The sequence below is a fragment of the Daeguia caeni genome (genome assembly GCF_042653845.1).
Classification (GTDB): domain Bacteria; phylum Pseudomonadota; class Alphaproteobacteria; order Rhizobiales; family Rhizobiaceae; genus Brucella; species Brucella caeni.
In genome coordinates this window covers 1-56,098 of the sequence record NZ_JBHSEL010000031.1, presented here as the reverse complement: position 1 = coordinate 56,098, position 56,098 = coordinate 1, and the positions used below count along the sequence as shown (strand labels likewise).

Genomic DNA, 56,098 nt, shown 5'->3' with positions numbered 1-56,098 from the left:
TGCCGTTGGCGGCATGATCGTGGCCGGCCCGGAAGGTTTTGTCAAAAACCAGTACCGCAAATTCAATATCCGCTCGACCGACATTACCCCAGGTGACGATTTTGGCATGATGCGGGAGGTGATTGAGCGACGCTTCACCCGTCTCGTCAAGGAGCATGGTACGCCGGACGCTCACCAGAGCGATGGTGACAATGATGCCTTCCCGGCATGGCCGGATCTGATCCTGATTGATGGCGGCCAGGGACAGGTTGGCGCCGTTCGACAAATTCTGGCTCAACTTGGCCTCGAAAAAGTGATCACAGCCATTGGCATTGCCAAGGGCGTTGACCGCGAGGCCGGCCGCGAACGCTTCTTTGTCGAGGGCAAGGCGCCCTTCACCCTGCCGCCGCGCGATCCTGTGCTTTATTTCATCCAACGTCTGCGTGATGAGGCACACCGTTTTGCCATTGGCACGCACAGGGCGCGGCGCAAGAAGGAAATGGTCAAAAATCCGCTAGATGAAATTCCCGGCATTGGCCCGGCGCGCAAACGTGCGCTTCTGCATCATTTCGGCACGGCCAAGGCCGTTTCGCGCGCGGCAGTAGAAGACCTGATGCAGATCGAAGGCATTTCAGAAGCGATGGCACGCACCATTCATGATTATTTTAGAGAGAGATGACGCAAATTTGTCGCTTCCTGGGGACAAGAATGTCCCAATCATGGTGCAGTATCATGTTACTTATTGATTTTGTATCATATCCCTGTTGATCTGCAGAAAAGCAAATGGCGGCACAATGCGAAAGAATCACTCCCTCTCCCTGCCCAATCTGCTCACCTATGGACGGATCGTTGCAGTTCCGCTGGTAGCGCTTTGCTTTTTCATTGAAGGCCGCCTGCATTCGAGTGATTTTGCGCGCTGGAGCGCGCTTATCATTTTCATTGTCGCCAGCATTACCGATTTTTTCGACGGTTATCTTGCGCGCGCATGGCAGCAGACATCAACCATCGGCCGCATGCTCGACCCGATCGCCGACAAGCTTCTGGTCTCCACCTGCCTGCTGCTGCTGGCCGCTGATCCGGCCAAGACCATTGCCGGCTGGAGCCTGTGGGCGGCCATCATCATTCTGTGCCGCGAAATTCTGGTCTCGGGCCTGCGTGAATATCTGGCCGAACTGAAGGTGAGCGTGCCGGTTTCGCGTCTGGCCAAATGGAAAACCACGGCGCAGATGTTCGCACTGTCTTTTCTGCTTGCCGGCCCTGCTGGTGACAAGATCATGCCTTATGTAACTGAAATCGGCATTATCCTGTTGTGGATTTCTGCCATCCTGACACTCTACACCGGCTGGGATTATTTCCGCGCCGGTCTCAAGCATGTGATGGATTGATCATTGCGCATAACCCTTGTTTATTTCGCTTGGATCAGGGAAAGAATTGGCCGGGATCAGGAAATTCTTGATCTGCCGGTCGCGCAGCTGACGGTGCGTGAGTTGATCGCGCATCTCAGGGGCCGTGACGAGAACTATGCCCATGCATTCCAGCATGAAAATGCTGTCCATGCCGCAATCAATCAGGAACATGCCGAATTGTCCGAATGCATCAGGGACGGCGATGAAGTGGCGCTTTTTCCTCCCATGACCGGAGGCTGATATGCACACATCCCCCCTGCTGACCGTCAACATCCAGCGGGATGATTTTGACATGAGCGCCGAGCTTCATGCCCTGACTGATGGCCGGACGGATATTGGTGCAGTTGTCAGCTTTACCGGCCTATGCCGGGATGAGAATGGCAGGCTTTCAGCCTTGGAGCTTGAACATTATCCGGCCATGGCTGAAACCGCGCTTCGGCGGATCGCCGAACGTGCTATCGCGCGTTGGCCAGTGCTCGGCATGACCATTATACATCGTTTCGGCCTGATCAGACCCGGTGAAAACATCGTCATGGTTGCGGTATGCGCCGCGCATCGGCAGGCGGCATTCGATGCGGCCAGCTTCATCATGGACTTTCTCAAGACCGATGCACCGTTCTGGAAGCGCGAACATCCTGCCGATGGGAGTCAAGGCACCTGGGTCGAGGCAAAAAAAACGGATAATGAGCGCAGAAACAGATGGGAATGACCTTGAGATGGTCACCAATTCGTGCATAGTTTTGTCAATCCGTTGTTAACCATTCAAGGCCTTAGAATTCAGTTAAATTTACCTCAATAAATAGGGGCTGCCATAATTTTTACATGAAGCGTTCGTTACATTCGACCGGAGGGAAACATCCAGCATTTGCGATGTGATGAAGAATGGAAGTCCAGATTGCGTAATGCCTAAAAGATTGAAAAAAACCATGTCGGTTGTTGCTGCACTGGCAATTGGCGCGGGCGCATTGGGAGGTGTGTCGCTGTTTTTTGCAACTTCCATGCCTTCCAGCAGCATTGCCGCTGATCAATATCTGCATGGCACGGTGATGTTCCGCGAGCGCATTGCCCTGCCCCCGGAAGCGAGACTGACTGTTGAACTGACGGATATATCCGCAGCCGATGCTACCACGCGCACAATCGGCCAGACGCAGGTTGCCTCCATTGTCGGTTCGCCCATTCCCTTTTCCATAAGCTTCGATCCCAAGCTGCTTGACCCGACCCATCGCTATGCCTTGCAGGCCAGGATTTCGGCTGGCGACACGTTATGGTTCGTCAATGACGAGCAAATAGAGATCGAGCCACGCAATACGGCAAAGCCTGTCGAAATCAGGGTCGTGATGGTGCGCAAGAGTGGCGACGACAGCGATCTTTCCAGCATTGAGGGCAAGAATTGGCTGGTTGAAACCATTCAGGGCATGGGCCATGTCGCACATGGCGCACAGACTTTCACCATCAGCCCTGATGGCAGTGTCAGCGGCTCTGGCGGCTGCAACCGTTTCTTCACCAAAGCGACACTGGACGGCGACCAGATCAGCTTTGCCGAAATCGGCTCGACCTATATTCAATGCCCGACAGAGCTGATGAACCAGGAACTGAAATTCCTTGATGTGCTGAGCAAGACGCGTTCATACCGTGTCGATCTCGACAAGCTCATGCTGCTCGACGCCAATGGCGAGGCCGTGGCCACGCTTTCGCATCAGCTGTGATCTTTCAAAAACCGGTTCAACAAAAAACCGGGCCAGAAGCCCGGTTTTTTACATCGCTCTTGCGCTGATCAGCCGACGATTTCGGTGCCGGCAAACCAGTAAGCGATTTCCTGGGCTGCAGTTTCAGGCGCATCCGAACCATGAACCGAGTTTTCGCCAATCGAAAGACCGAATTCCTTGCGGATGGTACCTTCGGCAGCTTCTGCCGGATTGGTTGCGCCCATGACTTCACGGTTCTTGGCGATTGCGTTTTCGCCTTCGAGAACCTGAACAACGGTTGGACCGGAAGACATGAATTCGACCAGCTCACCGAAGAAAGGACGGTCCTTGTGAACGGCGTAGAAACCTTCTGCTTCACGGCGGCTCATCCAGACGCGCTTGGATGCAACAACGCGCAGGCCGGCAGCTTCAAGCTTGGCCGTGATTGCGCCGGTCAGGTTGCGGCGGGTTGCATCAGGCTTGATCATGGAGAAAGTACGTTCGATTGCCATTATGACACCTTGCTTGAGGGGAATTGGAAGAGTGACGCTCTATACAATCAGCAACGCAAATTGCCAAGTAGCAGCTTGAGACACGATGAAATTCTATGCATAGAAGACGCACGCCACGTGGGGATGGATGATTTTCATGAAACAGCATTTTCAGATGCTCGCTTATTATAATCAGTGGGCAAATGAGCGCCTCTATGCAGCAGCTGCGGATTTGAGCGATGCGGATTACCGGCTTAATCTGGGGCTGTTCTTTGGTTCCATTCATGCCACGCTCAACCATCTGCTGGTGGCCGATCGGATATGGATGAAGCGCCTTACCGGCGAAGGCAATCACCCGGACAGACTCGATGCCATCATTGCCGACAATTTCATCATGCTACGGGATCTGCGCATTGCCGAGGATGAACGTATCTGCCGCTATATCGATACCATGACCAGTGAACAGCTGGCCGGCCGGTTTACCTACATCACCCTGTCCGACATGCGCACGGTCAGCCAGCGTGTGGCGCCTGCCCTTGCACATTTCTTCAACCATCAGACCCATCACCGCGGACAGATCCATGCCGCCCTTACCCGGCTCGGGACGGATGCCCCCTCTCTGGATCTGATCCAGTTTCACCGCTCTGAAACCGGCCGCCCTTTCGCCTGATACTTGCGCAACGGCTGCCCGTCATGCAAAAGCCTGACCATGCTTATTCTCGATGACATTTCCGTTCGCATTGCCGGACGCCTTCTGATCGACCATGCCAGCGTGACGCTGCCGACCGGCTCAAAAACCGGCTTCGTCGGCCGCAATGGCACGGGCAAATCCACATTGTTCAAGGTGATCACCGGCGAATTGTCACCGGAAACAGGCAGTATTTCCCTGCCGAAAAACACGCGCATTGGCCAGGTTGCGCAAGAAGCACCGGGAACGAATGAGCCGCTGATCGAAATCGTCATGAAGGCGGACAAGGAGCGCACGGCATTGCTTGCCGAAGCCGAAACGGCAACCGATCCGCAGCGCATTGCCGAAATTCACACCCGTCTTGCCGATATTGACGCCCATTCTGCCGAAGCGCGCGCCGGGGCGATCCTGTCCGGCCTTGGCTTTGATGCCGAAGCACAGCGCCGTCCGGCTTCCGATTTTTCCGGGGGCTGGCGCATGCGCGTGGCGCTTGCCGCCGTGCTTTTCGCCCAGCCTGACCTGCTTCTGCTCGACGAGCCAACCAACTATCTCGACCTTGAAGGCGTGCTCTGGCTGATCGACTATGTGAAGCGCTATCCGCACACGGTCATCATCATCAGCCACGACCGTGATCTTCTCAATTCGGCCACGACCTCGATCATGCATCTCGACCAGAAGAAGATTTCCTTCTGGCGCGGCAATTATGATCAGTTCGAACGCCAGCGGCATGAAATGCTGGAACTGCAGCAAAAGGCCCATGCCAAACAGGAAGCACATCGCAAGCATATGGAAGCCTTTGTCGAACGCTTCCGCGCCAAGGCAACCAAGGCCAGACAGGCACAATCGCGCCTGAAGGCCCTGCAGAAGCTGAAGCCGATCGAGCTTTACGTCGAAAGCAATGTGCAGCCTTTCACCTTTCCCAATGCGGAGAAGAAAGTGGCCTCGCCGATCATCGCGCTTGACCGGGCGGATGTCGGTTATGAACCGGGCAAGCCGATCCTGCGCAATGTGACCTTGCGCATTGACCATGATGACCGCATTGCGCTGCTTGGCTCCAACGGCAATGGCAAATCGACGCTTGCCAAACTCATTGCCGGGCGGCTCAAGCCCGAAAAGGGCACGCTGACGCTAGCGCCCAATCTGAAAGTGGCCTTCTTTGCGCAGCATCAGCTTGATGATCTGATGCCCGACGAAAATGCCATCGAACATGTGCGTCGGCTGATGCCAAACGAGCCGGAAGCCAAGGTGCGCTCACGCGTGGCACAGATGGGACTTTCAAGCGAAAAAATGCTGACTCCTGCCCGCGATCTCTCCGGCGGCGAAAAAGCGCGCCTGTTGATGGGGCTTGCCACCTTCCACGGGCCGAACCTGCTCATCCTCGACGAGCCGACCAACCATCTCGACATCGACAGCCGTGAGGAACTGGTACACGCGCTCAACACATTCAATGGCGCCGTCATCCTGATTGCACATGACCGTCATCTGATTGAAGCGACCATGGAGCGGCTCTGGCTCGTGCGCGGGGGCTCGGTCAATCCGTTTGATGGTGATCTGGATGATTATCGCCAGATCGTGCTGGCCGATGCCAAGGGTGAAACGGTCGCACAGGAGCGTGAAGACGGCGCAAGACTCAACAAGGCCGAACAGCGCAAACTTGCCGCGCAAAAGCGCGAAGCCGCAGCCCCCTTGCTGAAAAAGGTCAAGGAAAGCGAAAGCCTGATCCAGAAACTGCAAAAGCAGATTGCAGACATCACCAGCAAACTGGAAGACCCCGCACTCTATGAGAAGGATGCGCAGAAAGCCATCAAGCTCAACAAGGAACTGAGTGATCTGCGCACCAAACTCGCAGAAGAAGAAGACAGATGGCTGGAGCTTTCGACGGAATATGAAGAAGCAATGGCGGATTAATCCGCCATTTCATCCTGCGGACTAAACCTGCCGGCGCAGCCGCGTGCGCATCAGGCCATAGATGCCAAGCACACCCAGAACGAGGCCGATCGTGGTGATGGTTTCATCCGGCGTTTGCGCGCCCCGGCGCAAGACCAGATCGACTTTCGACAATTGCAGCCCGTCCGTATTGCCTATGACAAAGCGGAAGGAATAAAGCCCCGGCACGACCGGATCGATGTCGCCGGCGCTCTGGCGCAGAATACCGCCGTCCTGCGGCAATGCAGCATCAGGTGATGCGCTGTTTGCGACAAAATCAAGACCTTCGGACAGAACCGGAAAGCCATCGCGGCTGACAGCAAGGGTCAGGGCCGAACGGCGTTGCGAGGGTATATAGCCCGGCAAGGGGACGGCATCGACAAAGACCCGCACCGGCGCATCACTTTCAGACAGGCGCACTTCCTGCACCCTGAAGCCGCCTTGCCGGTTTTCAAGCACCGTCCAGCGACCAATCTCGCTGCCGGTGAAATGGCGCATATACCATGGATAGCCAAGGCCAAGCGCAATACCGGCAATGATCATCAGCACCAGAACCGGACGCATCAGGCCTTGCGCTCCCAGCGCCGGTCGGATGTCTGCTGCCAATAGGTGAGATCATGACCTTCGGCCTTGAAGGCTTTCCACTGCGCACGTGCAGTCTCAAGCTGTGCCTGATCATGCCCATCAAACATGACGACGAGGCGTTCATAATCGCCAGCCCTGTCAATGGCAGCCCCCTCCACGAGAAAGCGCACCGTCGCACCATTGGCATTGTTCTCCGTCACGGTGAGCAGAACCGGCTGATGTTCGGGATAGGGCTCCAGATCCGTGCCGTGGGCGACAAAGGATGTATCCGAAAATGTCCAGAGCAGATTGTCCAGCGCATCACGCCTTTCCTCGCTCACGGTCTGAATGGCGACACGCCAACCTCGCCCAAGTGAGCGCTCGACGAGGCCGGGCAAGGCCTCATCGAGCGTTGATTCGGTCAGGTGATAGAACAGGATTTCTGTCATTCTCTATCCGTCTGTCGCTTCACATGCGCAGTGAAGCAGTCTCAGCTTTCATACTGGTCGCGCACAAGCCGATCAAGCAGACGCACGCCAAAGCCCGAACCCCATGACTGGTTATATTCGTTTTCGCGCGAATCCATCGCCGTGCCGGCAACATCAAGATGTGCCCAGGGTGTGTCGCCGACAAAACGTTTGAGGAACTGGGCCGCCGTAATGGCACCGCCATAACGGCCGGACGAATTCTTCATGTCGGCGAATTTGGAATCGATCATCTTGTCATATTCTTCCCCAAGCGGCAGGCGCCACAGTTTCTCGCCACTGCTCTGACCGGCATCATAAAGCTGATCAGCCAGTTCATCATCATTGGAGAACAGGCCGGCATGATAATGGCCAAGCGCAACCATGCAGGCACCGGTAAGCGTTGCCAGATTGATCATGATACGCGGTTCAAAACGCGTATTGGTGTAATGCAGCGCATCGGCCAGAACGAGACGGCCTTCCGCATCAGTATTGATGACCTCGATCGTCTGGCCGGACATGGAGGTGACAATATCACCCGGACGCTGGGCATTGCCGTCAGGCATGTTTTCAACCAGCCCGACCACGCCAATGGCATTGACCTTGGCCTTACGTCCGGCAAGGGCGCAAATGAGGCCAATGACGGCCGCAGCACCACCCATGTCGCCTTTCATTTCCTCCATGCCAAGTGCCGGCTTGATCGAGATGCCGCCCGTATCAAACACAACACCCTTGCCGACAAAGGCGATCGGCTTTTCCTTGGACTTTGCGCCCTGCCATTCCATAACGACAAGACGCGGCGGACGCACTGAACCTTGCGCAACGCCAAGCAGCGCGCCCATGCCAAGTTTTTTCATTTCCTTTTCGCCCAGAACCTCGACCTTCACGCCAAGCCTGGTGAGTTTTTCGGCTTCTTCGGCAAATTCGACCGGCCCCAGCACATTGGCCGGTTCATTGACCAGATTGCGCGCCAGAATGACGCCCTCGGCCACGGCTTCCGCCGCTTCAAAGGCTTTCTTGGCAGCATGGATGTCAGCGGTTGCAATGGTGATTTTTGGCGCATGCTTGGGCTCGCCACTGTCGTCCTTCTTGCGCGTCTTGTAGCGGTCAAACTTGTAAGCGCGCAAAATCATGCCAAGCGCGACATCGGCTGCCTCATCACCGGCAATGGTGGTTTCCGGCAATGCCAAGGTGACATGGGCCTGTTCCGCCTTGCCGATGCGCGCATAGGCTGCCCCGCCAATTTTGATCCAGGCGTCGTTGCCAAGCGAACCGGCTTCGCCAACGCCAACTAGCACGATCTTGTCGATTGCATTGCCATTTGTTTCAATCGCCTCAGCCGTCTTGCCAAGCGCGCCGGTGAAACCGGAAATCTCGATGATGCGTTTGATCTTGTCTGCGCCGCCAACCGCATTGGCCGCCTCTTCGGCGAAGCTTCCGCCTTTGGCAACCAGAATGATGGCAACACCCTTTTCCGGGGCTTTGAAATCGCTGAATGAAATCGAAGGACGTTTTGACATTTTGGCTCCAGACTCGATCTGATTTATGGGAAGGCTTCGCCAGCCCTTTCATGTGGAACGAATGTGGCGAAACGGCAACACAATTTTTCAAATCACTGTTTTTGCACGAAATCGTCAGACCAACCAGACGCAGGCTGCAAATCAGCCGCGTAAAACATGGCATACAGGCCAGGTGAATCAAAACGGTTGCCAAGGTTGTGTTCAGATATTCTGTTGGTTGTGTGGACTGGAACTGATGCTTTGTTATTAGTATTCTGTTAACCGTGTTTATTCGGTCATTGTTAGCCGAACGTCGCTAGTTTGAACCAAGACAGGGTTTTCTTGCAGATTTGTAAGCAGGCCTATTGAACAAACGGGATGTAAGCTCCGCCTATGCCATTGATAGAGTTGTACATCCTGCGCCGCGTGGCCATCATGTTTCTCGCAGTGCTGTGTGCTGCGGTAGGGATTGCCTGGACGGTTCAGGTGTTGCAGAGAATCGACTTCCTGACCACGAGTGGTCAGACGTTTCAGACGATTCTGCAATTCAGCTCGCTCATGATCCCTTCCGCCATCCCACTGGTGATGCCTTTCGCGTTGATCATTGCCGTCACGCAGACCCTCTCGACCATGAATCAGGATTCGGAACTGGTCGTCATCAATGCGTCCGGCGCATCACGCAGCGCCGTGGCCCGGCCGATCCTGCTTCTGGCCGCAGTCATTTCCGTGGCTTCCTTCTTCATCGCCAACTATGTCGACCCCTATGCGCGCATGAACATGCGCGCCATGATGGCGGATGCCAGCGCTGACCTGCTCAATGTCGTCATTCAGGAAGGCAATTTCCGCAAGATTGCCGATAATCTCTACATCCAGATCGCCGAACGCCGCAGCGATGGATCGATCGGCGGCCTGTTCATTGCCGATTCACGCGATCCCACGCTCGATCTCATTTATTACGCCACCGATGGCGCAATTGCTTCCACCCCCAATGGCGACATGCTGCTGTTGAAAAATGGCGAGCTGCAGCGGCGCAATGTAGAGGATGGCACTGTTTCGATCATCAATTTCGATTCCTATGCCTTTGATCTTACGCAATTTACCTCGGCGGGTGAGGATTTTGTTCTCTATGCCAAGGATCGCCCGCTGTCCTATCTGATGAATCCGGATCCCAATGATCCGATTCTGCAAACACGTCCCTTGCGTTACAAGGCCGAGCTGCACCGGCGTCTGACACAATGGCTTTATCCCATTGTCTTTGCGCTGATTGCGCTCAATTTTGCCGGTGATTCCCGTTCGCACCGTGAGGCGCGGATTTCGGCCTCATTCTCGGCCATCACCACGGCCTTGCTGGTTTACTGGGCCGGCTATTTCGTTTCCGACAAGGCTGACAAGGATCCTGTCTATTTCGTTCTGATGTATGCCATTCCGCTTGGCGTGATTGTTGTGACGGGCTTTGCGCTCGCAACCGGTCGGCGCATCGGCATTCCGGATAAATGGAGCGACAGAATTGTCGATATGCTGCTTGCTGCAAGACAATATGTGATCGAGCTTTACATGCGCATGTCCGCTCGATATCGCCGTAATGCGGGAGGGCAGGCATGATCGGCTGGACGCTCTTCCGTTATTTTTTCATGCGCTATGTGAAGATCACGCTCTATTTCCTGCTTGGCATCTTCGTCCTGGCGATCTTGCTGGACTTCACCGAAAATGCCAGCAAACTGTCCAATCTGCCCGGCTATTCGGCATGGACCGCACTTGGCATTTCGGCCATGCGCGTGCCCTTTATCGTGCAGCAGATGATCCCCTTCGTGGCCCTGTTTTCGGCCATGGCGACGCTGATCTCGCTCAATCGCAGATATGAGCTGGTGGTTGCACGTTCGGTCGGCGTGTCGGCCTGGCAATTCTTGCTGCCAGCCTGCCTTGGCGCCTTCCTGTTTGGTCTTGCAACCATTTTCATTCTCAATCCGCTTTCGGCCTATGGTCTTGCCAAGGCAGAAGAAATCACCTCCGTGTGGAAAAGCGGCAAGGTCACCGATGTGTCGGCGCTTCGCGATCCCTGGCTCAGACAAAAGACGGATGAAGGCGAAACCATCATTGGCGCCAAGACAATACTGGATCATGGCGCAACGCTGAAAGATGCGACCTTTATCCAGTTCGACAGCGACAAGGAAATCGCAGCACGCTATGATGCGGTGACCGCCCGACTGAAGGATGGGTATTGGGAACTGAACGATGTCACACGTTTCGTGGAGGGCAAAGAGCCGCAGAAACTGGCGCGTTACGAGATCCCGACCCAGCTTCGTCCGGAATATGTTGAGGAAAAACTTGCCTCGCCCGCAACGATTCCCTTCACAGAGCTGCGCCACAAGATAGAAGTAGCACGTTCATTCGGTTATTCGGCCAATGCTTTTGATATGCAATACCAATCACTTCTGGCATTGCCGGCTCTTCTGATGGCCATGACTCTCATTGCTGCAACAGTGTCCCTGAAATTTGTGCGTTTTGGACAGTCCGGAACGATGATTCTGGGTGGCGTTGCGGCTGGCTTCATGCTTTATGTCGTATCAATACTTGTCCAGGCATTCGGCAATGCGGGATTCGTCCCGCCATTTGTGGCTGCCTGGGTACCTGTGTTGATTGCGACATTCTTTGGTGTCTCCTTTTTGTTGCATAAGGAGGATGGTTAGTGGGTTTGCGTAATGCCCGCATGGTTATGCCGCTCTGGCGCTCGCGCATCTTGCGCGGGACTGCGCTCGCGTGCGTCCTTGCATCACCATTCATCTCGGTCGGACTGATTTCTTCTGTGGCACAGGCACAGGACGTGCTGTCGGAAAATTACCAGACCAATCCTCAGGCCCGTATGCTGTTGCAGGCGGATGAACTGATCTATGACCGCGATGCGGGCATCGTTACAGCCCAGGGCAAGGTCAAGATTGCCTATGACGGCAACCGTCTGGTCGCCGACAAGGTGACCTATAACCAGAATACGCGTCGCATGACCGCGTCTGGCGATGTTGAAATCGTCGAACGCGATGGCAACAAGATCTATTCCGATCATGTCGATGTCACGGACAGTTTCCGCGACGGCTTTGTCAATGGCCTTCGCGTCGAGACAACCGACAATACGCGTTTTGCGGCTGAAAGCGCAGAACGCAGCAATGGAGAAATCACCGTCTTCAACAATGGTGTCTATACGGCTTGCGAACCCTGCATGGAAAATCCGGACAAACCGGTTCTGTGGCAGATCAAGGCACGCAAGATCATCTGGAACAGCGCCACGAAGACGGTGCGTTTTGAACGCGGCAAATTTGAACTGCTCGGCATGCCGCTGGCCTATTTCCCGGCCTTTGAGATGGCCGACCCGACAGTGAAGCGCAAGAGCGGCTTCCTCCTCCCCGGCTTTTCCTACAAGGATGAGCTCGGCTTCGGCATCAAGAATTCCTATTTCTGGGCTCTGGCGCCGAATTATGACCTGACACTTTCCACGACCGCCTATACCAAGCAGGGGTTCCTGACGCAGGCTGAATGGCGGCATCGTCTGGAAAACGGCACCTATGATTTCCGCATTGCCGGCATCCACCAGATGAAGCCGGAAGAGTTCGGCCTCTATACAACCGACAGGCATGAAACCAATCGCGGCATGGTTGCCTCGAAGGGTAATTTTGCGCTCAATTCGCGCTGGCGCTTTGGCTGGGATGTCATGGCGCAAAGCGACCGCAATTTCAGCCGCACCTATGACATTGCCGGCTATAGCGGCCAGACGCAGGTCTCAAAGATCTATCTGACCGGCATTGCCAACCGCAATTATTTCGACATGAATTTCTATCGCTTCAACGTGCAGGAATCCTATCTTCCTGGCGCTGATGGCGAAATGCATACCAAACAGCCCTGGGTTTTCCCAAGCGTTGACTATTCCTACACCATGCCGGAGCCGGTTTATGGTGGCGAGCTGAGCTTTACCAGCAATCTGCAGCTTCTTTATCGTGAAAATGCCAATTACACGCCGTTGGGGACTACTGCATTTCCGCGCATTCCGGGCTTCAGCGGCACCAATGCCCGCCTGACCAGCGAAGCCGAATGGAAGCGCACATTCATTACCGATTCCGGTCTGGTGATCACGCCATTGCTGGCGCTGCGCGCCGATGCCATTGGCATCGATACCAATTTCAACCCGGCTTTGGCCGGTCTGAACGACGCGGTTGTGCGTGAGCAGGCTCTGCGCGCCATGGCAACAGCCGGTCTTGAACTGCGCTGGCCGATCCTGTTTTCTTCCACCAGTGCCACGAATATCATCGAGCCGGTTGCGCAGATCTTCGTACGTAACAATGAGCGCTATGCGGGCGAACTGCCGAACGAAGATGCACAAAGCTTCGTGTTTGACGCAACCAACCTGTTCGAGCGGGACAAGTTCTCCGGCTATGACCGTGTTGAAGGTGGAACGCGCGCCAATCTGGGGCTGCGCTATTCCGGCAGCTTTACCAACAGCGACTGGGCGCTTTATGCCCTTGCAGGTCAGTCGTTCCAGCTTGCTGGCCTGAATTCCTATTCGACTTTCGACTATGTCAATGTCGGCGCGAATTCCGGCCTTGAGGATGCCCGTTCGGACTATGTCGCCATGCTTGGCACTTCCAACTCGACGGGACTTGCACTTGCTGCGCGTGGCCGTTTCAGCAAGGATGATTTCTCGATCCAGCGTGGTGAACTTGAAGCGCGTCAGGACTGGAGCCGGATCTCGGTTTCGGGCCAATATGCCTATATCGCGCCACAGCCGGCCTATGGTTATTCACACCTGCGCGAGGAAATCACAGGCAGTGCCTCGGTGAAGCTCAACACCAATTGGCGCGTCTTCGGTTCGACCACCTATGATCTGGTTTCCGAAACGCTGGTCAAGGCATCATCGGGCTTTGCCTATGATGACGAATGCTTCACCTATGCCATGGCCTATTCGCAGACCCGCAATCCGGGCGAAAGCGAGGCCTCGCATAGTATTGGCTTCCGGATTTCCCTGCGCACGCTGGGTGATTTTGGCAGCGAGCAGACCAGATTCTGATAATTGATCCATGCTTTCAGCCGGGAGGGGCGCAGGCGTGAGAATTTCTGTCGTGTCAGAGGGCAAATAATGACGGTTTTTGAACAAAAACCGTATCCCACCCTCTGCTCGCGGCAGCAAATATGACAAAGTCATTGTTTCGCCGCACTACCCACCCTATAGAAGAGTAAAATCTGTTTGCGCTCAACCCTATTGCCATCCGGGAAGCTCCTTTGAAGATTTGATGTGAAGGCACCCTGACTGGATTGCGCGCCGAAAGGATACGGGAAGTACGATGAAGTATGTGAGACCACTTTTTGCCTCTCTACTCGGCGCAGCCGTATGTATGACGGCGCTTGGCACAAGCCTGTTGCCCGTTCCGGCAGTTGCCGCTGAAGATGCAGCCGTCAAGATCGTCGTTTCCGGAAACGCCATCACCAATGGCGACATTGCCCGTCGCGTCAATTTCCTGAAGCTGCAGCATCAGAAGGGCAATCTCAACCAGCTCGCCCGCGACCAGCTGGTTGAGGAAATGCTCAAGCGCATTGAAATGAAAACGCGCGGTGTCAATATCAGCGATCAGGAAATCAACAACGCCTATAAGAGCTTTGCCGAGCGCAACAAGATGACGGTTGCCCAGCTTGATCAGATCCTGAATCAGGCAGGTGTCACGCCGGATCACTTCAAGAAGTACATTATGGTACAGATGGGCTGGGGCCGTCTGGTGAGCGCGCGTTTCCGTGCCACCGGCATGGTCAGCGAGCAGGATGCCGTTCAACGCATGCTGAAGGACGGCGGCAAGAAGCCGGTCGCCACCGAATACAAGCTGCAGCAGGTCATTTTCGTCATCCCGGCGGCAAAGCGCACGCCAGCCCTCATTGCCAAGCGCAAGCAGGAGGCCAATGCGCTGCGCTCGCGTTTCCAGAATTGTGAAACCACCCGCCAACAGGCCAAAGGCATGCTTGATGTGACAGTGCGTGATCTTGGCCGCATACTTGAGCCGGAACTGCCGCCGGAATGGGCGAAAGATGTCAAGGCTGCTGGCACTGGCCGCACCACACCTCCGCATGAAACGGATAAGGGCGTTGAATTCCTTGCCGTATGCTCGACGCGCCAGCTCAATGATGACCGCGTCGCCCAGATGATCTTCTCGCTGGAAGGTACGGAATCGGAAGCAGCACAGCAGAAAAAGGCTGAAGAGCTGAGCAACAAATATGTGAAGGAACTGCGTGACAAGGCGAAAATCGTCTATCGCTGATCCAGGGCGCCGGTTCTCCGGCGCCTTGTTTTCCTGCCTGCAAACGAAAAGTATTCCGCGATGCGTTCAGCGTCACCCCTTGCCGTCAGTATTGGCGATCCTTCAGGTATCGGGCCAGACATTGCCCTTTCGGCCTGGCTTCATCGGCGCGAACGCAATCTGCCGCCCTTTGTCCTGCTTGCTGATCCCGCGCAACTGGCCGCGCGTGCAAGATGCCTTGGATTTGAAATCCCGCTCGCAACCGTTGAAAGGCCTGCAGAGGCAGCACCGCTTTTTGACGAAAAGCTTGCCGTCATTGCGCTCAACAATGCTCATATTGAAAGCCCCGGCACGCCCCTGCCAGATAATGCAGCTGGAGTAATCGAGGCGATCGAACGGGCCGTAGCCTATACGCTTGCCGGCGAGGCGGCTGGTGTCGTCACCTGCCCGATCGCCAAGAAACCGCTTTATGAGGCAGGCTTCAGACATCCCGGACACACCGAATTTCTGGCCGAACTGGCGAGCCAATATCTGGGACGTGAGGTCACCCCCGTCATGATGCTGGCGGGCCCGCAATTGCGCGCCGTGCCCGTAACCATTCACATTCCGCTGTCACAAGTGCCAAAGCGCCTGACCTGCAAGGAAATCGTCACCGTCTCGCGCATCACCGCACATGAATTGCGTGCCCGTTTTGGCATTGCCGCGCCACGTCTTGCCATTTCCGGCTTGAACCCGCATGCGGGCGAAGGAGGCGCGCTTGGGCAAGAGGATGACGCCATCATCCGCCCGGCGGTTGAAAGCCTCAGGCGCGAAGGTATTGACGCGCGCGGCCCCTACCCGGCCGACACCATGTTCCATGCGCAGGCACGGGCAGGTTATGATGCGGCCATCTGCATGTATCACGATCAGGCATTGATACCTGCCAAGGCGCTCGCCTTTGATGAAACGGTCAATGTCACGCTTGGTCTGCCTTTCGTGCGCACCTCACCTGACCATGGCACGGCTTTTGATATTGCAGCCAAGGGCATTGCCCGTGACGACAGCCTCGTTGCGGCGATCCGGCTGGCACAGACATTGGCGGACAACGCAGCGGCTGGCAAAGCATGAGCATTGATAATCTTCCCCCCTTGCGTGAGGTCATCGAACGGCATGATCTCATGCCCAAAAAGTCACTTGGGCAGAATTTCCTGTTCGACCTCAATCTCACGTCAAAAATCGCGCGGCAGGCCGGCAATCTGCAGGATCAGCCCGTCATCGAGGTTGGGCCCGGCCCAGGCGGCCTGACACGTGCACTGCTTGCGCAAGGCGCGCTGGTAACAGCTATTGAGCGTGATGAACGCTGCCTTGCAGCCCTTTCCGAGATCGAGGCGCATTATCCGGGACGTCTGCGTGTCATTGCCGGCGATGCACTGGAGCAGGATTTCACTGCGCTTTTCCCGGGCGAGACAAAACCACGCATTGTTGCCAATCTGCCCTATAATGTCGGAACACAGCTGCTTCTCAACTGGCTGCTGGTCGAACCATGGCCGCCCTTTTATGCCTCAATGACGCTGATGTTCCAACGTGAGGTGGCAGAACGCATCGTGGCCACGCCCAACAGCAATCATTATGGCCGGCTGGGCGTGCTTGCAGGCTGGCGCACACATTCGAGAATTGTCTTTGACGTACCGCCACAGGCCTTCACGCCGCCGCCAAAGGTCATGTCGTCCGTCGTGCATATTGTCCCGCGTGAGGATCCCCTACCCTGCGATGCCGCGGCCCTTGGTCTGGTCACGCAGGCCGCCTTCGGTCAGAGACGCAAGATGCTGCGCCAGAGCCTGAAATCCATTGGCGGCGCAGAACTGCTTGAAAAGACCAAGATTGACGGCACGCGCCGCGCCGAAACCCTGAGCGTTGCGGAATTTGTCGCCCTTGCCAATGCCTATAGGACGTAGGCCCTAAGCGCTTACGCAGCTGCCAGACCAGCCCGGCGCTGTTCTGCCAGCGCCGACCAGGTGTAGATGACCAGCCCCGTCCAGATCAGGGTAAAAGCGACAAGCTGCACCGACGAAAACGGTTCATGGAACACGAAGACAGCGCAGAGAAACAGCACGGTCGGGGTCAAATATTGCATCAACCCAAGCGTTGTATAGCGCATCAGCTTGGCCGCCCCGGCATAGAGAATAAGCGGAATGGCCGTAATCGGCCCGGCCAGAAGCAGCATAGTCACATCAAACGATGTTCCCGCGACGAAATGATCCTGCTTGCTGGAGATCAGCCAGAAAATATAGAGCATGGCCGGGAGGGCAAGAACAAGCACTTCCAGCGTAAAACCCTGCAGCGCGCCCATGGGCAGCTTCTTGCGGAAAAAGCCATAGAAGCCGAAACTGAAGGCGACAATCAGCGATACCCATGGCAGGCCACCGGCATTGATGGTCAGCACCGTCACCGCAATGCAGGCCAGCAGAATGGCAAAATATTGCACCTTGGTGAGGCGCTCGCCGAGAAACAGGCCGCCCAGCAGTGCATTGACCAGCGGATTGATGTAATAGCCAAGGGCTGCTTCCATCACCATGTCATGGGTAACCGCCCAGACATAGGTTGACCAATTGAGAATGACGAGAAAAGCCGTCAGCGTTGCCATGGCGAGAAGCCGCGGCTGGCGAAACGCTCCCACGACAGATTGCACCTGCCCGGCCGCAACCAGCAATATGAAGGCAAAGGGAACCGACCAGACAACACGGTGCGCCACGATCTCGACAGGCGAGACATGTTTCATCGCCTTCATGTAAAACAGCATGAGCGACCAGAACGCATAGGCACCCAAGGCCATAAACAGCCCACGTGAGCCATCCGCCTGGCTCTTGCCGGTCATAACGCCGTCGGTCATTCCCCACCTCTTCACTGTGCTGATCATTGCGCGCCAGCACATTCTGTTTGTGCGCAGTTCCGGACGGAAAACCGGTTCCCGTTTTCCCAGAACTGCCCTACCCCCATAAGAATGGGGCAATTTTTTGCATCTGGCCGTCAGCTATGCGCTCAACAGGGAATAAAATCCATTCAATTAAAATGATCGATCCATGAATGGCGGTGAAGTGACACCGCACAAATGCAAATGCGCCCTTGCGGGCGCATCACGGATCGCATCAGAAACCTGTCCGTTCAGGCTGCCGTTCCGAGGGCACGGTTTTTCATCAGCTTGTAATTGACCGAATCCATCAGGGCCTGGAACGACGCATCAATAATATTGTCGGACACGCCAACCGTGCGCCAGCGTGCGCCTGTCGCATCACCGGATTCGATCAGAACGCGGGTGATTGCCGCCGTGCCACCATTGAGAATGCGCACCTTGAAATCGAGCAGTTCGAGATCCTCAATCTCTGCCTGATAGCGGCCGAGATCCTTGCGCAGCGCAATATCCAGCGCATTGACCGGCCCATGGCCTTCGGCAACCGACATATAGGTCTCGCCATCCACCACCACTTTCACCACTGCTTCCGAAACGGTCTTCAACTTGCCATTGGCATCAAAGCGGCGCTCGACCAGACAGCGGAAGGATTCAACCTTGAAGAAGGCTTCCTGAGGTTCGAGAATGCTGCGCGCCAGCAGTTCAAAACTCGCATCCGCTCCCTCATAGGCATAGCCCGCCGCTTCCCTTTCCTTGACGAGCGCGATTAGCGTATCAAGGCGTCGATCATTCTTGGCGACATGGATGCCGCGCCGTTCCAGTTCAGAAATGAAATTCGACTTGCCACCCTGATCGGAAACCATAACCCGGCGGCGATTGCCCACCGTTTCAGGTGGCACATGTTCATAGGTCTGCGGCTCTTTCAGCAGCGCCGAAGCATGAATGCCAGCCTTGGTGGCAAAGGCCGAGGTGCCGGTATAGGGGGCCTGTTCGGATGGAGCGCGGTTCAGAATATCATCGAATGCACGCGAAATGCGGGTGAGCGATTTCAAAGCCTCGCGCGTGACACCGATTTCAAACCGCTCCGACCAGTAAGGCTTCAGCGACAGGGTTGCGATCAGCGACACCAAATTGGCATTACCGCAGCGCTCGCCAATGCCGTTCAGCGTGCCTTGCACCTGACGCACGCCGGCATCAATGGCTGCCAGCGACACGGCCACAGCCTGTTCGGTATCATTATGGGCGTGGATGCCCAGATTTTCGCCCGGCACAACCTTGCTGACGCTCTTCACGATCTCGGCAATTTCCGAAGGCTGCGTGCCGCCATTGGTGTCGCACAGAATGACCCAGCGCGCGCCCGCATCAAAGGCGGCCTTGGCACAGGCCAGCGCATAATCCGGATTGGCCTTGTAGCCATCGAAGAAATGTTCGCAGTCGACCAGCGCCTCACGGCCAGCATTGCGCGCTGCCGCAACAGATGTAGTGATCGATTCCAGGTTTTCTTCATTGGTGCAGCCAAGCGCCAGACGCACATGATAGTCCCAGCTTTTGGCCACGAAGCAGATGGCGTCGGACGTTGCCTGCAACAGGCTGGCAAGACCCGGATCATTGGAAGCGGAAACGCCGGCGCGCTTGGTCATGCCGAAGGCAGCAAATTTTGCCTTGTTCGTGCGGCGCTGCTGGAAAAAGGACGTATCGGTCGGATTGGCACCCGGATAGCCCCCCTCGACATAATCAACGCCGAGTTCCTCAAGCAGTTCGACAATGGCCTTCTTGTCTTCGACGGAAAAATCAATGCCGGGGGTCTGCTGCCCATCCCGAAGGGTTGTGTCGTAGAGATATATGCGTTCACGTGCCATAATGATCTGCCTGTCACTGGCTCAAGCCTTGCGGCTGGGCCAGTTTTCCGTGTCATAATCAGGGTGCTGGTAAGACACCATTGTTTTTACAAATGCGATGCTTTGCGCATCACGCTCAGTTGGATAGCCCGGAAGCGTGGAAAGCGTATCGACATAGCCAAGCTTCTTTTCAATGCCCCACTGGATCGTCGGCTGGATGTGTTCCGGCGTATCAAAGGCGCCAATCGCCAGCGCCACGCCATCAGGGGCCTCATAGGTGAGCGGTGTGCCGCAGTCGCTGCAAAACCCACGCCTTACATGATTGGACGACTGGAAACGTTTCGGCTCACCCCGCATCCAGTGCAATGTGCCCTCGGCTACCGAAACCAGCGGCGCATAGAAACTGCCAAAGGCCTTCTGGCACATGCGGCAATGACAGATCGATGCCCTGCCCAGAGCGCCTTCCACGCGAAACCGCACCGCGCCGCATTGGCAGCCTCCGGTGTAGACCGGTTTATTGTCCAGTGTCATGGCGCCCTCCTCGCCCATAACTGTCAGCCGACCACGTCCCAGGTGGTGATACGCTGACCGGTGATCGGATCCTTGCCGTCCTTCAGCTGCACACCCTCGGCCAGAAGCGCATCGCGAATACGATCCGCCTCGGCCCAGTTCTTGTCGGCAATGAAACGCAGCCGTTCGGCGATGCGTGCTTCGATTGCAGCCGCATCCACCTTGGCCCTGGCAAAGATGGGCAGATCCTGTGCCGTAATGAATTGCGGCTCATAAAGCCCCATCAGCGCCATGCCCTCGCCCAGCGCAACCGCATCGCGGTTCTTGTAAGCCTTGCGCAATTGTGTGATCGCTGCCCAGCTGTTGAGATCATCAGCCAGCGCATCGGCAACATCACCAGCATTGCCAAGCGTTTCGGGTGCAGCAAAATTGGCCTCGCGCAGCAGACCATACCAGCGATGCAGCTCATCAGCCGATTCGGCAAGACGCTGCGCCGTCCAGTTGATCGGCTCGCGATAATGGGTCTGCAACATGGAAAGACGTGCCGCCAGCCCCACCCAGCGGTCGCGTAAGTCCTTGTCGTCCCAATCGCCCAGTTGTGGCAAGCCGCCGTCCAGCACATCACGGATGGTGATGAAATTGCCGAGCGATTTTGACATCTTCTGGCCTTCCACCATCAGGAAGCCATTATGCATCCAGACATTGGCCATGCGATCCGTGCCAAGGGCGCAGCAGGACTGGGCAATCTCGTTTTCATGATGCGGGAAGACGAGGTCAATGCCGCCGCCATGAATGTCAAAGCGGTTACGTTCCGGATCATCGCATTTGAGGCCGCCACCAAATGGCTCCAGCAGCTTTGCCATCGACATGGCAGAGCATTCAATATGCCAACCGGGACGGCCCAGAACCGCAATGCCTGCCGGCGATGGCCAGCCTGGTTCGCCTTCCTTGGAAGGCTTCCACAGCACGAAATCCATTTCATCGCGCTTGTAGGAGGCAACATCCACACGCGCGCCCGCCAGCATCTCATCCAGCGAACGGCGTGCCAGCGCACCATAACGCGGGCCGTTCAGCTGGTTCATTGCCGATGGCGAAAACAGGACGTGATTTTCCGCGACATAGGCCACGCCGCGCTCAATCAGCCGTTCGATCAGAGCACGCATTTCGTCCATATGCTCGGTTGCGCGCGGCTGCACCGTGGGCGGCAGATTGCCAAGGGCAGCAACATCCTTCTGGAACTGCGCATTGGTGCTTTCCGTCACCCGGCGGATGGCTTCATTGAATGGCAGGTCAGGGTAATCACGCGCCGCGCGCGCATTGATCTTGTCATCCACATCCGTGATGTTGCGCGCATAGGTGACATGTTCGGCACCATAGACATGGCGCAGCAGGCGGAACAGTACATCGAACACGATGACGGGACGTGCATTGCCGATATGGGCAAAATCATAGACGGTCGGGCCACAGACATACATACGCACATTTTGCGCATCGATGGGGCTAAACGCCTCCTTTGTGCGGGTCAGCGTATTGTAAAGCCTTAAATGCGGCTGTTTTGCCATCCTCTAACTCCCCAAATACCATCCTTGTGCATGCACGAAAAACCGCGCCCGTCTGGCCGGGGCGTTATCATCCTGTATCGGAAAGGGGAGACGAAAACGACCGGGCCAGCAAACTGCTAGCGAATAATAATCGCACAAATACAAATGATCGTGGTCGGCGTTTTCATGAGCGCACTTATCCTCAGCCAGAGCCCCCGCGTCAAGTGCAAACCTTGATCTGGATGCTGAATCCGTCACGTTTCTGACTGTTGCACCAGGACACGGCACCGGATTAGCATTGTTTTAATCCTGATCCATAAAACTGTTTTCAGGCTTCATGCAGCCTTCATTCCGCCCAAATCGGGCAAACAATGGTGAGCAGGCATTCGGAAAGGATCAGGAAATGTCTCAAGCTCAAATCCAGCCACATGAACAAAACCTGCTTGGTCAATACCGCGAGATTGGTCCTGCTGTTCTGGTCGCAGCCCTGATGAACAGTTCGCACAAGAGCAGGAAGATCCAGATCAAGGTACCGTGCAATTCGATCCTAGCCGACAAAAAAACGGTGTAACAGGCCAAGGCCGATCAGCGTCATGACCACACCGATGATGCAGTCCAAGACACGCCACGCCGCAGGCCTGGCGAATATGGGCTGCAACAGGCGCGCACCATAGCCAAGCGAAAAAAACCAGAAAAATGATGCCGCCGCCGCGCCGACACCATAAGCGGCGCGGGACGTTCCCTCGAACTGTGCCGAAAGGCTGCCCAGCAGCAGCACAGTATCGAGATAGACATGCGGATTGAGGAAAGTAAGCGCAAGGCAGGTCAGCACTGCCGCCTTGCGGCTTGATGCCCCTTGCGCATTGGCCTGCAAGGCTTCCGGATGGAAGGCCCGGCGAAAGGCCACTGAAGCATACCAGAACAGAAAGGCAGCACCTGCCAGCGTGACAAAGGCAATCAGCCTCGGTGATTGCGCAATCAGGCTGCCAAGCCCGGCAACACCTGCTGCAATCAGCACCGCATCAGACAGGGAACAGATCAGGCAAAGAATAAAGACATGCTGACGCAAAAGGCCTTGGCGCAGGACAAATGCATTTTGCGCGCCAATGGCGATAATCAGCGACGCGCCGAGTAAAAAGCCTGAAGCTGCTGCTGAAAACACGTTCTACCCCTTGATTTATGGATGAGCTGTCCTGTGCCTGTCAGAACATGGAAAGCTGGCCATTGCCCGAATCGTCATCCGCACCCGTTTTTTTGCCGGCTTTTTTTGGGCGCGTTGCCGTCGCCGTCAAGTCCGCTGATACGGGCAACTGCACATCCGGCGATGTATTCGACACCTTGTTGACCAGATCCGATACGGGAATCGCCTCAAAAAGATCGTCCGGCGCAGGCTGCATGATGTCTGCCACCTCGCGCGGCAGATAATGTTTGCAGTCCATCCAGCGGGCATAATCTTCCGGCACCACCACAACCGGCATGCGATGATGGATCAGGCTGAGCGCCTCATTGGCGCCGGTCGTCAGAATGCCTGCCGTATCAATCTGCGAACCGTCTGCCCCGCTCCAGGTCTCCATCAGTGCGCCAAAGGCAATCACCCCGCCATGACGCGGCCGGATCCAGTAAGGCTGCGCCCTGTTGCTGCCATTGCGTCGCCATTCATAGAAACCTGATGCCGGCACCAGCACGCGACGATGGCTAAGCGCAGCCTTGAACGAATTCTTTTCGGCCGCTGTTTCCGAACGGATATTGAAAATCGGCGCACGCGCATTCGGGTCTTTCACCCATGACGGCACAAAGCCCCAGCGTACCAGATGCCCTGCCCGGTCCGGGCGATTGCTGCCCACGGGCCGCACCGTTTCGCTTGGCATAACGATGAGGATCGGCTGGGTTGGCGCAATATTGTAACGCGGCGGAAAATCATCCGGGATCAGCGCGCCAAGCGCGGCTTCCACCTCGTCACGACTGTTCTTGAGCGAAAAACGACCACACATGGCCGGCCATGTTGAGTGTTTTTCATGTGCGGTCAAGAGCAAGGATGATTGCCTTCCGGCAGCAATCGGCTCATAGCTTGTCCATGTCAACGATCCCGATCCTGCCCATACCCGAACAAATTCATGGTGTTTCCATCATCTGCCGCCGTGAAGGCCGATTTCTGCTTGTCGAACGTGGCAAGGAACCGCTGAAAGGTTATCTCGCCTTTCCTGGCGGCAGCGTCGAACCGGGCGAAACCGCAACCGAAGCAGCCCTGCGTGAATTGCTGGAAGAAACGGCTCTTACCGCACAAAGGCTTGAACATTTCATCACCCTTGATCTCGCCCGTGAGACAAGGGCCTATGCCAAAAGCTATTTTCTCTCGGTCTTTCGCGCCTTTGACATCAACGGCATTGCGCAGGCCGGCGATGATGCGGTTGCGCTCAAATGGCTGACGGTTGAGGAAATGCCCCTTTACCGCGTAACCGAGAGCACGCTCGATATTGCGCGCTCCGTTGCAGCCAGGGAAGATGGACGCAGATAGGATTTGACTTTTTGCATTACTGCCGCCCTATTCTTGACCATCGCGCATCATAAGCCAGGGAGACAAGGATTGAGACGCAAAGGGCATCGGGCAGCCGTCATCTTGCTCACGCTTGCGTTCAATGCGACGGGGCCTGCCCATGCCGAGGATGCCCCCTATGAGGGCAAGATGCTGCGTCTGGCCGAAATTCTGGGCTCGCTGCATTATTTGCACAATCTATGCGGCGAAACCGGCAATGAATGGCGCACGCGCATGGATGCCATCATTGCCGCCGAAAAGCCAGGCGAAGAGGAAAGGCAGCGCCTCGTCTCCAGCTTCAACCATGGCTATCGTGTTTTCAGCGAAAACTATGCCCGTTGTACGCCTTCCGCACAGAAGGCAATCGAGCGCTATATGCAGGAAGGCACGGCTTTGACCGGTGAAATCATCACGCGCTATGGCAATTAACCATTACAGCAATCTTGTGCGGATCAATCGCAAAGGTTTCACGCAAGTTTGAATTCATCTGTTAATATTATCTTAAAATTTCTGAACATTCGTTTTATGACAGGTGTACAGTTTGGCCTGCAGGGCGATGTTTATGGCGAAAGCCGGGATGACTTCAATGGCACATGCACCGAATGAACTCGAAGAACTGATCGCACACGAGAAGAAGCTCGTCGCAATCGAGTACCAGAATGAGGCATGGGCCGAAGGCGTGTCTGAAGGCATCGAGCCGGAAATCCTGGCGGAAGCCGCTTTCACCACGGCGCTCACCGAACTCATCGGCAATGCAGGCGAGGAATGTGCGCTGGCGCTGCTTGAAAAAATGCGCGAACAGATCGTTTCTGGCGCCTTGCTGAAATGCCGCGTCCTTCAATAAGCTGTCAGCCATAATGGCAAAAGCGCCCGCGAAAACGCAGGCGCTTGGTACAGGAATGCGAAGCGCATCCCAAAAGCGGCTGTTTTGGGAGACATGTCCTAACGAGGCAAAGCCTCGATGAATTCGACCGGCTCGCCCTGATGCGGATTGACGATTTCCGCCTCCCACATCACCTTGATACCACGCACAAAGGTGCCGATCGGCCAGCCGGTCACGGTCTTGCCATGATAAGGCGTCCAGCAAGCCTTTGACCCCGCCTGTTCATGCGTGATCGTCTCGCGACGCTTCATGTCGACGATGGTCAGATCCGCATCATATCCAACCGCGATACGGCCTTTACGCGACATGCCGAAAATGCGGTTCGGACCGTGGCTTGAAAGATCGACAAAGCGTTCCAGCGTGAGCCTTCCTGCATTCACATGATCGAGCATGATCGGCACCAGCGTCTGAACACCGGTCATGCCAGAAGGTGAAGCCGGATATGGCTTCTGCTTTTCTTCCATCGTGTGCGGCGCATGGTCGGAGCCAAGTACATCGACAATGCCCTGATTGATACCGACCCACACGCCGTCGCGGTGGCGCTTGTCGCGCACAGGCGGGTTCATCTGGATCAGATTGCCAAGTGTCCTGTAGTCATCAGCCGAAAGCGTCAGATGATGCGGCGTTGCCTCACAGGTTGCCACATCCTTGTGATTCTTCAGAAACTCGATCTCTTCTGCCGTCGAAATATGCAGCACATGGATGCGCGCGCCGGTTTCATGCGCAATACGCACCAGCCGTTCGGTGCATTGCAGGGCGGCAATTTCATCACGCCAGACCGGGTGGCTTGATGGATCGCTCTCAACGCGCAGGCCCGTGCGCTCGCGCAGACGGAATTCGTCTTCCGAATGGAAGGCGGCGCGGCGGCGCGTATTCTTCAGGATCGAGCGCACCCCCTCATCGTCTTCAACCAGCAGATCGCCGGTGGACGAGCCCATGAAAACCTTGATGCCAGCAGCCCCCGGCAGACGTTCCAGTTCCGGCACGTCCCCGGCATTGTCACGCGTGCCACCAACCCAGAAGGCAAAATCGCAATGCATGCGATGGCGGCCACGCCTGACCTTGTCTTCCAGCGCTTCGGCCGAGGTCGTGAGCGGCTTGGTGTTCGGCATTTCAAAAACCGCCGTCACACCGCCAAGCACGGCAGCGCGTGAGCCGGTTTCCAAGTCTTCCTTGTGCTCAAGCCCCGGCTCACGGAAATGCACCTGGCTATCCACCACGCCCGGCAGAATATGCAGGCCTGTGCAGTCGATCACCTCACCCGCGCTGTTTGTCCCAAGCGAACCAATGGCTGCAATGCGTCCGCCCCGGATGCCGATGTCACGCGCACCAATGCCATCATGATTGACGATGGTGGCACCTCTCAGAATCGTATCAAACGTCTCAGCCATTCTTGTCTCCTGCGGTCGTGATGGGACTTGCGAGCCTTTGCATTGCGGCTTACGTAACGATGGCGCGAAAGGCAAGGAAGAAGCGATGACGGATCAGGCCAAGACGGTAAATCTTTCCAACAGGGCACTCGTCCATATCACTGGCGAAGAGGCCGAAAAATTTCTGCAAGCCGTGATCACCACCGATCTGGGAAAACTCACGGCAGATGAAGTGAAACCCGGCGCATTGCTGACGCCACAGGGCAAGATCTTGTTTGATTTCCTGATTTCACGTATCGACAATGGTTTTCGCCTTGATCTGCCCAAGAGCATTGCCGCCGATTTCGCCAAGCGCATGATGCTTTATCGCCTGCGCGCCAAGGCCGAAATAAGCCAATTGCCAGAATCACTGATCAGCACAAGCTGGCACAGTGATTCGCCTGTGCCTGAAGGTTGTGTCCTCAAGCGCGATACGCGCTTTCCGGCGAAACTCAATGTCATGCGTATTTATGGCAAGGCGGATGGTACGGATGATCAGACCGCCTGGACGAAACTGCGTGCAAGCCATGGCATTGCGGAAGGCGAAGCCGATTATGCCTATGGCGAGGTTTTCCCGCATGACATCAATTTCGATCAGACTGGCGGGGTTGACTTCCCGAAAGGCTGTTTTGTCGGGCAGGAAGTGGTCTCTCGCATGCAGCATCGCGGCACACCAAGGCGGCGCGTTCTGGTGGCAACGGCGGAAGCGGGGCTGCCCGAAAAAGGCACAGTGATCACCGCTGGCGGCCGCGAGATCGGCACGCTTGGCAGTTCGGCCGTTGGTATCGGCATTGCCCTCGTGCGCATCGACCGCGTCAAGCAAGCGATCGACAGCAACACGCCTATCCTTGCCGGCGAGACGGCCATCACGCTCGACCTGCCGCCCAATGTGCGTTTCATTTTCCCAACCGAAGCAGCGGAAGAAAACTGATGGCCGTCGCAGATCGTTCCAATGGGACTCCACGCGCATGGCAACGCATGTTGTCGGGACGCAGGCTTGATCTGCTCGACCCCTCGCCGCTCGATATCGAGATTTCCGACATTGCGCATGGGCTTGCCCGTGTGGCACGCTGGAATGGCCAGACGATCGGTGAACATGCCTATTCGGTGGCACAGCATTCACTACTGGTAGAACAGATCTTCAACCGTATCGTGCCGGATGCCTCGCAGGAATGGCAGATGTTTGCACTGCTGCATGACGCACCCGAATATGTGATCGGCGACATGATCTCGCCGTTCAAGGCCGTGATGGGCGGCAATTACAAGCTGATCGAAACCCGGCTGGAAACTGCCATTCACCTGCGATTTTCGCTGCCCGCCTCCATGCCTGCCCGGTTGAAGTCACTGATCAAGCGCGCCGACCGCGTTGCCGCCTATTTCGAGGCAACACGGCTTGCCGGTTTTACCGAAAGCGAAGCCACCAGATATTTTGGCCGCCCGCACGGCTTTGATCCTGACGGGCTTGATCTCACTCCACGCCCGACGCAAGTTGTGCAGGCAGAGTTTCTTACGCGTTTTCAATCACTTGACCAAAGCCGCAAGGGATGAGCATGTCATCCGTCATCGTCTGCCCACAATCGCAACTGGCAGAACAGATCGTCCTGCACCGGCCAAGCCATATCGTGACGCTGACGAGCGGCGAGGTCTGTACCATCGCCGCAAATCATGCCTTTGCGCGGCTGGTTCTGGCTTTCAACGACATTACCGAACCGCGTGCCGGGCTGGTGCTGCCGGAAGTCGGTCATGTGGCGCAGCTGCTTGATTTCGTGCGCGCATGGCCGCGGCATGCGCCTTTGCTCATACATTGCCATGCAGGTGTTTCGCGCTCGCCGGCCGCAGCCTTCATTACCGCCGCAGCCCTGATGCCTGAGCAGGACGAAGCCAGGCTTGCCATGCAGCTGCGCAGGCTTTCCCCATCAGCAACCCCCAATATCCGGCTGATTGCGCTGGCAGATCAATTGCTGGCACGGCAGGGGCGGATGGAGACGGCCATTCGCACCATTGGCCGCGGCGCAGATGCCTTTGAAGGAGAGGTCTTCAGCCTGCCCATCAGGCCCTGAGGCTCCGTTCTATTGCATTGAGAAAGCCGCTTCGCGCATCAGGCGGGGGTTGAGCACGCGGCTCCCAAACATGGCGCATGAAGAAATAGCCTGTCATCCGATAGGCCTTGGCAAGCTCGTCAAAGCTTGTGGCGCGCACGGATGTATCAAGGACAAAGCCCGGCAGAGCCAAGAGCTTGTCAGCCCAGGGCGCCCCCGCCTCGCGACAAACGGCGCGGCCTGATCTGGGCGAGACATAGATGAGATCGTCCTTGCGCCCGGTTGCCGCACATTCACGCAGATCAAGCCCAAAGCCCAGCTCTTCCAGCATCATCACTTCAAAGCGCAAGAGCAATTCGCCCGCAGCAAGCGGATCATCAAAATGATCGATGATGAGACGCAGCGTTTCATATAGCCCGCGATGCACATCGCGTTCGGGCAAAAGGCGCAGATGAGCGGCGGCAAGCTGGATGCCATAAAGCGCAACCGGCATTTCAATCAGGCGCGCCGCGGCAAAACCCAATGGCTCAATGGTGAAACTGCCAAGATGTTCATCCAGCCGCGCCCACCATGTCAGATCCACATGATTTCCCGGCTGCAACAGAGGCTGCATGCGGCGTGATCGCCCGCCGCGCACCATGCCGAGATGGCGGCCATGCGCACGGGTCATCACCTCGACAATCACGCTTGTTTCGCCATGGCGGCGCGTTCCGAGAATTATACCTTCATCACGCCATTCCATGGCAATCAGCTGTCGCCTCAGATCGGAAAATCAAGCCCCATTTCGCGGTAGCGTTCCGGGTCATTGCCCCAGTTTTCGCGCACCTTCACAAACAGGAACAGATGCACCGGCTGTTCCAGAATTTCGGAAATTTCCTTGCGCGCGGCCTGGCCGATGGCCTTGATCGTCTCGCCCTTATGGCCAAGCACGATCTTTTTCTGGCTGTCGCGCTCGACATAGATCACCTGCTCAATGCGCACCGAGCCGTCCTTGCGCTCTTCCCAGCGCTCGGTCTCGATGGTCGAGGCATAAGGCAGTTCCTCATGCAGGCGCAGATAGAGTTTCTCGCGGGTAATTTCAGCGGCGAGCTGGCGCATCGGCATGTCGGAAATCTGGTCTTCCGGATAATACCACGGGCCTTGCGGTACATTTTCAGCGAGATATTTCGCCAGATCCTTGCAGCCAGAACCGGTCAGTGCCGAAACCATGAATGTCTGATCAAAGGCTGCCAGCTCATTGGCTCTTTGTGCCAGTTTCAAAAGCCTTGGCGGATCAACCCGATCAACCTTGTTGAGCACCAGAACCTTTTTCTGGCGCGCTTGCTTCACATTTTCAAGCAAGGCTTCGGCATTGTCATTCAGCCCAACCTGCGCATCAATCAGCACGAGAATGATGTCGGCATCCTTCGCGCCTCCCCAGGCCGTAGTAACCATGGCACGGTCAAGCCGGCGTTTCGGGCGGAAAATACCGGGCGTGTCTACCAGAACGATCTGCGCCGGGCCTTCGATGAAAATACCGCGCACCAGCGCACGCGTCGTCTGCACCTTATGGGTGACGATCGAAACCTTGGTGCCGACAAGCTGATTGACCAGCGTGGACTTGCCCGCATTGGGCGCGCCAATCAGGGCGACAAAGCCAGAGCGTGTGGCCATATTCTGCTGCTCGCCTTCCTGCGGCAATGTCGGGTTTGTCATGCTCGATCCTTTTTGGCATGCATGTATAGCATATCGTTTTCGCAATTCCGGACAGAAAGCCGGTACCCATTTTTCCTGAAACTGCGCTCGGACGACGTTTCTGCCTCAACAGCGAAGCTGCATCATTCGGGCAATCATAACAGGACTGTCTTGAAAGACACGGCGATGCCTCGCGCCCAGTTACGCGGCACCAGCACGTTTCCACACCGCCTCGCGATAGAGCAAGGCTTCCGCCGCTGCCTGTTCGGCAATACGCTTTGAGCGTCCGACCCCCGTTTCCGGCGCAAGCCCCGGCACCGTCACTTCTACCGTAAAGACGGGATCGTGATCAGGGCCAACGCGGCTGACAATGGCATAGGTCGGGTGCACATTGCCGCGCTGATGCGCCCATTCCTGCAACTCGGTCTTGGCATCGCGTCTGGCAGCCCCCGTCACCAGCGAACGCTCTTTCCAGTATTTATGCACGAATGGTCGCACTGCTTCCAGGCCGCCATCGAGATAGATCGTGGCAATCAGCGCCTCGACCACATCAGCACGCACATTCAACAGCCGCTTGTCATTGAGGCTCTTGATGTCGGCTCCAGTACGAATGAATTTGGCAAGGCCAATCTCATCGGCAATCGCAGCACAGGTCTCGGCATTGACCAGCGCATTCAGGCGCACCGAAAGTTCGCCTTCTGTCGCTTCCGGGAAGGTTTGAAACAGCATTTCGGCAACCAGAAGCCCCAGAACCCGGTCGCCCAGAAATTCCAGCCGCTCATAATTGGCGCCATGCGGCACCTGGACGCTCGAATGGGTGAGCGCCTGCTCCAGGCGCTTCAGATTCAGAAAGCGATGGCCGGTGCGCTCTTCCAGCACCGACGCGGCTGATTTCATCATGGTCATTTCAGTTTCCGGTGACTGCCGTATGCGGCGTTCCATTCACCCAGGTAAACAGACGGCTGAAGCGCATATCAGTCGGCCATTTCCAAATTTCCAACGGACTTGCCTTGTCGGCAATCGAGAAGAAAATGATATTAGCGCGGCCAACAAGATTTTCAAATGGGACATAGCCAACCGAAAAGCGGCTATCGAGTGAATTATCGCGATTGTCACCCATCATGAAATAATGCCCTTCCGGCACCTCAAACACGCGGGTGTTGTCGCCAAATGAATTCGGCGTCAGATCAAGCGTGTCATAGCTCACGCCATTGGGCAGGGTTTCGCGATAGACCTCGACCGGGCGGTTCACTTCGGTCACATCCGGATTGTCGATCGTGCCAATCAGTTCACGCTTGACCGGCGTGTCATTGATGTAAAGCACGCCGTCACGCATCTGGATCCTGTCGCCCGGCAGACCGATCACGCGCTTGATGTAATCCACCGACGGGTCGCTCGGCAGCTTGAAGACGACCACATCGCCGCGCTTCGGCTCGGCGCTCCAGATGCGGCCATTGAACAGATCAAGGCCGAAGGGCAGCGAATAGCGCGAATAGCCATAGGCATATTTGGACACAAAGAGATAATCGCCTTCAAGCAGGGTCGGACGCATCGACCCCGACGGAATGCTGAAAGGCTGAAACAGGAATGTGCGAATGATCAGCGCAAGCAACAGGGCCTGAACAATAACGCTGATAGTCTCCCACAGGCCGCCGGATTTTTTGCTACCGCTCTTGCTGGACACGCTCATTCTTTCTCCGCTTGCTATTGATGCGCTGTTCTACTGGCTAAAATGCGCCGAAGCAATCAGCACAACGGCCGGGTGTGGATCACGATCCGCAGGTTTTCCAGTCCCTTGCACGGCTTCAGGTTCATTGATCCGTCTCCGGCAGTGCTTCGATGATCACAAAGGCCTTTGCCAAAGGAAAATCATCAGTAATTGTCAGATGTATGGCAGGACGCGTGCCTTCTGGCAACAAACGCTTCAGATGTTCGGCCGCGCCACCTGTCAACTCCATGGTCGGCTTGCCGGAAGGCGTGTTGACAACCCCCATGTCGCGCCAGAAAACCCCTTGCGCAATGCCCGTTCCCAACGCCTTGGCACAGGCTTCCTTGGCAGCAAACCGCTTGGCATAGGATGCCGCGCGCTGTTTGCGCCCTTCGGATTTTTTCTGTTCAATCTCGGTAAAAACACGATCGCAAAAGCGCTGGCCATGTCTTTCCAGCGCCTGTTCAATCCGGCGAATATCAATGAGATCCGAGCCAATGCCGATGATCATGAAGCCGCCTTCCTGCCTGCCATCTGACGCACCTTCATCCGAACAACGCGGCGGCGGCGCATGGAGGCCACGAAATAGAATGTCGTGAAATAGGTCAAAACTGCAAAGCCAGCCCCCAGCACCAGCGACCCCAACAGCATGGGCTTGATCAGCGGGCCCCAGATTTCACTGAAATGCATGGTCTCCAGTGCAGCCCCAAGCCGCAGCGGCGGCTCCTTGCCGAACTCACCACGCAGGAAAAACCGGCCGATCTCAAAGGTACTACCCCAGATGAAAGGCAAGGTCAGCGGATTGGCCACGGCAGTGCCAAGCGCGGCAGCAGCGACATTGCCAGCCAGAAAATAGGCAAGCACGACCGCAATGATCAGATGAAATCCAAAGAAGGGCGTGAAAGCGGCAAATATGCCAATCGCAAGCCCCATAGCAATCGCATGCGGGGATGCGGAAATGCGCAGAATCCTTTTGCTGCCGTATTTCAACGAGCGGGAAAAGGACCGGCGCGGCCACAGCATGACCCGAAGGCGCTCCATGGGCGTCGGGGGATTTCGGCGTTTAAACAACATGCGCTTCTATTACTGCTCAAAACACACAGAAACAATTCCAATTACATTCAATATTTCTTTCGGATTATATGCGTGCAGTTGCAATCGGGCGTGACGGGTGGCTCGAACTGATTGGCTGACTTATGTTTATTGTAAACAATGCAATCATAATTTGCAATTTCGCGCCACAATTACATCAGATTGCAAAAACAATCCCCGAGTGCGCATAATTACGGCTTTTGCAGACCGGAGTGATGAATTTCGCGTGATCAAGGCGCAATAGATCGATTTAGTTCGGCACAAACGGCACGGTTTTGCCGCAAACCAGTTGCCAGCCCCCTGAAGTTCGCTAATTTGCAGCATGCCAAAGCGATGACGCCGACAATTGCGCCCCGTGATGGCAATCTGGTGGACATTGGAGTTACACAATGCGTGTAAACGCTGCAGAGCAGCCGACCAAGAGCGGCGAAAATACGGTCGTTGCCGTTATCCTGGCCACAAGCGTGGCCCATTTTCTTAATGACATGATGCAATCGCTCCTGCCGGCGATCTATCCCATGCTGAAGGCCAATTACAGCCTCGATTTCTGGCAGATCGGCCTGCTGACCTTCACCTTTCAGGTCACGGCCTCAATCCTGCAGCCGATTGTCGGCATCTATACCGACAAGCGTCCAATGCCCTATTCACTGCCCTTTGGCATGTGCTGCACGCTGATCGGGCTGATTCTGCTGGCAACCGCGCACAGCTATCCCTTTCTGTTGATGGGAGCTGCCTTTGTCGGCTTTGGCTCGTCGGTCTTCCATCCGGAGGCTGCCCGTGTGGCACGCATGGCATCTGGCGGGCGGCATGGCTTTGCACAATCGCTGTTTCAGGTGGGCGGCAATTTCGGCTCATCCATCGGGCCATTGCTGGCAGCTTTCGTTGTCCTGCCCTTCGGCCAGATCAGCGTTTCATGGTTTTCCATCGCAGCCCTGATGGGCATTGTCCTGCTCTGGTTTGTCGGCAACTGGTACAGCCGCTACCGCAAGGCCAATGTCCGAAAGGCGCAAGCGGACAAGACATTGCCGGTCTCCAGACGCACCGCCATGATTTCGCTGGTGGTTCTGGCGCTGCTGATCTTCACGAAGTATGTCTATCTCGCCAGCCTGACCAGCTATTACACCTTCTACACCATGCACCGCTTTGGCGTCTCCATGCAGACTGCGCAATTATTGCTGTTCCTGTTCCTGAGTGCCGTTGCGGCGGGCACCATCTTTGGCGGGCCGATTGGCGACCGAATTGGCGCGCGCAAGGTGATCTGGGTATCGATCCTGGGGATCCTGCCCTTCACGTTGGTGCTGCCCTATGCCAATCTCTATCTTACCGCTGTTCTGACCGTGATCATTGGCTTTATTCTGGCTTCCGCCTTCCCGGCCATCATCGTCTATGCGCAGGAATTGCTGCCCGGCCGTGTTGGCATGGTGTCGGGCCTGTTCTTTGGCCTTGCCTTCGGCATTGCCGGTATTGCGGCCGCAGTTCTTGGCATTGTCGCCGACCGCAAGGGCATCGATTTCGTTTACTGGTTCTGCTCCTTCATGCCGACACTGGGCCTGCTCACCATTTTCCTGCCCAAGCTGGAACAGCGCAAAAAGGCCTGACCGATCAGGACGAGCCTGAAAAACATGGAGCGCCGCTCATCCCCCAACAAGCGGCGCTCCCATGCCACTGACCCATTGACGGCCCGGTGCAGCGGCAATTCCCAATTTTCATGCCCGGACAAGCCGTTCCGGGCTGCGTTGCTGCGATCAGACGGCGCAGCTGAAAGCCTGAACATTCTCCTTGCGGAACTCGTCGAAAGCAGCCGCGACGAGACGAATCAACGGCTTGCCATCTTCGGTTGCGCGAATGATGCCGTTTTTCACCTCGACCACCCCATCAGCGACCAGGGGACGCAAGAGCGCCAGTTCGTCAGAAAATTCCATGTCAGGCGCGACTTCATTCAGATCGACAGCGAAATTGCACATGAGCGCGGTGATGATCCTGGCGCGGATACGGTCGGAATCGCGCAGCGTATAGCCGCGCACAGTCGCAAGATCGCCCGATTCCACCCGTTTGCGGTACTGGCCGACATCCGCAATATTCTGGACATAGCCGCCATGAAACTGGGAAATCGATGATGGGCCAAAGCCGATCAGTGTTTCGCAGGTGTCATCGGTGTAGCCTTGGAAATTACGGTTCAGCGTGCCGGAGCGTGCGGCAATGGCAAGGGAATCATCCGGCAAGGCATAATGGTCGATGCCGACCGGCTGATAGCCATAGGACCTGAAACAGTCCGCCACTGTCTGCGCCTGCACGAAACGCTCATCCGCATCCGGCAGCAGGCTTGCATCGACCAGACGCTGATTGGAGCGGCGCTGCGGCAGATGGGCATAGCCATAACAGGCAACCCGGTCAGGTTTGAGGCTGGCCACCTTTTCACAGGTTGAACGGATGGTCTCGACCGTCTGATAGGGCAGACCGTAGATCAGATCGAAGTTGATCCTGCTGATACCAACCTCGCGCAGCAGGTCTGTCGCGCGCCTGACTGTTTCAAAAGGCTGAATGCGGCCAATGGCTTTCTGTACCTTTTCATCAATATCCTGCACACCGAGGCTGGCGCGATTGACGCCGATATGTGCCAAGGTCTGCACAAGCTGCGGCGTAACCGTACGCGGATCAAGCTCGATTGCATGCTCCATCGCCGGGTCGAATTCAAAGGCAAGCTGCAAGGCCGTGACCACAGCCTTGAACTGTTTTTCGCTCAGAATGGAGGGCGTACCGCCACCCCAATGCAGGTGGACGACCTTCGGACGCGCACTCAGGGCAGCACCTACCGTATCGATTTCACTTAGCAGCGCCGCCACATAATTGGCGATCACATCCTCACGGATGGCCATCTTGGCATGGCAACCGCAATAATGGCAGATCTCGCGACAATAAGGGACATGAATATAAAGCGAGACATGCTCAGCCGGCCCGATCTGACGCAGCCAGCGGCGCATCGTATCCGGTGTTTGCGTGGTAAAGTCTGCAGCAGTCGGAAACGACGTATAGCGAGGAACCGCCAGCGCCGCATAGCGTCTTAGAACGTCGTCACGCATATCGCATAATCTCCGCCTGCCTTGCGTTACAGAGCCCCTTCCCCTTGAGGGCCAACTCGCTTCAGCAGAACGCTCCGACGGCCTTGCACGCATGGCTGGGCCAGCTCACATGCATAAGCCGTAAATTGTGTCCCCTGCTCATGCCACAATGACGACTGACCAGAAGCTGCAAGCATCCAGCGTCCTACCTTAGGCACGAACCTAATGCGTCATCCACACGCCTGCATTGATTCAAATCAACAGAATTGGGTGCGTAAAGGCTCAGATATGCGGATTGATGCCTGCAACGGCAGACAGGGAACGGTGCGACAGGATTTCGACCGTATTGGCATCTGGCAGATGGATGAGGCCCTGCGTCTTCAGTTTGGTGAAACTGCGGCTTACCGTTTCGATGGTCAGGCCCAGATAATCTGCAATATCAATGCGATTCATTACCAGATGCACCGGATTGGCAGGCTCTCCACGCTGTTCGGCACGCGCTGACAACAACAGCAGGAAACTTGCCAGCTTTTCAACCGGCGCAAGCCTGCCCAGCACGAGCTGGTTGTCGCGCGCTGCGCGCAGGGCAATGCGTGTCATCTGATAAAGCCGTTCCTTCAGCTTAGGAAACTGCCCCATCAACTCGTCCATGTCGCGCGCTGAAAAGGAGCAAAGCACGGAAGGTATGACCGCTTCCGCCGATTGCGAATAGACTTCGTCATCGGCAAGACCAATATAATCACCTGGGAACAAAAAACCCGCAATCTGACGCCGACCGTCCGGCAGGGAGGTGTAAAGACGTATCACGCCCGACGTAAGGCTGAAAACGCGCTTCTTCGGCTCGCCTTCTTCAAGCAGCATTTCATTGGCGGCAAGCTTCCTGGTGGACATGATGGCTTCGAGCGCATACAGCTCGTTGTCATCAAGGACAGAACACACAGCCATTCGACGCACAGAGCAGTCTTCGCATGCCCGGCATGGCGCATGATAGAGCGAATTTTGTTCGGCAGCGAGGGAAAGGACAGCCACGATAAACCCTGTCAGATGATTTTCTTGCGAGACAAATGCTGGTCACATTCTTTCACTATGAAACTACGGCGTGTACCGCAAAGTGCAATTTCGCCGCAGGCCATAGGCAATTGGTACAAACGCCCTCATGCCACAGCCATGTGGGTATTTGCGGCGAAAGGTGCAAGCAAAAATTGTGAATTTCTGCCAGTTTTCAGAAAATTCAACGGCCTTGCGACAAGAAATGCTGAATTCTCATTGAGATAGGTGCAACTTACGGTATTGCGCCGGGCTTTGTCCCATCTGTTTCTGAAAGGCGCGGTAAAAGGCGCTTGGCTCGCTATAGCCCAGTTCAGCAGCAATTTCCGCGATGGCGTGCTGTCGTTCGCGCAGCAGTTTCTGTGCGGCAACAAGGCGCAGCTCATCCCGGATTGCGCCAAAACTCTGGCCTTCGGCACGCAACTTGCGCCGCAGCGTTGCCGGCGACAGACGCAACTGTCGTGCCACCGCGTCAAAGTCCGGCCAGTCAGAAAAGGCGCATTGGCCAAGCAGCGTGCGCACGCGCAAGGAAACATCATGGTCGTGCCGGTAGCGGATGAGAATATTGGCAGGCGCCTCTCGCAGAAAACTTTCCAGCGCAGCTTCGCTGCGCACGATCGGCGCTGAAAGATAGGACGAATCAAAGACGAGCCTCGTTTCCCGCTGATCAAACAGGACTGGGGCGCCAAAGAACTGACGGTAATCCTGTCGGTGCACAGGCGCCGGACAGGCAAAATCAAGATGGCGCAACGGAATGCGCCTGCCCACCAGCCAGCAGGCAACGCCCATCAGAATGAGCAGATAGGTGCGATAGGCAAAGGCCGGATGCGCCGCCGGCTTCCCCGTCAGCACAATTTCGGCAACCCCGTCACGAATACGCAAATCGCCACGCGGATTTTCGAGCACAAGATTGAGAAACTGCAGGGAGCGCCGCAGTGCCCGCTCCAGCGTGCCGGCATGAAGCACGGCGTAGCACATCATGTTGAAACTGCCCGGACGCATCGGCCGAGCCGCCAATCCGAAAAATTCATCCTGCAAGGTCTCGGCAATCAGCCACCACAAACGACCATATTCAATATTGCTGATCGGCTCGCTGACATGTTCCGGCAGACCGGCTGCAACCATGAGCGATGCAGGATCAAAACCCGCCGCACGGACGCGTTCCAGCGCATCTTCGACAAAACCGGGAGTGATATTGTGACGCTTCATGTTTGGCTATTTATTGCAAATCCGATCATCCTTAAAGTCATTTTCTGTCATTGTTTGCCATATTTGAGCGACGTAACCTTCCCCTGGCTGCAGGAGGTGCGGCCATGCCAGTGAAAGATCTGGCCAGGAGGAGATCATAATGACCAAACAGTCTGCGGTTTCGCAGCCTGCGCTCTATGAGAACGCGGTTGCACAATTTCGTATTGAAAATGTCATTGCACTGCTCGACGGCGATCCGGCGACAGGTCTCAATGCCTGTATCGAATGCTGCGACCGTTATGTCGGCGAAAACCGTCTTGCCCTGCGCGCCATTGTCGCCGACGGCACGCTGACAGAATATACATTTGAACAATTGCGCGATCTTTCGGCCCGTATCGGCAATATGCTGAAAGCGCATGGCATTGGTGCTGGCGATTGTGTAGCCGGCCTGTTGCCTCGCACGGTTGATCTGGTTGCCACCATTCTCGGCGTCTGGCGCATTGGCGCGGTTTACCAGCCACTGTTTACCGCCTTCGGTCCGAAAGCCATTGAGCACCGTTTCAAGACCAGCGGCGCAAAACTGGTCGTGACGAACAGCGCCAATCGCCCCAAGCTTGAAGGCATGGAGGTTTGCCCGCAGATTGCCACCATCATTACCGAGGGCGAAACGCTTTTACCGGGCGATATTGATTTCCGCGCGGAAGTTGCCGCCGCATCAAGCGATTGTGCGCCCGTCATGCGCAAAGGCGATGATCTTTTCATGATGATGTCAACCTCCGGCACGGCTGGCCTGCCCAAGGGGGTTCCTGTGCCGCTGCGCGCGCTTCTGGCCTTCGGTGTCTATATGCGTGATGCCGTTGACCTGCGCCCCGATGATGTTTTCTGGAACATTGCCGATCCTGGCTGGGCTTACGGACTTTATTATGCCATCACCGGCCCGCTGATGCTGGGCATGGCCACCACGCTTTATGAAGGTGGTTTTACCGCCGAGAGCACCTATGACATTATCGAGCGCCTCGGTGTCACCAGCCTTGCCGGTTCTCCGACCGCCTATCGCAGTTTGATGGCGGCAGGCCTGGAAGCCGCGCAGCGCATCAAGGGCAAGCTGCGCGTGGTCTCCAGCGCGGGCGAGCCGCTCAATCCTGAAGTCATCCGCTGGTTTGAGGCCAATCTCGCCGTGCCCATTCATGATCATTACGGTCAGACCGAGCTTGGCATGGTGGTCAACAATCATCGCGGCCTCAAGCATCCGGTGCGTCATGGCTCGGCCGGCTATGCCATGCCGGGCTATCGCGTTGCGGTTCTGGATGACAATGGCAATGAGGTCGGCCCCAATCGGCCCGGCATTCTGGCGGTTGACATAAACAACTCGCCGCTTCTGTGGTTTACCGGCTATTATCAGCAGGAAACGCCCGCCATTGCCGGCGGCTATTACCGCACGGGCGATACGGTGGAATTCGAACCGGATGGCTCGATCAGCTTCATCGGCCGCGCCGATGATGTGATCACCTCGTCCGGCTATCGCATCGGGCCGTTTGATGTGGAAAGCGCTCTGCTGGAACATGCTGCTGTCACTGAAGTCGCGGTGATTGGTGTGCCTGACCCGCAGCGCACGGAAATCGTGAAAGCCTTTGTGGTGCTGGCACCCGGCTTTGAAGGAACGCCTGAACTCACCGAAGAACTGGCACAGCATGTCAAGAAACGCCTTTCGGCTCATGCCTATCCGCGCGCGATCGATTTTGTCGCCGAACTGCCCAAGACACCGAGCGGCAAGATCCAGCGCTTCCTGTTGCGCAAAGCTGAAATTGAAAAACTGGCTCAGGCCTGATTGGAGACAGAAATGCAGATTCAGGATCGTGTCTTTCTCATTACGGGGGCTGGTTCCGGCCTTGGCAAGGCCGTTGCCAGAATGGTTGTGGATGCGGGCGGCAAGGCCGTTGTGCTGGATGTCAATGCCGAAGCCGGCAAAGCAAGCGCAAGCGAACTTGGCGGCGCCGCCATTTTTCAACCTACCGATGTGGCCAGCGAAGAAGATGGCAAGGCAGCCATTGCCGCAACCCTCAAGGCTTTTGGCCGCGTTGATGGTCTGGTCAATTGTGCAGGCATTGCGCCGGGCGAAAAGGTGCTTGGTCGCGACGGACCACATCGGCTTGAAAGCTTTGCGCGCGCCATTGCCATCAATCTCACTGGCACGTTCAACATGCTCCGGCTTGCTGCCGAGGCAATTGCCCAAAATGAGCCAGGCCAGGGCGGCGAACGCGGCGTCATTATCAATACGGCCTCGGTTGCCGCCTTTGACGGACAGATCGGTCAGGTCGCCTATTCGGCATCGAAAGGCGGCGTTGCCGCCCTCACCCTGCCTGCCGCACGCGAGCTTGCCCGCCATGGCATCCGCGTCATGACCATTGCACCGGGCATTTTCGCCACTCCCATGATGGCAGGCATGCCGCAGGAGGTACAGGATGGGCTTGGCAAGTCCGTGCCTTTCCCGCCGCGCCTTGGTGATCCGGCAGAATATGCCGCCCTTGTCCGCCATATTATCGAAAACCAGATGCTGAACGGCGAAGTCATTCGTCTGGACGGCGCATTGCGCATGGCCGCAAAGTAAAAGCCGGAGGAAATCATGTCCAACAGCGATCCTGTCGTCATTGTCGGTGCGGCGCGCACGCCCATGGGCGGTTTTCAGGGCGATTTTGCCAATCTGCAGGCCACCGATCTTGGCGCAGCCGCCATCAAGGGGGCGCTTGCAGGTGCTGGCCTTGCCCCGGAGGCGGTTGAGGAAATTTTCATGGGCTGCGTTCTGCCGGCCGGTCAGGGACAGGCGCCTGCCCGTCAGGCGGCCCTGAAAGCTGGCCTTTCGCTTGGCAGTGCGGCGACAACCATCAACAAAATGTGCGGATCCGGCATGAAGGCGGCCATGCTCGGTCATGATCTTCTGCTTGCAGGCTCTGCCGATGTGGTTGTGGCGGGCGGCATGGAAAGCATGACCAATGCGCCCTATCTCCTGCCAAAGGCGCGCGGCGGCTACCGCATGGGCCATGGTCAGGTGCTGGATCATATGTTCCTCGATGGGCTGGAAGATGCCTATGACCGTGGGCGTCTGATGGGCACCTTTGCCGAAGACTGTGCCGAGGCCTATCAATTCACCCGCGAGGATCAGGATGAATTTGCCATTGCCTCGCTGACACGCGCACAAAAGGCGATTCAAGAAGGGCTGTTTGCCGCGGAAATCACGCCGGTGAGCGTGCAAGCCGGTCGCGCGGAAGTGACCGTGACGATTGACGAACAGCCGGGCAAGGCGAAAATCGACAAGATCCCGACTCTGCGTCCCGCCTTTCGCGACGGCGGCACGGTAACGGCAGCCAATTCCTCATCGATTTCCGATGGCGCGGCCGCCCTTGTGCTGATGCGCGCCTCGGAAGCAGACAAGCGCGGCCTCACCCCGCGTGCTGTCCTGACTGCTCATGCCACCTATGGCGACAAGCCCGGCCTGTTTCCGACCGCGCCTATCGGTGCTCTGCGCAAACTGTCCGACAAGACCGGCTGGAAGCTGAAAGACGTTGATCTGTTCGAGATCAATGAGGCCTTTGCCGTGGTCGCCATGGCCGCAATGCGCGATCTCGACCTGCCGCATGACAAGGTCAATATTCATGGTGGTGCCTGCGCCCTTGGCCATCCGATCGGCGCATCGGGCGCGCGCATCATGGTGACACTGCTTGCTGCCCTTGAAACTCATGGGCTGAAGCGTGGCATGGCGGCAATCTGTCTTGGCGGCGGTGAGGCGACTGCCGTGGCAATCGAAAGGATTGTCTGATGTTGCTCAATGAGACGCAAATGCAGATCCGCGATGCGGTGCGCGCCTTTGCGCAGGAGCGTCTTGCGCCAGGCGCTGCCCAGCGTGACCGCGAGCACAGCTTTCCGCGCACGGAGCTTGCTGAAATGGGCGCGCTTGGCTTTCTCGGCATGCTGGTACCGGAAGAATGGGGCGGCTCCGACCTTGGCATGGTGGCCTATGCGGTGGCGCTGGAAGAAATTGCCGCTGCGGATGGCGCCTGCTCGACCATCGTGTCGGTGCATTCCTCCGTTGGCTGCATGCCGATTTTGCGCTTTGGCACGGAAGAGCAGAAACGCCGTTTCCTGCCCAAAATGGCATCCGGCGAATGGATTGGCGGCTTTGCCCTGACCGAACCGCAGGCAGGCTCGGATGCCTCCGCACTCAAGACGCGTGCGCGTCGCGACGGCGATCATTATGTGATCGACGGTGCCAAGCAGTTCATCACGTCGGGCAAGAATGGCAATGTGGTGATTGTCTTTGCCGTGACCGATCCTTCTGCAGGCAAGAAAGGCATTTCCGCTTTCATCGTGCCGACCGACACACCGGGCTATGAAGTTGTGTCGGTGGAGCACAAGCTTGGCCAGCATGCCTCCGACACCTGCGCGCTTGCCTTCACAGGCATGCGCGTACCGGTGGAAAACCGCCTCGGCGCAGAAGGCGAAGGCTACAAGATCGCGCTTGCCAATCTTGAAGGCGGGCGCATCGGCATTGCCGCACAGGCTGTCGGCATGGCACGTGCGGCATTTGAAGCAGCCCGCACCTATGCTAGAGAACGCCTTGCCTTTGGCAAACCGATTGGCGAGCATCAGGCGGTTGCGTTCAAACTGGCGGATATGGCGACAAAAATCGAAACCGCACGGCAAATGGTGCTGCATGCCGCAGCCTTGCGCGAAGCAGGCCAGCCATGCCTGAAAGAAGCCTCCATGGCCAAGCTGGTCGCATCCGAAATGGCAGAGGAAGTCTGCTCGGCCGCGATCCAGATTCACGGCGGCTATGGCTATCTGTCAGATTATCCGGTCGAGCGCATCTATCGTGACGTGCGCGTCTGTCAGATCTATGAAGGCACCAGCGAAGTGCAGAGGCTGGTGATTGCACGCAGTCTGGAAGAGTGATCCAATTTCACCGGCATCCCAAGCCCCGGCCATGAACCGGGTTCCGGTGAAACGCGGGGCGCCAGTGTCCTTTCGTCTGGCGCCCCGGTTGGTATCAGGAAGTTCCAGATCAGATATTGCGGCTGCCGGGCTTGACCGGCGGAATGGCCGCCAGTTCCGGCGGAAGCTGGTCGACCGGATAGGCCGGCACTTCGTATTCGGCCAGGGCAATGAGCCTCGTGCCAACATCGGCCTTGCCTGCCGAACGATCGACGATACAGGCAGCAGCCACCACTTCGACGCCAATATCCTTCATGCATTCGATCGTTTCACGGATAGAAAGCCCGGTCGTGACAATATCTTCCACAATCACCACCCGCGCGCCCTTCGGCACCTCAAAACGACGCAGACGAAACACGCCATTTTCGCGCTCGACCCAGATCGCAGGCACGCCGAGATGGCGCGAGGTTTCATAGGCCGGGATGAGACCGCCAATCGCCGGGCCGACGACGTAGTCGATCTGGCCCAGATTTTCTGCCCTGATCTTTTCAGCCAGAGCCTTGCACAGTTTTTCCGTCTTGTCGGCATGCATGAAAACGCGTGCCTTTTGCAGGAAAATCGGGCTGCGCAGGCCAGAGGTCAGAATGAAATGGCCTTCGAGAATTGCCCCTGCCTCGCGGAAAACGGCGAGCACGTCCTGAGTATTCATCATGTTTTATCCGTTCACGCGTTTTGCGTCGCTGACGCTCGCGCATTCTTTCAGTTGGGAAATGATGCGGGTGAGGTGTTTGAGATCCCAGACTTCTACGTCAATGATCATTTCTGTAAAGTCGGGCGCGGTGCGAACCATCGACAGATTGTGAATATTGGCATCATTGGAGGCAATGATCTGGGCAATTTCCGCCAGCGAGCCGGGTGAATTGATCGCCGAAACACTGATCCGTGCCGGGAAGCGTTCCTTCATCTGCTCGTCGATATCCCAGCGCACGTCGATCCAGCGTTCCGGCTGGTCATCATAGGCCGTCAATGCCGGTGACTGGATCGGGTAGATGGTAATGCCAGCGCCCGGCTGCAGAATGCCCACGATGCGATCGCCCGGCACCGCGCCTTCCGGCGCAAAGCGCACTGGCAGGTCGGAATTGGTGCCGCGGATCGGCAGGGCGCGCTTGCCGGATTTTGCATCCGCATCAGGCCCGACAGACTCATCCCCCCCTTCCGGCACCTTGAAGATCATGCCGGCGGCGTTCTGGATATTGAACCAGCCCTTTTCACCTGTCTTGGCAAGATTGTTCTGCGTGGTTACGCGCGTATCCTGGTAATCCGGATAGACGGCCTTCACCACGTCAGATGACGGCAGTTCGCCACGGCCAACCGAAGCCAGAACATCTTCCACATCCTTGCGCGCCAGACGCGGCAGGGCGGGTTTCAGAATATCCTTGCTGAACGGCTTGCCTGCGCGCTCAAAGGCGCGTTCCAGAATGCGCATGCCAAGTCCGGAATATTGCTTGCGCACGGCTGAGCGGGTGGCTCGACGGATGGCAGCGCGCGCCTTGCCGGTGACGACCAGCGATTCCCAGGCCGCTGGCGGCACCTGCGCCTTGGAACGGATGATCTCCACTTCATCGCCATTCTTGAGTTCGGTCATCAGCGGCATGATGCGGCCATTGACCTTGGCGCCAACGCAGCTATCACCAATATCGGTATGCACCGCATAGGCAAAGTCGATGGGGGTTGCCCCGCGCGGCAGCGCAATCAGCCGGCCCTTCGGCGTGAAGCAGAAAACCTGATCCTGAAACAGTTCCAGCTTGGTGTGTTCGAGAAATTCTTCCGGATTGTCGCCTTCCGAAAGCTGCTCGATGGTCTGGCGCAGCCAGGAATAGGCATTGGTTTCGGTCGAGATCTTGTGTGGATTGTTGGCGCTGCCGCGATCCTTGTAGATCGAATGGGCGGCAACACCATATTCCGCGATTTCATCCATTTCGCGCGTGCGGATCTGCAATTCGACGCGCTGGCGCGATGGGCCAATGATGGTGGTATGGATGGAACGATAATCGTTCTGTTTCGGCGTGGAGATATAATCCTTGAACCGTCCCGGCACCATCGACCATGTGGTGTGAATGAGCCCAAGCGCGCGGTAACAATCCGGCACCGTATCGACAATCACGCGGAAGCCGAAAATGTCCGACAGCTGTTCAAAGGACAGCCCCTTCGATTCCATCTTGCGGAAGACCGACCAGGGCTTCTTCTGCCGGCTCTTGACGCTGGCCTTGATACCGTTCTTCTCGAAAATATCGGAGAGTTCCTTTTCGATCTTCTCCAGAAGACCGCGATTTTTTTCCAGAAGCTCGGCCAACCGATCGGTGACCGCGCGCCATGCATCCGGATTGATATAGCGGAAGGCAAGCTCTTCCAGCTCCTCCCGCATGTCCTGCATACCCATGCGACCAGCCAGCGGCGCATAGATATCCATCGTCTCCTCGGCAATGCGCAGACGCTTGTCCTCGCGCATCACGCCCAGCGTGCGCATATTGTGCAGCCGGTCGGCAAGCTTGACGAGAAGAACACGCACATCTTCGGAAATCGCCAGCAGAAGCTTGCGCAGATTTTCCGCCTGAACAGCCTTTTTCGATACCAGATCAAGCTTTTTCAGCTTGGTGAGGCCTTCCACCAGCTTGCCGATTTCAGGGCCGAACAGCTGGTCGATCTCCTGGCGCGTCGCGGTCGTGTCCTCGATCGTGTCATGTAGCAGGGCAATCGCAATCGTCGCCTCATCGAGATGCATCTCGGTGAGGATGGCTGCGACTTCCAATGGATGGGAAAAATATGGATCGCCCGACGCACGTTTCTGACTGCCATGCTTTTGCATGGCATAGACATACGCCTTGTTCAGAAGCGCCTCATTCACATCCGGCTTGTATCGCTGGACACGCTCCACAAGCTCATATTGGCGCATCATGGACGACAACTCCTATATAACGCAGTACCCGGCATATTCGCAAAACTGCATCAATCTTACGAACAGAGCGCTGTCCCAACAGCAGCCAGACGCTCACACCCAGTCAGTCATTCCCATTCAATTGCTGCATCCAGTTCCTGTCTATCCAGTCTCCCGGACCTCCCCAATCTTTTAGCAGATCCTGAATTCAACAATAGACCATTCGATCATTCGAACGAATGCCCCTGTGGCCAGAACTGTTTGCCAGCCAAACGGTACTTTGTGCGAATAATCGAATAGTTTCCGATCATTAGCATCAATATCCGTTCAACTGCATTAATTTTTTTTACCAAGTAAAGCATTTTAGCCACTCAGCCGCGGGAATGTGACAGAATCGCATAAAAATAAACGCCGCAATCATGGATTGCGGCGTTCATGAAATCAGTTTTCAGACGAAATCAGAAATCGTCGTTCTTTTCCGGAGCGACCAGACCTTCAATACCGGCCAGAAGTTCTTCTTCCGACATGCGGTCGAAGGTAACGATGTCATCCTCGGCTGCTTCCGCAATGCCTTCTGCCAGATCGTCCGAATGCGACGTCAGCAGGGCAGTCGGCGCGGCTTCCGGCTCATCCACTTCAACATGCTTCTGCAGCGAGTGAATCAGATCTTCCTTCAGGTCATCCGGCGACAAGGTCTCTTCCGCGATTTCGCGCAGAGCAACGACCGGATTCTTGTCATTATCCCGATCAACAGTGATCGGCGCGCCTTGGGAAATTTGACGGGCGCGGTGACCAGCCAGGAGAACCAGTTCGAAGCGGTTCTCGACCTTATCTACGCAGTCCTCAACGGTGACGCGGGCCATACGTGGTCCCTTTCATTTCTCAAACTGTAATGAATTTCCCTGCTCATAGCGCCTGTACGCGCGAATTACAAGCAAAAGCGAACGAGCTTACGAACAACAGGCTCAAGGCCTGCGGAGGCTGGTAGGATAGCACCACTTCATTGTCAAAATCATGACCACCCAAAAATGTCGCATTTCCCCGCGCACAAGCTTTCTTTCCCTGATTTTATTCACAAAAAAAATCACAAAGTCTGGCTCATGTAAATTAGTGGGGACAAATAACAACTCATGGTTGCTTGTTTTTCTATAATATGTCCTTAGAACCCAATAGAGCGCCGGAAATTTTATAATTGCACGCCGGTTACGCAACAGACCAGAGTAAGCGGCAGCCGTTCCACCTTCGGTTGACCGTAGAGTGGATATATTACACGATGTTTGACTCTCGTGAGAAAATTGCGCTTTTTATTGATGGCGCCAATTTATATGCAGCGAGCAAAACCCTTGGTTTTGATATCGATTACCGCAAGCTTTTGAAGGCATTTCAAAAACGCGGATATTTATTGCGCGCCTATTATTACACTGCCCTCGTTGAGGATCAGGAATATTCCTCGATCCGCCCCCTGATCGACTGGCTGGATTACAACGGCTACAAGGTTGTGACCAAGGCCGCGAAGGAATTTACCGATTCGACAGGACGCCGGAAGGTCAAGGGCAATATGGATATCGAACTGACCGTCGATGCCATGCAGCTCACCGATACTGTGGATCATTTTGTCATTTTTTCTGGCGACGGGGATTTCCGTTCGCTGGTGGAAGCACTGCAGCGCCGTGGCCGCAAGGTATCAGTTGTCTCGACACTGACCACCCAGCCTGCGATGATTTCCGACGAGCTGCGCCGTCAGGCCGACCATTTCATTGACCTTGTAACGCTCAAGACAGAAATTGGCCGAGATCCATCCGAACGCCCGATGCGTCGTCAGGATGATGATTTCGACGATAACTATTGACCTTGATGGCGTGACAGGTCATGCAGGGGCATGACTGCTGAACCACCACATGATTGCGCAATCTGTCCAAGATTGCATGGCTTCCTGCAAGAGTGGAGGCGCAAGGAGCCGGAATGGCACAATGCGCCTGTTCCGCCCTTTTTGCCTGTACACGACAAGGATGTGCGGCTTCTGATCGTTGGGCTTGCGCCGGGCCTGCGCGGGGCCAACCGGACTGGCCGTCCCTTTACCGGCGATTATGCCGGAGAACTTCTCTACAGCACGTTGTGCGAATATGGCTTTGCTACCGGGCGGTTCGAAGCGCGCCCCGACGACACTCTGCGCCTGATCGACGCCTGCATCATCAATGCGGTGCGCTGCGTGCCGCCGGAAAACAAACCGACAGGCAGCGAGATCAACAATTGCCGCCAGTTTCTCGCCCCTGCCTTCAGCCGCTTTGCCAATCTGCGCGCCGTGGTGACCTTGGGCACGATCGCGCATCAGTCGACCGTCCGCGCACTTGGCGCACCAGTCGCGCGCCATGCCTTCGGCCATGGGCTGACAACGGATATTGGTGGACTGCGGATTTTTTCGAGCTATCATTGCTCGCGCTACAATACCAATACCGGCCGCCTGACCGACGCCATGTTCCGCGACATCTTCCGCAATGTGCGCGCCTATCTCGACAGGCTTGGTTAAAGGCCTTTCTGACAGGGCCTCCTTTCCCGCCTGATTTAAGTGGCCATGGCAGATCAGCCGCGCTCGCGTAACAAACGCGCCTTTTCGCGATTCCAGTCGCGCTTCTTTTCCGTCTCGCGCTTGTCATGTGTTTTCTTGCCGCGTGCCAGCGCAAGCTCCAGCTTGGCGCGTCCGCGCTCATTAAAATAAAGCTTGAGCGGCACGATCGTCATGCCATCGCGTGCAACCGCTTGCGACAGACGCGACATTTCGCGGCGACTGACCAGCAGCTTGCGCAGCCGGCGCGGATCGTGGTTGTAGCGATTGCCCTGCGTATATTCCGGAATATAGGAATTGATCAACCAGAACTCGCCATTTTCAAAGCTGGCATAGCTTTCTGCAATGTTGGCCTGATTGGAGCGCAGGGATTTTACCTCCGTGCCGGTCAGCACAAGGCCTGCCTCAAGTGTGTCGAGGATCTCGTAATTGAAACGCGCTTTGCGATTATCCGCAATGAGCTTGCTAACGGACGATGATTTCGGCTTTTTCATAATGCACCATATAATGGGCAATACGTGAAATGAAAACGCTCCCGTGGCAACGGGAGCGTAAAAATTCTTCAAAACACCGGAAATGACAGGTGCCGATCAGTCAAGCAGTCCGGCATGCTTCATCGCCTGGTCGATTCGTGCTGCCGTTGCCGGCTCAACCGGAACCATTGGCGAGCGCAGATAGTTGCCGATGCGGCCCAGACGCGACAGCGCATATTTCGGACCAGCCGGATTCGGCTCGATGAACATGGCCTTGTGCAGCGGCATCAGGAGATCCTGCAACTCAAGCGCGCGCGCGAAATTGCCGGCCCGGCAGGCGCTCTGGAATTCCGCGCACAGACGTGGTGCGACATTGGAAGTTACCGAAATGCAGCCAACGCCGCCATGGGCATTGAAGCCAAGGGCGGTTGCATCCTCGCCGGAAAGCTGGATGAAATCCTTGCCGCAGGTTGCGCGCTGTTCGGACACGCGCTCAATCTTGCCGGTGGCATCCTTGACGCCGATGATATTCTTATGATCGTGCACGAGCTGGCCCATGGTTTCCGGCGTCATGTCCACGATCGAGCGGCCAGGAATATTGTAGATGACCAGCGGAATCGAGATCGAGCGTGCAACACGCGAAAAATGCTCATACATGCCACGCTGATTGGGCTTGTTATAATAGGGAGTGACGACCAGAACGGCATCAGCACCCGCCTTTTCGGCATGCTGCGCCAGTTCAATCGCCTCAACCGTATTGTTGGAGCCTGCCCCGGCAATGACCGGCACGCGACCAGCCACCACCTCGATGCAGACTTCAACCACGCGCTTGTGTTCGTCATGCGAAAGGGTCGGTGTCTCGCCTGTGGTGCCGACCGGAACCAGACCGTTGGTCCCTTCCTCGATCTGCCAGTTCACCAGGTCACGAAAGGCTTTCTCGTCAAACGCCCCTTCACGGTCAAATGGCGTGACAAGTGCGGTAATTGAGCCCTTCAACATCGGTGAACTCCTGAGAGAATGATTGGATTATGCAGGCATGCGGCCGATCACAAATCGCTGCCTACAAGGCGCTGCACCATAATCTCGTGCCGGGCGTCCGGCAAGCGGATTAGCTGCAGAAATTCGTTGCAAAAAACAGTTTGACGCTGCTTTTTGCACAAGCAGCGAAATCGACAGGCAAGCCGCCCCCTTCCCGCGACAAGACCGCATCATGCGTGCAAGGATGGCATTGATCACGCAGGCATGCCAAACTGTTCATTTCTGCATGAGCACCAGTCGTCTTGCGACTATCATGCTCCAAGAAAAGTCAAATTTGTCAACTATCGATCTATCATCTTCAGGTGTTACAGACTTATTGGAAAGCGACGGTATCTGTATTGATCGGAAAAAGACTCCTATCGTCCTGTCTTGTCATGACCGGCTTCCCCGCCTTGTTTGCCCTTGCCGATCCTGCCGGCGTGCCAACGGCGCCCATGGAACAGGGGTTTGCGCCATCCGCCGCGCGCCAGTCGCCGACCAGCCTGATCATGCCGCCTGCACCGGACGCCCCGGCACCACAGGCAGAGCAGTTGAAGCTTGGGCTGGACATGCTTTCGGCCAAAGATGTCCCGGCCGCCCTTGCCAGCCGCGACAGCCTGCCGGTCGGCTCGCTTGATCGCCAGATATTAAGCTGGGCGATTGCGACATCCGGTCAGGATACGGTGCCGAGTGTCGAAATCATCGCGACAGCGCAGGAACTTGCGGGCTGGCCAGGCATTGCCCAGTTGCAGCGCCATGTTGAGCGTGCCCTGCTGCGCGAAAATGCGCCCGCCGCTGTCGTTTTTCAGGCAATCAGGGACAATCATCCGCAGACAACGGAAGGCGTGATCGCGCTTACGCGCGCCTATCTCGCCTCTGGCAAAGAAGCAGAGGCCAAGGCACTGCTTGCCCCATGGTGGCGCAACCAGTCGCTTGGCGTGGAGGATGAGCAAAAAATCCTAAGCGAATTTGGTGCCCTGCTGAGCAAAGAGGATCACCAGCAACGCTTTTTGCGTGCGATCTTCCGCAACAGGCTGCAATCGGCCAAACTGCTGGCGGAGCCTGCCAATATGCAGCCGCTCTATATCGCCTTTGTCGCAACGTCCCAGCGCAGCCCAAATGCAACCAAAGCGCTTGCCAATGTGCCGGCCAACCTTCGCAACAATCCGGCCACGATCTTTCTCAAGGCGCGGCAATTGCGACGGGCCGATCGCGATGTCGAGGCCGCCAAACTTATCCTGACCCTGCCACGTACTGCCGAGGCACTGATCGATCCGGATGCATGGTGGGATGAAAGGCGGATCCTCTCCCGCTCGCTTATTGATATGGGCAAGCCCAAACTTGCCTATGACGTTGTTGCCCATCACGCTGCCGAAACGCCTGCCATAGCTGCGGAAGCCGAATTTCATGCCGGCTGGTATGCACTGCGCTTTTTGAAACAGCCCAAACTTGCTGCTCGCCATTTTGAGAAGATCGCTGCCATTTCATCGCGGCCACAGTCGGCCTCGCGTGCCTATTACTGGCTCGGCCGCGCCGTGGATGCAGGTGCGGAAGGCGATGCAAAGGCGTTTTACCGCCGCTCGGCCCATTTCGGCACGACCTTTTATGGCCAGCTTGCTGCGGCGCGGCTCAAGGAAAAAGCGCCAGAACTGAACCAGCCAACCGCCACGGATATTGAACGCAGCCGTTTTGAAAAACGCATTGCCGTGCAGGCAATCCGCCGTCTTCAAGCCATCGGCTATGGCTATCGCGCCGCGCCACTTTACATTGCGCTGGCACAGGATCTGGGCAATGTCGGCGAGCTTGCGCTGCTGGCCAATCTGGCCGCCAGCAACAACAATCATTATCTTGCGCTGCGCGTCGGCAAGATAGCAGCACTGCGCGGGCTGGATGTCGGCGCGCTGTCCCATCCGCTGGGCGCCATTCCGGACACGGCCATGATCGATAGTGCCGGAAAGGCACTTTCCTATGCCATTGCCCGGCAGGAAAGCGAATTCAATATTGGCGCAGTCTCAACCGCCGGAGCGCGCGGCCTGTTGCAGATTATGCCGGCAACCGCAAAATCGGTGGCAACACGGAATGGGCTTGATTATGCCCCGCAAAGACTGACCAGTGATGCAGCCTATAATGCCACGCTTGGCGCGCATTTCCTTGCCGAGCAGCTGAAGAAATTCGGCGGCTCCTATGTCCTGACTATTGCCGCCTATAATGCCGGGCCAAAACGGGCACAGGAATGGATGGCAAGGCTTGGCGATCCACGCAACAAAAGCATTGAAGAAGTCGTAGACTGGATCGAGCGCATTCCGTTTTCGGAAACACGCAATTATGTGCACCGCGTCATGGAAAATTACGAAGTTTACAAGACGCTTCTGACGGGCAATGCGGATATTGAAAAGGATCTGACGGCAGGCCGCCAATAATTGTTCCAGAGCCTGACTATCCGTCGCGCTTAGTCTTGGTCTGACGTTTGCGTTTTGGCTTTTCGGCCGCTTTCCTTTTGCCAGAAGAGGACTTCTTTCCTTGGTCCGCCTTGGCAGGCTGTATCTTGATATCTGCAGACATGAGCTTTTCTGCCTGTGGGATCCACTTTTCGCGCGTCACCCGGCCGGGAAAGCCGATGGCCTTTTCGATCCAGAGCGCCTCCTCTGGCGTCCATTTTGCAATCTGCTCGAAATAATAGATGCCCTGCGCATGCAGCATGGCCGCTACCGCATTGCCGATGCCGTCAATCAGCGTAAGCTCATCCGCCTTGCCGCGCTTGGGCGGCGAACGCCGTTCAGGCCGGGGCTCGGCAACCTCGGTGGCTTCTTCGACAACAACCTTTTCCGGCGAAACCGTTTCCACCGTCTCCGGGGCCGGTTCTTCCGCAACCACACTTTCTGCCGGTTCTTCGGTTTTCTGAGCCTGTTCCGTACTTTCAGGCTGATCGTTTACGGCTTTTGCAGCTTCAGGCCTTCCCGGTTCCGACAGGGCGGCGGCAACAATCACCGCTTCCCGTTCTGTCGCAGGTCTGTTCATGCGTCGAATGACATAACCAATGACACAACCGACAAGCATGAAAACAGCAACCAATGCTGCCAACTCGACGATCAGAAACGGCATACTGATTCCTCTGATTTATACGATTCACGTCAATGATGACATAAATCGACGAAATTGCGCAGGGTTCCGACAGGCAGAGCGCCCTTTATGCCCTATTCCGTCTGAGACATGCCCTGCCTCAAACCGCCTCCATTTCTGGATGGCAAGCATCAATCCTTGGCCGACAGCCAGCCTATCAGGCAGCCCTTGATGACAGCACAAAGCATGGCCGGCCAGAAAGTTATTATCAGATAAGCCATGAACCACTCATATCGAAGTTGGTACGCGCACTTTTCCCTGAAACTGCACAAGGGAAAGCCTCTCATCGCGTCCTTGTTATGGACGCTTCACATCCAGTCTCGTCAGCGTGAATGAATGTGGAAGCTGTGTTGCAAATGCTGCCTGCAGCGCGGCATAAGCTTCTTCACTCAGCGCCGTTCCCGTCACGGATATGGACTGATCCGAAATTTCGATCTCGCCATCCTTCAACTTTTCGGCCCATTGTACAGCCTGCAAGGCAAGATCGGCAAATCCAGCCGAGGCACCACGGGCAAGCGCCATATCATCACTCACAGCCATACCCGGAATCTGCTCACAGGCCAGCATGATGCGCTCGCGAAACTGGTTGTCAGGAATGAAACCGGAAAGGGTGAGCACATCATCCTGCCGTGCCAGAATGAAACGGTAGGGTGAGGCCAGCGGCAGAACAGCCGTCGAATCAGTCACTTCACGCACACCCGCCACCTGCTCCACCGCAAGACGCGCCTCAGCCTGGCTTTCCGGATCAGGCGCCACCCCCTTGATCACCACATCGCGCCCATCCACGTCAAAACTCGCCCAGGGATATGGCTTCAGCGCCAGTTCCGTCCGGCTGGCAATATCAGCAGACACCAAGCCTGCACCAAACCACAGCGCCAAAGCGGTGATTGCCGCAGTCCATGTTACCAGTGGCCAAAACCATTTTTTCATCTGCTCGTCCCTGTGCACCTTGATCCATCCGATCATGCCTTCCCATACACTGGATGCAGGCGCAATCCTACCGCCTTGCCTCCATGAATTGCACGGGCCGGAAAAAGTTGCGGCCTGTTGCAAATGGAGAGTCTGCGCGCTAATGCCCATTCAATCCACCTGAATAGCCGTATGGCGCAAGTTGCATTGCCCAATATCGACAAAGGCCTGCTTTTCAGCTCATAATGGTCTTTCGAAGACATGTAATCCAACCGACATGAGCTGAAGTCAGCATTGTTCTTTTGATAGCCGCCAGTGTCGGAAGGCGAGGAAATTATGCTGCACTATATTTTCCGGGCGCGTGAAATCGCCAAGGATCATGGATTCAAATATCTTGCGAGATACGCACTTTGTTCTATCCGGATAAAGTCCAGAATTATCATCAGCAAAATACTGAAGAAAGATTTTCATGCCTTGAATGGGCATGTGAATGCCAATGGCGTTGTCATGGCACGAAGATTTCCCGATCAATACAACATCATTCAATATGCGCCGGACAAAAACATCGCCGGAATGGACATTGTTTTCGACAGGGTGGCTGTCATTATTCATGTCTTTTACCCGGATCTCATGGATGAATTCATTCAATACCTGCGAAACATTCCCGTATCGACAGGCCTTTTCATATCAACCGATACAGAGGAAAAGAAAGAACAGATAAAGAACGCGATCAATGATGCGTCCCTGGATCTGATTGAACTGGAGATAAAGATCGTTCCAAACCGGGGCCGGGATATTGCACCCAAATATATTGCCTTTCGTCATGTCTATGACCGGTATGATGCCTTCCTGCATCTGCATTCCAAGAAATCACTGCACTCAAAGCGGCTGGGCCTGTCGTGGCGGCATTATCTACTGGACAGCCTGATTGGCAGCAGAACCATTGCCGCAAACAATCTGCGTATTCTTTCCATGGAGAAAATGGGGGTTGTCTATCCCGTACATCACAAGAAGATCAGAAAATTTATTGATTGGGGTTATGATTTCGAAACTGCGAAAGCCCTTCTCAAAAGAATTGGCGTCGACTTGAACATTAAGACCTGCCTTGAATTCCCATCTGGATCAATGTTTTGGGCCAAATCAGCCGCAATCAGGCCGCTCCTTGAACTGGATCTTCAATTTGAAGACTTTCCGGAGGAAAAAGCACAGATTGATGGCACGCTCGCACATGCTCTAGAGCGAACAATTCTTTTCATAGCCGAAAAATCGGGACACAAATGGGCCAGAATCGCAATGTCTGCATCGGCAAAAGAGCCTGATCTTTCCAGTTATCAGTTCATCCCTCTGCTGAAGCCCCCCCGATAACCGCATCGGTTGCTGCCAGATTTTGCGCTACATTCCCGAATTATAAGGATCATGTCCACGGCAAGCGTCAATCCTGCTTATCGGCCGCACGCAGGCACAAGATCACCGATGCATCACCCAATTGCAGTCGCTTGCAAAACGCAAGACAGAGCTGCAAACCACACCAAGCGATTGAAACCAGACCCACCATTTACATAGTATTTTTCCATTCCGCATTCAAAATATTGAAATCGCATTTATCAAAATTCAAATGTTCTATATAAAAGAAATAAATTCATATCGATAAATTGATAAAATTTTCCCAAACACCATGAGTTCAGTAATATATGACTGACCTGCCCCCCGGTCGTCCCTCGTTCATAACGAGAGTCCTTGGGGTTGATAGTGGTCGGTTTCGGATGTGGCAAGCGCGCC

The 56,098-nt window shown here is 56.1% G+C and carries 55 protein-coding genes (1 of these 55 cut by a window edge); 28 read left to right on the top strand and 27 right to left on the bottom strand.

Annotated features, from left to right (window positions below; genetic code table 11):
- The 5 genes from uvrC to ACFO1V_RS02805 all read left to right on the top strand — a co-directional run.
- Positions 1-658: the end of an excinuclease ABC subunit UvrC gene (gene uvrC, locus ACFO1V_RS02825; RefSeq protein ID WP_374832337.1), read on the top strand. Its footprint begins 1,409 nt before the window's first position; 658 of the gene's 2,067 nt are visible here — the last part of the coding sequence; its start codon lies off the left edge, out of view; it ends in the stop codon at positions 656-658.
- 115 nt (positions 659-773) lie between these two features.
- Positions 774-1,364, top strand: coding sequence for a CDP-diacylglycerol--glycerol-3-phosphate 3-phosphatidyltransferase (gene pgsA / locus ACFO1V_RS02820; protein WP_374832335.1), 591 nt, complete (start codon positions 774-776; stop codon positions 1,362-1,364).
- Between the two features lie 3 nt (positions 1,365-1,367).
- Positions 1,368-1,625 (top strand): molybdopterin converting factor subunit 1, encoded by a 258-nt coding sequence (gene moaD, locus ACFO1V_RS02815; RefSeq protein WP_374832333.1) that lies wholly within the window; start codon positions 1,368-1,370, stop codon positions 1,623-1,625.
- Position 1,626: 1 nt separating this feature from the next.
- Entirely contained in the window at positions 1,627-2,094 is a 468-nt protein-coding gene (locus tag ACFO1V_RS02810; RefSeq protein ID WP_374832331.1) for a molybdenum cofactor biosynthesis protein MoaE, read from the top strand.
- A gap of 193 nt (positions 2,095-2,287) precedes the next feature.
- The gene (locus tag ACFO1V_RS02805) at positions 2,288-3,091 is read left to right on the top strand and encodes an META domain-containing protein (protein ID WP_374832329.1); all 804 of its coding nucleotides are present in this window, start codon (positions 2,288-2,290) and stop codon (positions 3,089-3,091) included.
- A 68-nt stretch (positions 3,092-3,159) separates the two neighbouring features.
- On the opposite strand, the gene ndk is transcribed toward ACFO1V_RS02805, so the two are convergent.
- Positions 3,160-3,582, bottom strand: a complete 423-nt coding sequence (gene ndk, locus ACFO1V_RS02800) for a nucleoside-diphosphate kinase (protein ID WP_374832327.1) — start codon at positions 3,580-3,582, stop codon at positions 3,160-3,162.
- Between the two features lie 136 nt (positions 3,583-3,718).
- Between ndk and ACFO1V_RS02795 the strand changes: the two genes are divergently transcribed.
- Entirely contained in the window at positions 3,719-4,231 is a 513-nt protein-coding gene (locus ACFO1V_RS02795) for a DinB family protein (RefSeq protein WP_374832325.1), read from the top strand.
- Between the two features lie 39 nt (positions 4,232-4,270).
- Positions 4,271-6,157, top strand: a complete 1,887-nt coding sequence (abc-f, locus tag ACFO1V_RS02790) for a ribosomal protection-like ABC-F family protein (protein ID WP_374832323.1) — start codon at positions 4,271-4,273, stop codon at positions 6,155-6,157.
- Between the two features lie 21 nt (positions 6,158-6,178).
- Here the strand turns inward: abc-f and ACFO1V_RS02785 are convergent, their stop codons facing one another.
- Genes ACFO1V_RS02785 through ACFO1V_RS02775 form a run of 3 tightly spaced genes read right to left on the bottom strand, consistent with a single transcriptional unit; the run spans position 6,179 to position 8,723 of the window.
- Positions 6,179-6,739: a hypothetical protein gene (locus tag ACFO1V_RS02785; RefSeq protein ID WP_374832385.1), complete on the bottom strand. Its 561-nt coding sequence runs from the start codon at positions 6,737-6,739 to the stop codon at positions 6,179-6,181.
- A complete protein-coding gene (locus ACFO1V_RS02780; RefSeq protein ID WP_374832321.1) occupies positions 6,739-7,188 on the bottom strand; it encodes a DNA polymerase III subunit chi in 450 nt (149 codons plus the stop codon). The genes ACFO1V_RS02785 and ACFO1V_RS02780 overlap by 1 nt, the downstream gene beginning before the upstream one ends.
- Positions 7,189-7,229: 41 nt before the next feature.
- On the bottom strand, positions 7,230-8,723 hold the full coding sequence (locus ACFO1V_RS02775; RefSeq protein WP_374832319.1) for a leucyl aminopeptidase: 1,494 nt from the start codon (positions 8,721-8,723) through the stop codon (positions 7,230-7,232).
- 372 nt (positions 8,724-9,095) lie between these two features.
- Between ACFO1V_RS02775 and lptF the strand changes: the two genes are divergently transcribed.
- The 6 genes from lptF (at position 9,096) to rsmA (ending at position 16,902) form a co-directional block, all read left to right on the top strand.
- The gene (gene lptF, locus ACFO1V_RS02770; protein ID WP_374832317.1) at positions 9,096-10,304 is read left to right on the top strand and encodes an LPS export ABC transporter permease LptF; all 1,209 of its coding nucleotides are present in this window, start codon (positions 9,096-9,098) and stop codon (positions 10,302-10,304) included.
- Entirely contained in the window at positions 10,301-11,389 is a 1,089-nt protein-coding gene (gene lptG / locus ACFO1V_RS02765) for an LPS export ABC transporter permease LptG (protein WP_374832315.1), read from the top strand. Before lptF ends, lptG begins: the two co-directional genes overlap by 4 nt.
- A 20-nt stretch (positions 11,390-11,409) precedes the next feature.
- Entirely contained in the window at positions 11,410-13,752 is a 2,343-nt protein-coding gene (locus tag ACFO1V_RS02760) for an LPS-assembly protein LptD (protein WP_374832384.1), read from the top strand.
- 274 nt (positions 13,753-14,026) lie between these two features.
- Positions 14,027-14,989, top strand: coding sequence for a peptidylprolyl isomerase (locus ACFO1V_RS02755; protein ID WP_374832313.1), 963 nt, complete (start codon positions 14,027-14,029; stop codon positions 14,987-14,989).
- 60 nt (positions 14,990-15,049) lie between these two features.
- Positions 15,050-16,075: a 4-hydroxythreonine-4-phosphate dehydrogenase PdxA gene (pdxA, locus tag ACFO1V_RS02750; RefSeq protein ID WP_374832311.1), complete on the top strand. Its 1,026-nt coding sequence runs from the start codon at positions 15,050-15,052 to the stop codon at positions 16,073-16,075.
- Positions 16,072-16,902 carry a 16S rRNA (adenine(1518)-N(6)/adenine(1519)-N(6))-dimethyltransferase RsmA gene (rsmA, locus tag ACFO1V_RS02745; RefSeq protein ID WP_374832309.1) on the top strand — a complete coding sequence of 277 codons (831 nt, stop codon included), beginning with the start codon at positions 16,072-16,074 and terminating at the stop codon, positions 16,900-16,902. The genes pdxA and rsmA overlap by 4 nt, the downstream gene beginning before the upstream one ends.
- A gap of 11 nt (positions 16,903-16,913) precedes the next feature.
- Here the strand turns inward: rsmA and rarD are convergent, their stop codons facing one another.
- From rarD to ACFO1V_RS02715, 6 genes are all read right to left on the bottom strand, one after another.
- Positions 16,914-17,837 carry an EamA family transporter RarD gene (rarD, locus tag ACFO1V_RS02740; protein WP_374832307.1) on the bottom strand — a complete coding sequence of 308 codons (924 nt, stop codon included), beginning with the start codon at positions 17,835-17,837 and terminating at the stop codon, positions 16,914-16,916.
- A 272-nt stretch (positions 17,838-18,109) separates the two neighbouring features.
- Positions 18,110-19,714 (bottom strand): citramalate synthase, encoded by a 1,605-nt coding sequence (gene cimA, locus ACFO1V_RS02735; protein ID WP_374832305.1) that lies wholly within the window; start codon positions 19,712-19,714, stop codon positions 18,110-18,112.
- 21 nt (positions 19,715-19,735) lie between these two features.
- The gene (locus ACFO1V_RS02730) at positions 19,736-20,224 is read right to left on the bottom strand and encodes a GFA family protein (protein ID WP_374832303.1); all 489 of its coding nucleotides are present in this window, start codon (positions 20,222-20,224) and stop codon (positions 19,736-19,738) included.
- Positions 20,225-20,247: 23 nt separating this feature from the next.
- Positions 20,248-21,765 carry a cysteine--tRNA ligase gene (gene cysS, locus ACFO1V_RS02725; RefSeq protein ID WP_374832301.1) on the bottom strand — a complete coding sequence of 506 codons (1,518 nt, stop codon included), beginning with the start codon at positions 21,763-21,765 and terminating at the stop codon, positions 20,248-20,250.
- A gap of 526 nt (positions 21,766-22,291) precedes the next feature.
- On the bottom strand, positions 22,292-22,906 hold the full coding sequence (locus ACFO1V_RS02720) for a LysE/ArgO family amino acid transporter (protein WP_374832299.1): 615 nt from the start codon (positions 22,904-22,906) through the stop codon (positions 22,292-22,294).
- Between the two features lie 40 nt (positions 22,907-22,946).
- Positions 22,947-23,735: an SOS response-associated peptidase gene (locus ACFO1V_RS02715; protein WP_374832383.1), complete on the bottom strand. Its 789-nt coding sequence runs from the start codon at positions 23,733-23,735 to the stop codon at positions 22,947-22,949.
- An 83-nt stretch (positions 23,736-23,818) separates the two neighbouring features.
- Between ACFO1V_RS02715 and ACFO1V_RS02710 the strand changes: the two genes are divergently transcribed.
- The 3 genes from ACFO1V_RS02710 to ACFO1V_RS02700 all read left to right on the top strand — a co-directional run bounded on the left by ACFO1V_RS02710 (position 23,819) and on the right by ACFO1V_RS02700 (position 25,121).
- Positions 23,819-24,259 (top strand): NUDIX hydrolase, encoded by a 441-nt coding sequence (locus ACFO1V_RS02710; RefSeq protein WP_374832381.1) that lies wholly within the window; start codon positions 23,819-23,821, stop codon positions 24,257-24,259.
- 99 nt (positions 24,260-24,358) lie between these two features.
- The gene (locus tag ACFO1V_RS02705; RefSeq protein WP_374832379.1) at positions 24,359-24,706 is read left to right on the top strand and encodes a TIGR02301 family protein; all 348 of its coding nucleotides are present in this window, start codon (positions 24,359-24,361) and stop codon (positions 24,704-24,706) included.
- Positions 24,707-24,863: 157 nt separating this feature from the next.
- Complete coding sequence (locus ACFO1V_RS02700; protein WP_374832297.1) at positions 24,864-25,121, top strand: hypothetical protein; 258 nt, start codon at positions 24,864-24,866, stop codon at positions 25,119-25,121.
- A gap of 98 nt (positions 25,122-25,219) precedes the next feature.
- On the opposite strand, the gene ACFO1V_RS02695 is transcribed toward ACFO1V_RS02700, so the two are convergent.
- Positions 25,220-26,551 carry a dihydroorotase gene (locus ACFO1V_RS02695; protein ID WP_374832295.1) on the bottom strand — a complete coding sequence of 444 codons (1,332 nt, stop codon included), beginning with the start codon at positions 26,549-26,551 and terminating at the stop codon, positions 25,220-25,222.
- An 85-nt stretch (positions 26,552-26,636) separates the two neighbouring features.
- Between ACFO1V_RS02695 and ygfZ the strand changes: the two genes are divergently transcribed.
- The 3 genes from ygfZ to ACFO1V_RS02680 are packed head-to-tail and all read left to right on the top strand — an operon-like array spanning position 26,637 to position 28,629.
- Positions 26,637-27,500 (top strand): CAF17-like 4Fe-4S cluster assembly/insertion protein YgfZ, encoded by an 864-nt coding sequence (gene ygfZ / locus ACFO1V_RS02690; protein WP_374832293.1) that lies wholly within the window; start codon positions 26,637-26,639, stop codon positions 27,498-27,500.
- Positions 27,500-28,117 (top strand): YfbR-like 5'-deoxynucleotidase, encoded by a 618-nt coding sequence (locus ACFO1V_RS02685; RefSeq protein ID WP_374832291.1) that lies wholly within the window; start codon positions 27,500-27,502, stop codon positions 28,115-28,117. Before ygfZ ends, ACFO1V_RS02685 begins: the two co-directional genes overlap by 1 nt.
- 2 nt (positions 28,118-28,119) lie before the next feature.
- The gene (locus tag ACFO1V_RS02680; RefSeq protein WP_374832289.1) at positions 28,120-28,629 is read left to right on the top strand and encodes a tyrosine phosphatase family protein; all 510 of its coding nucleotides are present in this window, start codon (positions 28,120-28,122) and stop codon (positions 28,627-28,629) included.
- Here ACFO1V_RS02680 and recO read toward each other — a convergent pair.
- The 6 genes from recO to ACFO1V_RS02650 all read right to left on the bottom strand — a co-directional run bounded on the left by recO (position 28,619) and on the right by ACFO1V_RS02650 (position 33,064).
- Positions 28,619-29,350, bottom strand: coding sequence for a DNA repair protein RecO (gene recO / locus ACFO1V_RS02675; protein WP_374832287.1), 732 nt, complete (start codon positions 29,348-29,350; stop codon positions 28,619-28,621). The two genes, ACFO1V_RS02680 and recO, sit on opposite strands and share 11 nt — an antisense overlap.
- Before the next feature lie 17 nt (positions 29,351-29,367).
- Positions 29,368-30,303, bottom strand: a complete 936-nt coding sequence (gene era / locus ACFO1V_RS02670; protein ID WP_374832285.1) for a GTPase Era — start codon at positions 30,301-30,303, stop codon at positions 29,368-29,370.
- 180 nt (positions 30,304-30,483) lie between these two features.
- Positions 30,484-31,188, bottom strand: coding sequence for a ribonuclease III (gene rnc, locus ACFO1V_RS02665; RefSeq protein WP_374832283.1), 705 nt, complete (start codon positions 31,186-31,188; stop codon positions 30,484-30,486).
- Between the two features lies 1 nt (position 31,189).
- Positions 31,190-31,972 carry a signal peptidase I gene (gene lepB, locus ACFO1V_RS02660; RefSeq protein ID WP_374832281.1) on the bottom strand — a complete coding sequence of 261 codons (783 nt, stop codon included), beginning with the start codon at positions 31,970-31,972 and terminating at the stop codon, positions 31,190-31,192.
- 121 nt (positions 31,973-32,093) lie between these two features.
- Positions 32,094-32,501 (bottom strand): holo-ACP synthase, encoded by a 408-nt coding sequence (gene acpS / locus ACFO1V_RS02655; RefSeq protein ID WP_374832279.1) that lies wholly within the window; start codon positions 32,499-32,501, stop codon positions 32,094-32,096.
- Entirely contained in the window at positions 32,498-33,064 is a 567-nt protein-coding gene (locus ACFO1V_RS02650) for a DUF2062 domain-containing protein (protein ID WP_374832277.1), read from the bottom strand. The genes acpS and ACFO1V_RS02650 overlap by 4 nt, the downstream gene beginning before the upstream one ends.
- Positions 33,065-33,471: 407 nt before the next feature.
- On the opposite strand from ACFO1V_RS02650, the gene ACFO1V_RS02645 reads away from it, so the two are divergent.
- A complete protein-coding gene (locus ACFO1V_RS02645; protein WP_374832275.1) occupies positions 33,472-34,680 on the top strand; it encodes an MFS transporter in 1,209 nt (402 codons plus the stop codon).
- 147 nt (positions 34,681-34,827) lie between these two features.
- Here ACFO1V_RS02645 and hemN read toward each other — a convergent pair whose 3' ends face one another.
- The 3 genes from hemN to ACFO1V_RS02630 all read right to left on the bottom strand — a co-directional run bounded on the left by hemN (position 34,828) and on the right by ACFO1V_RS02630 (position 38,397).
- Positions 34,828-36,162 (bottom strand): oxygen-independent coproporphyrinogen III oxidase, encoded by a 1,335-nt coding sequence (hemN, locus tag ACFO1V_RS02640; protein WP_374832273.1) that lies wholly within the window; start codon positions 36,160-36,162, stop codon positions 34,828-34,830.
- A gap of 261 nt (positions 36,163-36,423) precedes the next feature.
- Positions 36,424-37,086 carry a cyclic nucleotide-binding domain-containing protein gene (locus ACFO1V_RS02635; RefSeq protein ID WP_374832271.1) on the bottom strand — a complete coding sequence of 221 codons (663 nt, stop codon included), beginning with the start codon at positions 37,084-37,086 and terminating at the stop codon, positions 36,424-36,426.
- Positions 37,087-37,404: 318 nt separating this feature from the next.
- Positions 37,405-38,397: an AraC family transcriptional regulator gene (locus tag ACFO1V_RS02630; protein ID WP_374832269.1), complete on the bottom strand. Its 993-nt coding sequence runs from the start codon at positions 38,395-38,397 to the stop codon at positions 37,405-37,407.
- 139 nt (positions 38,398-38,536) lie between these two features.
- On the opposite strand from ACFO1V_RS02630, the gene ACFO1V_RS02625 reads away from it, so the two are divergent.
- From ACFO1V_RS02625 to ACFO1V_RS02610, 4 genes are read left to right on the top strand one after another with little or no spacing between them, the layout of a single operon-like run.
- Positions 38,537-40,204, top strand: a complete 1,668-nt coding sequence (locus ACFO1V_RS02625; RefSeq protein ID WP_374832267.1) for an acyl-CoA synthetase — start codon at positions 38,537-38,539, stop codon at positions 40,202-40,204.
- 12 nt (positions 40,205-40,216) lie between these two features.
- Complete coding sequence (locus ACFO1V_RS02620; RefSeq protein ID WP_374832265.1) at positions 40,217-40,984, top strand: 3-hydroxyacyl-CoA dehydrogenase; 768 nt, start codon at positions 40,217-40,219, stop codon at positions 40,982-40,984.
- A 15-nt stretch (positions 40,985-40,999) separates the two neighbouring features.
- Positions 41,000-42,190: an acetyl-CoA C-acyltransferase gene (locus tag ACFO1V_RS02615; protein WP_374832263.1), complete on the top strand. Its 1,191-nt coding sequence runs from the start codon at positions 41,000-41,002 to the stop codon at positions 42,188-42,190.
- Positions 42,190-43,323, top strand: a complete 1,134-nt coding sequence (locus ACFO1V_RS02610; RefSeq protein WP_374832261.1) for an acyl-CoA dehydrogenase family protein — start codon at positions 42,190-42,192, stop codon at positions 43,321-43,323. Before ACFO1V_RS02615 ends, ACFO1V_RS02610 begins: the two co-directional genes overlap by 1 nt.
- Positions 43,324-43,432: 109 nt before the next feature.
- Here the strand turns inward: ACFO1V_RS02610 and pyrE are convergent, their stop codons facing one another.
- The 3 genes from pyrE to rpoZ form a co-directional block, all read right to left on the bottom strand.
- Positions 43,433-44,011, bottom strand: a complete 579-nt coding sequence (gene pyrE, locus ACFO1V_RS02605; RefSeq protein WP_374832377.1) for an orotate phosphoribosyltransferase — start codon at positions 44,009-44,011, stop codon at positions 43,433-43,435.
- Positions 44,012-44,017: 6 nt separating this feature from the next.
- Positions 44,018-46,258 carry a RelA/SpoT family protein gene (locus tag ACFO1V_RS02600; RefSeq protein WP_374832259.1) on the bottom strand — a complete coding sequence of 747 codons (2,241 nt, stop codon included), beginning with the start codon at positions 46,256-46,258 and terminating at the stop codon, positions 44,018-44,020.
- A 437-nt stretch (positions 46,259-46,695) separates the two neighbouring features.
- A complete protein-coding gene (gene rpoZ, locus ACFO1V_RS02595) occupies positions 46,696-47,100 on the bottom strand; it encodes a DNA-directed RNA polymerase subunit omega (RefSeq protein WP_374832257.1) in 405 nt (134 codons plus the stop codon).
- A gap of 410 nt (positions 47,101-47,510) precedes the next feature.
- Here rpoZ and ACFO1V_RS02590 point away from each other — a divergent pair, with 410 nt between their 5' ends.
- Positions 47,511-48,086, top strand: a complete 576-nt coding sequence (locus ACFO1V_RS02590; RefSeq protein ID WP_374832375.1) for a LabA-like NYN domain-containing protein — start codon at positions 47,511-47,513, stop codon at positions 48,084-48,086.
- A gap of 30 nt (positions 48,087-48,116) precedes the next feature.
- A complete protein-coding gene (locus tag ACFO1V_RS02585; protein WP_374832255.1) occupies positions 48,117-48,764 on the top strand; it encodes a uracil-DNA glycosylase in 648 nt (215 codons plus the stop codon).
- A gap of 53 nt (positions 48,765-48,817) precedes the next feature.
- Here the strand turns inward: ACFO1V_RS02585 and smpB are convergent, their stop codons facing one another.
- A complete protein-coding gene (smpB, locus tag ACFO1V_RS02580; RefSeq protein WP_374832253.1) occupies positions 48,818-49,294 on the bottom strand; it encodes an SsrA-binding protein SmpB in 477 nt (158 codons plus the stop codon).
- 96 nt (positions 49,295-49,390) lie between these two features.
- Positions 49,391-50,272 (bottom strand): 4-hydroxy-tetrahydrodipicolinate synthase, encoded by an 882-nt coding sequence (gene dapA / locus ACFO1V_RS02575; RefSeq protein WP_374832251.1) that lies wholly within the window; start codon positions 50,270-50,272, stop codon positions 49,391-49,393.
- Between the two features lie 413 nt (positions 50,273-50,685).
- Between dapA and ACFO1V_RS02570 the strand changes: the two genes are divergently transcribed.
- Positions 50,686-52,710, top strand: a complete 2,025-nt coding sequence (locus ACFO1V_RS02570) for a lytic transglycosylase domain-containing protein (protein ID WP_374832249.1) — start codon at positions 50,686-50,688, stop codon at positions 52,708-52,710.
- Between the two features lie 16 nt (positions 52,711-52,726).
- Here ACFO1V_RS02570 and ACFO1V_RS02565 read toward each other — a convergent pair whose 3' ends face one another.
- Both ACFO1V_RS02565 and ACFO1V_RS02560 read right to left on the bottom strand, forming a co-directional pair.
- Positions 52,727-53,392 (bottom strand): endonuclease, encoded by a 666-nt coding sequence (locus ACFO1V_RS02565; RefSeq protein WP_374832247.1) that lies wholly within the window; start codon positions 53,390-53,392, stop codon positions 52,727-52,729.
- Positions 53,393-53,707: 315 nt separating this feature from the next.
- The gene (locus ACFO1V_RS02560; protein ID WP_374832245.1) at positions 53,708-54,340 is read right to left on the bottom strand and encodes a BON domain-containing protein; all 633 of its coding nucleotides are present in this window, start codon (positions 54,338-54,340) and stop codon (positions 53,708-53,710) included.
- 315 nt (positions 54,341-54,655) lie between these two features.
- Here ACFO1V_RS02560 and ACFO1V_RS02555 point away from each other — a divergent pair, with 315 nt between their 5' ends.
- Complete coding sequence (locus ACFO1V_RS02555; protein ID WP_374832243.1) at positions 54,656-55,684, top strand: rhamnan synthesis F family protein; 1,029 nt, start codon at positions 54,656-54,658, stop codon at positions 55,682-55,684.
- Positions 55,685-56,098: the final 414 nt, after the last annotated feature.

What these genes read in the sequence shown, in the direction of transcription:
- lepB (WP_374832281.1), bottom strand. Translation starts at nt 31,972, where the DNA reads ATGAGCGTGTCCAGCAAGAGCGGTAGCAAAAAATCCGGCGGCCTGTGG.
- ACFO1V_RS02555 (WP_374832243.1), top strand. Translation starts at nt 54,656, where the DNA reads ATGCTGCACTATATTTTCCGGGCGCGTGAAATCGCCAAGGATCATGGA.
- ACFO1V_RS02760 (WP_374832384.1), top strand. Translation starts at nt 11,410, where the DNA reads ATGGTTATGCCGCTCTGGCGCTCGCGCATCTTGCGCGGGACTGCGCTC.
- ygfZ (WP_374832293.1), top strand. Translation starts at nt 26,637, where the DNA reads ATGACGGATCAGGCCAAGACGGTAAATCTTTCCAACAGGGCACTCGTC.
- ACFO1V_RS02780 (WP_374832321.1), bottom strand. Translation starts at nt 7,188, where the DNA reads ATGACAGAAATCCTGTTCTATCACCTGACCGAATCAACGCTCGATGAG.
- rpoZ (WP_374832257.1), bottom strand. Translation starts at nt 47,100, where the DNA reads ATGGCCCGCGTCACCGTTGAGGACTGCGTAGATAAGGTCGAGAACCGC.
- ACFO1V_RS02710 (WP_374832381.1), top strand. Translation starts at nt 23,819, where the DNA reads ATGTCAACGATCCCGATCCTGCCCATACCCGAACAAATTCATGGTGTT.
- rnc (WP_374832283.1), bottom strand. Translation starts at nt 31,188, where the DNA reads ATGACCATGATGAAATCAGCCGCGTCGGTGCTGGAAGAGCGCACCGGC.
- ACFO1V_RS02560 (WP_374832245.1), bottom strand. Translation starts at nt 54,340, where the DNA reads ATGAAAAAATGGTTTTGGCCACTGGTAACATGGACTGCGGCAATCACC.
- ACFO1V_RS02795 (WP_374832325.1), top strand. Translation starts at nt 3,719, where the DNA reads ATGAAACAGCATTTTCAGATGCTCGCTTATTATAATCAGTGGGCAAAT.
- ACFO1V_RS02700 (WP_374832297.1), top strand. Translation starts at nt 24,864, where the DNA reads ATGGCACATGCACCGAATGAACTCGAAGAACTGATCGCACACGAGAAG.
- ACFO1V_RS02585 (WP_374832255.1), top strand. Translation starts at nt 48,117, where the DNA reads ATGACTGCTGAACCACCACATGATTGCGCAATCTGTCCAAGATTGCAT.
- ndk (WP_374832327.1), bottom strand. Translation starts at nt 3,582, where the DNA reads ATGGCAATCGAACGTACTTTCTCCATGATCAAGCCTGATGCAACCCGC.
- era (WP_374832285.1), bottom strand. Translation starts at nt 30,303, where the DNA reads ATGACAAACCCGACATTGCCGCAGGAAGGCGAGCAGCAGAATATGGCC.
- ACFO1V_RS02715 (WP_374832383.1), bottom strand. Translation starts at nt 23,735, where the DNA reads ATGTGTGGTCGTTTTTCGCTCAAGAACAGTCGTGACGAGGTGGAAGCC.
- ACFO1V_RS02620 (WP_374832265.1), top strand. Translation starts at nt 40,217, where the DNA reads ATGCAGATTCAGGATCGTGTCTTTCTCATTACGGGGGCTGGTTCCGGC.
- dapA (WP_374832251.1), bottom strand. Translation starts at nt 50,272, where the DNA reads ATGTTGAAGGGCTCAATTACCGCACTTGTCACGCCATTTGACCGTGAA.
- lptG (WP_374832315.1), top strand. Translation starts at nt 10,301, where the DNA reads ATGATCGGCTGGACGCTCTTCCGTTATTTTTTCATGCGCTATGTGAAG.
- pyrE (WP_374832377.1), bottom strand. Translation starts at nt 44,011, where the DNA reads ATGAATACTCAGGACGTGCTCGCCGTTTTCCGCGAGGCAGGGGCAATT.
- ACFO1V_RS02600 (WP_374832259.1), bottom strand. Translation starts at nt 46,258, where the DNA reads ATGATGCGCCAATATGAGCTTGTGGAGCGTGTCCAGCGATACAAGCCG.
- ACFO1V_RS02775 (WP_374832319.1), bottom strand. Translation starts at nt 8,723, where the DNA reads ATGTCAAAACGTCCTTCGATTTCATTCAGCGATTTCAAAGCCCCGGAA.
- ACFO1V_RS02645 (WP_374832275.1), top strand. Translation starts at nt 33,472, where the DNA reads ATGCGTGTAAACGCTGCAGAGCAGCCGACCAAGAGCGGCGAAAATACG.
- ACFO1V_RS02810 (WP_374832331.1), top strand. Translation starts at nt 1,627, where the DNA reads ATGCACACATCCCCCCTGCTGACCGTCAACATCCAGCGGGATGATTTT.
- smpB (WP_374832253.1), bottom strand. Translation starts at nt 49,294, where the DNA reads ATGAAAAAGCCGAAATCATCGTCCGTTAGCAAGCTCATTGCGGATAAT.
- ACFO1V_RS02695 (WP_374832295.1), bottom strand. Translation starts at nt 26,551, where the DNA reads ATGGCTGAGACGTTTGATACGATTCTGAGAGGTGCCACCATCGTCAAT.
- pdxA (WP_374832311.1), top strand. Translation starts at nt 15,050, where the DNA reads ATGCGTTCAGCGTCACCCCTTGCCGTCAGTATTGGCGATCCTTCAGGT.
- ACFO1V_RS02590 (WP_374832375.1), top strand. Translation starts at nt 47,511, where the DNA reads ATGTTTGACTCTCGTGAGAAAATTGCGCTTTTTATTGATGGCGCCAAT.
- ACFO1V_RS02650 (WP_374832277.1), bottom strand. Translation starts at nt 33,064, where the DNA reads ATGTTGTTTAAACGCCGAAATCCCCCGACGCCCATGGAGCGCCTTCGG.
- ACFO1V_RS02805 (WP_374832329.1), top strand. Translation starts at nt 2,288, where the DNA reads ATGCCTAAAAGATTGAAAAAAACCATGTCGGTTGTTGCTGCACTGGCA.
- ACFO1V_RS02680 (WP_374832289.1), top strand. Translation starts at nt 28,120, where the DNA reads ATGTCATCCGTCATCGTCTGCCCACAATCGCAACTGGCAGAACAGATC.
- ACFO1V_RS02615 (WP_374832263.1), top strand. Translation starts at nt 41,000, where the DNA reads ATGTCCAACAGCGATCCTGTCGTCATTGTCGGTGCGGCGCGCACGCCC.
- acpS (WP_374832279.1), bottom strand. Translation starts at nt 32,501, where the DNA reads ATGATCATCGGCATTGGCTCGGATCTCATTGATATTCGCCGGATTGAA.
- ACFO1V_RS02730 (WP_374832303.1), bottom strand. Translation starts at nt 20,224, where the DNA reads ATGACACTGGACAATAAACCGGTCTACACCGGAGGCTGCCAATGCGGC.
- ACFO1V_RS02565 (WP_374832247.1), bottom strand. Translation starts at nt 53,392, where the DNA reads ATGCCGTTTCTGATCGTCGAGTTGGCAGCATTGGTTGCTGTTTTCATG.
- abc-f (WP_374832323.1), top strand. Translation starts at nt 4,271, where the DNA reads ATGCTTATTCTCGATGACATTTCCGTTCGCATTGCCGGACGCCTTCTG.
- cimA (WP_374832305.1), bottom strand. Translation starts at nt 19,714, where the DNA reads ATGGCACGTGAACGCATATATCTCTACGACACAACCCTTCGGGATGGG.
- ACFO1V_RS02755 (WP_374832313.1), top strand. Translation starts at nt 14,027, where the DNA reads ATGAAGTATGTGAGACCACTTTTTGCCTCTCTACTCGGCGCAGCCGTA.
- pgsA (WP_374832335.1), top strand. Translation starts at nt 774, where the DNA reads ATGCGAAAGAATCACTCCCTCTCCCTGCCCAATCTGCTCACCTATGGA.
- ACFO1V_RS02785 (WP_374832385.1), bottom strand. Translation starts at nt 6,739, where the DNA reads ATGCGTCCGGTTCTGGTGCTGATGATCATTGCCGGTATTGCGCTTGGC.
- ACFO1V_RS02625 (WP_374832267.1), top strand. Translation starts at nt 38,537, where the DNA reads ATGACCAAACAGTCTGCGGTTTCGCAGCCTGCGCTCTATGAGAACGCG.
- ACFO1V_RS02685 (WP_374832291.1), top strand. Translation starts at nt 27,500, where the DNA reads ATGGCCGTCGCAGATCGTTCCAATGGGACTCCACGCGCATGGCAACGC.
- lptF (WP_374832317.1), top strand. Translation starts at nt 9,096, where the DNA reads ATGCCATTGATAGAGTTGTACATCCTGCGCCGCGTGGCCATCATGTTT.
- ACFO1V_RS02610 (WP_374832261.1), top strand. Translation starts at nt 42,190, where the DNA reads ATGTTGCTCAATGAGACGCAAATGCAGATCCGCGATGCGGTGCGCGCC.
- cysS (WP_374832301.1), bottom strand. Translation starts at nt 21,765, where the DNA reads ATGGCAAAACAGCCGCATTTAAGGCTTTACAATACGCTGACCCGCACA.
- ACFO1V_RS02570 (WP_374832249.1), top strand. Translation starts at nt 50,686, where the DNA reads ATGACCGGCTTCCCCGCCTTGTTTGCCCTTGCCGATCCTGCCGGCGTG.
- rarD (WP_374832307.1), bottom strand. Translation starts at nt 17,837, where the DNA reads ATGACCGACGGCGTTATGACCGGCAAGAGCCAGGCGGATGGCTCACGT.
- ACFO1V_RS02630 (WP_374832269.1), bottom strand. Translation starts at nt 38,397, where the DNA reads ATGAAGCGTCACAATATCACTCCCGGTTTTGTCGAAGATGCGCTGGAA.
- ACFO1V_RS02635 (WP_374832271.1), bottom strand. Translation starts at nt 37,086, where the DNA reads ATGGCTGTGTGTTCTGTCCTTGATGACAACGAGCTGTATGCGCTCGAA.
- rsmA (WP_374832309.1), top strand. Translation starts at nt 16,072, where the DNA reads ATGAGCATTGATAATCTTCCCCCCTTGCGTGAGGTCATCGAACGGCAT.
- hemN (WP_374832273.1), bottom strand. Translation starts at nt 36,162, where the DNA reads ATGCGTGACGACGTTCTAAGACGCTATGCGGCGCTGGCGGTTCCTCGC.
- recO (WP_374832287.1), bottom strand. Translation starts at nt 29,350, where the DNA reads ATGGAATGGCGTGATGAAGGTATAATTCTCGGAACGCGCCGCCATGGC.